66 protein-coding genes, 1 pseudogene and 1 riboswitch (1 of these 68 only partly in view) are annotated in these 56,690 nt (G+C 39.1%); of the genes and pseudogenes, 14 read left to right on the plus strand and 53 right to left on the minus strand.

Going from position 1 to position 56,690, the window contains the following annotated elements; genetic code table 11:
* Positions 1-27: the beginning of an Nramp family divalent metal transporter gene (locus tag ACYP5M_RS12370; protein WP_452444433.1), read on the minus strand. It extends 1,287 nt beyond the left edge of the window; only the first 27 of its 1,314 coding nucleotides appear in the window; its start codon is at positions 25-27; the stop codon falls past the left edge of the window.
* Between the two features lie 430 nt (positions 28-457).
* On the opposite strand from ACYP5M_RS12370, the gene ACYP5M_RS12375 reads away from it, so the two are divergent.
* A complete protein-coding gene (locus ACYP5M_RS12375; protein WP_434167773.1) occupies positions 458-769 on the plus strand; it encodes a hypothetical protein in 312 nt (103 codons plus the stop codon).
* A gap of 208 nt (positions 770-977) precedes the next feature.
* Here ACYP5M_RS12375 and ACYP5M_RS12380 read toward each other — a convergent pair whose 3' ends face one another.
* The 4 genes from ACYP5M_RS12380 to ACYP5M_RS12395 form a co-directional block, all read right to left on the minus strand.
* Complete coding sequence (locus tag ACYP5M_RS12380; protein WP_101223275.1) at positions 978-1,247, minus strand: excalibur calcium-binding domain-containing protein; 270 nt, start codon at positions 1,245-1,247, stop codon at positions 978-980.
* A 168-nt stretch (positions 1,248-1,415) separates the two neighbouring features.
* A complete protein-coding gene (locus ACYP5M_RS12385) occupies positions 1,416-1,970 on the minus strand; it encodes a competence protein ComK (RefSeq protein WP_101223276.1) in 555 nt (184 codons plus the stop codon).
* A gap of 471 nt (positions 1,971-2,441) precedes the next feature.
* Complete coding sequence (locus ACYP5M_RS12390) at positions 2,442-2,759, minus strand: protealysin inhibitor emfourin (RefSeq protein WP_452444432.1); 318 nt, start codon at positions 2,757-2,759, stop codon at positions 2,442-2,444.
* Between the two features lie 32 nt (positions 2,760-2,791).
* On the minus strand, positions 2,792-3,853 hold the full coding sequence (locus ACYP5M_RS12395) for a M4 family metallopeptidase (RefSeq protein ID WP_452444431.1): 1,062 nt from the start codon (positions 3,851-3,853) through the stop codon (positions 2,792-2,794).
* Between the two features lie 378 nt (positions 3,854-4,231).
* On the opposite strand from ACYP5M_RS12395, the gene ACYP5M_RS12400 reads away from it, so the two are divergent.
* From ACYP5M_RS12400 to ACYP5M_RS12410, 3 genes are all read left to right on the plus strand, one after another.
* The gene (locus ACYP5M_RS12400; RefSeq protein ID WP_452444430.1) at positions 4,232-4,699 is read left to right on the plus strand and encodes a hypothetical protein; all 468 of its coding nucleotides are present in this window, start codon (positions 4,232-4,234) and stop codon (positions 4,697-4,699) included.
* Between the two features lie 400 nt (positions 4,700-5,099).
* Positions 5,100-5,261, plus strand: coding sequence for a hypothetical protein (locus ACYP5M_RS12405; protein WP_452444429.1), 162 nt, complete (start codon positions 5,100-5,102; stop codon positions 5,259-5,261).
* Complete coding sequence (locus ACYP5M_RS12410) at positions 5,258-5,425, plus strand: hypothetical protein (protein ID WP_170971670.1); 168 nt, start codon at positions 5,258-5,260, stop codon at positions 5,423-5,425. The genes ACYP5M_RS12405 and ACYP5M_RS12410 overlap by 4 nt, the downstream gene beginning before the upstream one ends.
* A gap of 92 nt (positions 5,426-5,517) precedes the next feature.
* On the opposite strand, the gene ACYP5M_RS12415 is transcribed toward ACYP5M_RS12410, so the two are convergent.
* From ACYP5M_RS12415 to ACYP5M_RS12460, 10 genes are all read right to left on the minus strand, one after another.
* Positions 5,518-6,717 (minus strand): phosphoglycerate dehydrogenase, encoded by a 1,200-nt coding sequence (locus tag ACYP5M_RS12415; RefSeq protein ID WP_452444428.1) that lies wholly within the window; start codon positions 6,715-6,717, stop codon positions 5,518-5,520.
* 106 nt (positions 6,718-6,823) lie between these two features.
* A riboswitch (ZMP/ZTP riboswitch) is annotated at positions 6,824-6,902 on the minus strand.
* A 109-nt stretch (positions 6,903-7,011) separates the two neighbouring features.
* Positions 7,012-8,352 (minus strand): sugar porter family MFS transporter, encoded by a 1,341-nt coding sequence (locus ACYP5M_RS12420; RefSeq protein WP_452444427.1) that lies wholly within the window; start codon positions 8,350-8,352, stop codon positions 7,012-7,014.
* Positions 8,353-8,374: 22 nt separating this feature from the next.
* Positions 8,375-8,800, minus strand: coding sequence for an RbsD/FucU family protein (locus ACYP5M_RS12425; RefSeq protein WP_427571437.1), 426 nt, complete (start codon positions 8,798-8,800; stop codon positions 8,375-8,377).
* The gene (locus ACYP5M_RS12430; protein ID WP_452444426.1) at positions 8,793-9,707 is read right to left on the minus strand and encodes a fumarylacetoacetate hydrolase family protein; all 915 of its coding nucleotides are present in this window, start codon (positions 9,705-9,707) and stop codon (positions 8,793-8,795) included. Before ACYP5M_RS12430 ends, ACYP5M_RS12425 begins: the two co-directional genes overlap by 8 nt.
* 15 nt (positions 9,708-9,722) lie before the next feature.
* Entirely contained in the window at positions 9,723-10,496 is a 774-nt protein-coding gene (locus ACYP5M_RS12435) for an SDR family NAD(P)-dependent oxidoreductase (RefSeq protein ID WP_260358570.1), read from the minus strand.
* Positions 10,493-11,308, minus strand: coding sequence for an SDR family NAD(P)-dependent oxidoreductase (locus ACYP5M_RS12440; protein WP_452444425.1), 816 nt, complete (start codon positions 11,306-11,308; stop codon positions 10,493-10,495). The genes ACYP5M_RS12435 and ACYP5M_RS12440 overlap by 4 nt, the downstream gene beginning before the upstream one ends.
* Positions 11,309-11,338: 30 nt before the next feature.
* A complete protein-coding gene (locus ACYP5M_RS12445) occupies positions 11,339-12,502 on the minus strand; it encodes a UxaA family hydrolase (RefSeq protein ID WP_260358572.1) in 1,164 nt (387 codons plus the stop codon).
* A complete protein-coding gene (locus ACYP5M_RS12450; RefSeq protein WP_434167781.1) occupies positions 12,499-12,828 on the minus strand; it encodes a UxaA family hydrolase in 330 nt (109 codons plus the stop codon). The genes ACYP5M_RS12445 and ACYP5M_RS12450 overlap by 4 nt, the downstream gene beginning before the upstream one ends.
* The gene (locus ACYP5M_RS12455) at positions 12,809-13,672 is read right to left on the minus strand and encodes an amidohydrolase family protein (protein ID WP_452444424.1); all 864 of its coding nucleotides are present in this window, start codon (positions 13,670-13,672) and stop codon (positions 12,809-12,811) included. The genes ACYP5M_RS12450 and ACYP5M_RS12455 overlap by 20 nt, the downstream gene beginning before the upstream one ends.
* Before the next feature lie 175 nt (positions 13,673-13,847).
* Positions 13,848-14,291, minus strand: coding sequence for an ATP-dependent metallopeptidase FtsH/Yme1/Tma family protein (locus ACYP5M_RS12460; protein ID WP_452444423.1), 444 nt, complete (start codon positions 14,289-14,291; stop codon positions 13,848-13,850).
* 171 nt (positions 14,292-14,462) lie between these two features.
* On the opposite strand from ACYP5M_RS12460, the gene ACYP5M_RS12465 reads away from it, so the two are divergent.
* Positions 14,463-14,978, plus strand: a complete 516-nt coding sequence (locus ACYP5M_RS12465; RefSeq protein WP_434167784.1) for a GNAT family N-acetyltransferase — start codon at positions 14,463-14,465, stop codon at positions 14,976-14,978.
* A gap of 53 nt (positions 14,979-15,031) precedes the next feature.
* Here the strand turns inward: ACYP5M_RS12465 and ACYP5M_RS12470 are convergent, their stop codons facing one another.
* Complete coding sequence (locus tag ACYP5M_RS12470; protein WP_260358577.1) at positions 15,032-16,048, minus strand: LacI family DNA-binding transcriptional regulator; 1,017 nt, start codon at positions 16,046-16,048, stop codon at positions 15,032-15,034.
* A 156-nt stretch (positions 16,049-16,204) separates the two neighbouring features.
* Positions 16,205-16,621, minus strand: coding sequence for a VOC family protein (locus ACYP5M_RS12475; RefSeq protein ID WP_452444422.1), 417 nt, complete (start codon positions 16,619-16,621; stop codon positions 16,205-16,207).
* Between the two features lie 577 nt (positions 16,622-17,198).
* Here ACYP5M_RS12475 and ACYP5M_RS12480 point away from each other — a divergent pair.
* Positions 17,199-17,777: a hypothetical protein gene (locus tag ACYP5M_RS12480; protein ID WP_452444421.1), complete on the plus strand. Its 579-nt coding sequence runs from the start codon at positions 17,199-17,201 to the stop codon at positions 17,775-17,777.
* A gap of 112 nt (positions 17,778-17,889) precedes the next feature.
* Here the strand turns inward: ACYP5M_RS12480 and ACYP5M_RS12485 are convergent, their stop codons facing one another.
* From ACYP5M_RS12485 to ACYP5M_RS12495, 3 genes are all read right to left on the minus strand, one after another.
* Complete coding sequence (locus tag ACYP5M_RS12485) at positions 17,890-18,381, minus strand: PTS sugar transporter subunit IIA (protein ID WP_101223285.1); 492 nt, start codon at positions 18,379-18,381, stop codon at positions 17,890-17,892.
* 80 nt (positions 18,382-18,461) lie between these two features.
* Positions 18,462-18,848: an iron chaperone gene (locus ACYP5M_RS12490; protein ID WP_452444420.1), complete on the minus strand. Its 387-nt coding sequence runs from the start codon at positions 18,846-18,848 to the stop codon at positions 18,462-18,464.
* Between the two features lie 94 nt (positions 18,849-18,942).
* Positions 18,943-19,587, minus strand: a complete 645-nt coding sequence (locus tag ACYP5M_RS12495; protein ID WP_452444419.1) for an alpha/beta hydrolase — start codon at positions 19,585-19,587, stop codon at positions 18,943-18,945.
* 199 nt (positions 19,588-19,786) lie between these two features.
* Here ACYP5M_RS12495 and blaOXA point away from each other — a divergent pair, with 199 nt between their 5' ends.
* Together blaOXA and ACYP5M_RS12505 are read left to right on the plus strand one after the other, a co-directional pair.
* Positions 19,787-20,578, plus strand: a complete 792-nt coding sequence (gene blaOXA, locus ACYP5M_RS12500; protein ID WP_452444418.1) for a class D beta-lactamase — start codon at positions 19,787-19,789, stop codon at positions 20,576-20,578.
* A 190-nt stretch (positions 20,579-20,768) separates the two neighbouring features.
* A complete protein-coding gene (locus ACYP5M_RS12505) occupies positions 20,769-21,428 on the plus strand; it encodes a DUF1796 family putative cysteine peptidase (protein WP_452444417.1) in 660 nt (219 codons plus the stop codon).
* Positions 21,429-21,664: 236 nt separating this feature from the next.
* Here the strand turns inward: ACYP5M_RS12505 and ACYP5M_RS12510 are convergent, their stop codons facing one another.
* The 13 genes from ACYP5M_RS12510 to ACYP5M_RS12570 form a co-directional block, all read right to left on the minus strand.
* Positions 21,665-23,422: a SulP family inorganic anion transporter gene (locus ACYP5M_RS12510; RefSeq protein WP_260358583.1), complete on the minus strand. Its 1,758-nt coding sequence runs from the start codon at positions 23,420-23,422 to the stop codon at positions 21,665-21,667.
* A 16-nt stretch (positions 23,423-23,438) separates the two neighbouring features.
* On the minus strand, positions 23,439-24,020 hold the full coding sequence (locus tag ACYP5M_RS12515) for a beta-class carbonic anhydrase (protein ID WP_452444416.1): 582 nt from the start codon (positions 24,018-24,020) through the stop codon (positions 23,439-23,441).
* 272 nt (positions 24,021-24,292) lie between these two features.
* Positions 24,293-25,030, minus strand: a complete 738-nt coding sequence (locus tag ACYP5M_RS12520; RefSeq protein WP_452444415.1) for a PepSY domain-containing protein — start codon at positions 25,028-25,030, stop codon at positions 24,293-24,295.
* Positions 25,031-25,055: 25 nt separating this feature from the next.
* Entirely contained in the window at positions 25,056-26,399 is a 1,344-nt protein-coding gene (locus ACYP5M_RS12525; RefSeq protein WP_260358585.1) for a sensor histidine kinase, read from the minus strand.
* Positions 26,396-27,097 (minus strand): response regulator transcription factor, encoded by a 702-nt coding sequence (locus ACYP5M_RS12530; protein ID WP_452444414.1) that lies wholly within the window; start codon positions 27,095-27,097, stop codon positions 26,396-26,398. The genes ACYP5M_RS12525 and ACYP5M_RS12530 overlap by 4 nt, the downstream gene beginning before the upstream one ends.
* A 483-nt stretch (positions 27,098-27,580) precedes the next feature.
* On the minus strand, positions 27,581-29,560 hold the full coding sequence (gene fhuB / locus ACYP5M_RS12535; protein ID WP_452444413.1) for a Fe(3+)-hydroxamate ABC transporter permease FhuB: 1,980 nt from the start codon (positions 29,558-29,560) through the stop codon (positions 27,581-27,583).
* Position 29,561: 1 nt separating this feature from the next.
* A complete protein-coding gene (locus ACYP5M_RS12540) occupies positions 29,562-30,551 on the minus strand; it encodes an ABC transporter substrate-binding protein (RefSeq protein WP_434167791.1) in 990 nt (329 codons plus the stop codon).
* Positions 30,552-30,606: 55 nt separating this feature from the next.
* Positions 30,607-31,410, minus strand: a complete 804-nt coding sequence (locus tag ACYP5M_RS12545) for an ABC transporter ATP-binding protein (RefSeq protein ID WP_459735115.1) — start codon at positions 31,408-31,410, stop codon at positions 30,607-30,609.
* A 462-nt stretch (positions 31,411-31,872) separates the two neighbouring features.
* Positions 31,873-33,144, minus strand: a complete 1,272-nt coding sequence (locus ACYP5M_RS12550; protein ID WP_101223299.1) for an MFS transporter — start codon at positions 33,142-33,144, stop codon at positions 31,873-31,875.
* 252 nt (positions 33,145-33,396) lie between these two features.
* Positions 33,397-34,212: an STAS domain-containing protein gene (locus tag ACYP5M_RS12555; protein ID WP_452444412.1), complete on the minus strand. Its 816-nt coding sequence runs from the start codon at positions 34,210-34,212 to the stop codon at positions 33,397-33,399.
* Positions 34,213-34,373: 161 nt separating this feature from the next.
* Positions 34,374-35,048, minus strand: coding sequence for an alanyl-tRNA editing protein (locus ACYP5M_RS12560; protein ID WP_434167794.1), 675 nt, complete (start codon positions 35,046-35,048; stop codon positions 34,374-34,376).
* Between the two features lie 12 nt (positions 35,049-35,060).
* On the minus strand, positions 35,061-36,137 hold the full coding sequence (locus ACYP5M_RS12565) for a threonine aldolase family protein (RefSeq protein ID WP_452444410.1): 1,077 nt from the start codon (positions 36,135-36,137) through the stop codon (positions 35,061-35,063).
* Position 36,138: 1 nt separating this feature from the next.
* On the minus strand, positions 36,139-36,582 hold the full coding sequence (locus tag ACYP5M_RS12570; protein WP_459735116.1) for a MarR family winged helix-turn-helix transcriptional regulator: 444 nt from the start codon (positions 36,580-36,582) through the stop codon (positions 36,139-36,141).
* A gap of 372 nt (positions 36,583-36,954) precedes the next feature.
* Here ACYP5M_RS12570 and ACYP5M_RS12575 point away from each other — a divergent pair, with 372 nt between their 5' ends.
* Entirely contained in the window at positions 36,955-37,170 is a 216-nt protein-coding gene (locus tag ACYP5M_RS12575; RefSeq protein ID WP_137020796.1) for a hypothetical protein, read from the plus strand.
* A 279-nt stretch (positions 37,171-37,449) separates the two neighbouring features.
* Here the strand turns inward: ACYP5M_RS12575 and ACYP5M_RS12580 are convergent, their stop codons facing one another.
* The 6 genes from ACYP5M_RS12580 to ACYP5M_RS12605 form a co-directional block, all read right to left on the minus strand.
* Complete coding sequence (locus ACYP5M_RS12580) at positions 37,450-38,274, minus strand: SAM-dependent methyltransferase (RefSeq protein WP_459735117.1); 825 nt, start codon at positions 38,272-38,274, stop codon at positions 37,450-37,452.
* Between the two features lie 106 nt (positions 38,275-38,380).
* Positions 38,381-39,088, minus strand: coding sequence for a DNA alkylation repair protein (locus ACYP5M_RS12585; protein ID WP_459735118.1), 708 nt, complete (start codon positions 39,086-39,088; stop codon positions 38,381-38,383).
* A 272-nt stretch (positions 39,089-39,360) separates the two neighbouring features.
* Positions 39,361-39,774, minus strand: coding sequence for a YbaN family protein (locus tag ACYP5M_RS12590; protein WP_459735119.1), 414 nt, complete (start codon positions 39,772-39,774; stop codon positions 39,361-39,363).
* Between the two features lie 347 nt (positions 39,775-40,121).
* Entirely contained in the window at positions 40,122-40,505 is a 384-nt protein-coding gene (locus ACYP5M_RS12595; protein ID WP_434167798.1) for a hypothetical protein, read from the minus strand.
* 188 nt (positions 40,506-40,693) lie between these two features.
* Positions 40,694-41,545, minus strand: a complete 852-nt coding sequence (locus tag ACYP5M_RS12600) for an aldo/keto reductase (RefSeq protein WP_101223308.1) — start codon at positions 41,543-41,545, stop codon at positions 40,694-40,696.
* Positions 41,546-41,568: 23 nt separating this feature from the next.
* Positions 41,569-42,552, minus strand: a complete 984-nt coding sequence (locus ACYP5M_RS12605; protein WP_459735120.1) for an aldo/keto reductase — start codon at positions 42,550-42,552, stop codon at positions 41,569-41,571.
* Between the two features lie 313 nt (positions 42,553-42,865).
* On the opposite strand from ACYP5M_RS12605, the gene ACYP5M_RS12610 reads away from it, so the two are divergent.
* The gene (locus tag ACYP5M_RS12610) at positions 42,866-43,768 is read left to right on the plus strand and encodes an AraC family transcriptional regulator (RefSeq protein WP_260358591.1); all 903 of its coding nucleotides are present in this window, start codon (positions 42,866-42,868) and stop codon (positions 43,766-43,768) included.
* A 24-nt stretch (positions 43,769-43,792) separates the two neighbouring features.
* Here the strand turns inward: ACYP5M_RS12610 and ACYP5M_RS12615 are convergent, their stop codons facing one another.
* The 6 genes from ACYP5M_RS12615 to azlC all read right to left on the minus strand — a co-directional run bounded on the left by ACYP5M_RS12615 (position 43,793) and on the right by azlC (position 47,300).
* Complete coding sequence (locus ACYP5M_RS12615; RefSeq protein WP_434167801.1) at positions 43,793-44,488, minus strand: DUF4405 domain-containing protein; 696 nt, start codon at positions 44,486-44,488, stop codon at positions 43,793-43,795.
* Positions 44,489-44,547: 59 nt separating this feature from the next.
* Positions 44,548-45,249, minus strand: a complete 702-nt coding sequence (locus tag ACYP5M_RS12620; protein WP_459735121.1) for a cytochrome P460 family protein — start codon at positions 45,247-45,249, stop codon at positions 44,548-44,550.
* A gap of 435 nt (positions 45,250-45,684) precedes the next feature.
* Positions 45,685-45,987, minus strand: coding sequence for a hotdog domain-containing protein (locus ACYP5M_RS12625; RefSeq protein WP_459735122.1), 303 nt, complete (start codon positions 45,985-45,987; stop codon positions 45,685-45,687).
* A 14-nt stretch (positions 45,988-46,001) separates the two neighbouring features.
* Positions 46,002-46,145, minus strand: coding sequence for a hypothetical protein (locus tag ACYP5M_RS12630; protein ID WP_459735123.1), 144 nt, complete (start codon positions 46,143-46,145; stop codon positions 46,002-46,004).
* Between the two features lie 70 nt (positions 46,146-46,215).
* Positions 46,216-46,548, minus strand: a complete 333-nt coding sequence (locus ACYP5M_RS12635; protein WP_137020649.1) for a branched-chain amino acid transporter permease — start codon at positions 46,546-46,548, stop codon at positions 46,216-46,218.
* Positions 46,545-47,300, minus strand: a complete 756-nt coding sequence (azlC, locus tag ACYP5M_RS12640; protein WP_230178092.1) for an azaleucine resistance protein AzlC — start codon at positions 47,298-47,300, stop codon at positions 46,545-46,547. The genes ACYP5M_RS12635 and azlC overlap by 4 nt, the downstream gene beginning before the upstream one ends.
* A 184-nt stretch (positions 47,301-47,484) precedes the next feature.
* Here azlC and ACYP5M_RS12645 point away from each other — a divergent pair, with 184 nt between their 5' ends.
* A complete protein-coding gene (locus ACYP5M_RS12645; RefSeq protein WP_402939730.1) occupies positions 47,485-48,873 on the plus strand; it encodes an aminotransferase-like domain-containing protein in 1,389 nt (462 codons plus the stop codon).
* A 100-nt stretch (positions 48,874-48,973) separates the two neighbouring features.
* Here ACYP5M_RS12645 and ACYP5M_RS12650 read toward each other — a convergent pair.
* Positions 48,974-49,081: pseudogene (locus ACYP5M_RS12650) on the minus strand (YjcZ family sporulation protein); the annotation flags it as partial.
* Positions 49,082-49,422: 341 nt separating this feature from the next.
* Between ACYP5M_RS12650 and ACYP5M_RS12655 the strand changes: the two are divergent.
* Positions 49,423-49,893 (plus strand): hypothetical protein, encoded by a 471-nt coding sequence (locus ACYP5M_RS12655; RefSeq protein WP_260358597.1) that lies wholly within the window; start codon positions 49,423-49,425, stop codon positions 49,891-49,893.
* A gap of 316 nt (positions 49,894-50,209) precedes the next feature.
* Here ACYP5M_RS12655 and ACYP5M_RS12660 read toward each other — a convergent pair whose 3' ends face one another.
* The 3 genes from ACYP5M_RS12660 to ACYP5M_RS12670 form a co-directional block, all read right to left on the minus strand.
* Positions 50,210-50,896, minus strand: coding sequence for an MBL fold metallo-hydrolase (locus ACYP5M_RS12660; protein WP_434167805.1), 687 nt, complete (start codon positions 50,894-50,896; stop codon positions 50,210-50,212).
* A 60-nt stretch (positions 50,897-50,956) separates the two neighbouring features.
* Positions 50,957-51,187 carry a DUF3953 domain-containing protein gene (locus ACYP5M_RS12665; protein WP_101223318.1) on the minus strand — a complete coding sequence of 77 codons (231 nt, stop codon included), beginning with the start codon at positions 51,185-51,187 and terminating at the stop codon, positions 50,957-50,959.
* A 171-nt stretch (positions 51,188-51,358) separates the two neighbouring features.
* Positions 51,359-51,856 (minus strand): hypothetical protein, encoded by a 498-nt coding sequence (locus tag ACYP5M_RS12670; RefSeq protein WP_434167806.1) that lies wholly within the window; start codon positions 51,854-51,856, stop codon positions 51,359-51,361.
* Positions 51,857-52,247: 391 nt separating this feature from the next.
* Between ACYP5M_RS12670 and ACYP5M_RS12675 the strand changes: the two genes are divergently transcribed.
* Positions 52,248-53,651, plus strand: a complete 1,404-nt coding sequence (locus tag ACYP5M_RS12675) for an NCS1 family transporter (protein WP_459735124.1) — start codon at positions 52,248-52,250, stop codon at positions 53,649-53,651.
* 57 nt (positions 53,652-53,708) lie between these two features.
* Here the strand turns inward: ACYP5M_RS12675 and ACYP5M_RS12680 are convergent, their stop codons facing one another.
* A complete protein-coding gene (locus tag ACYP5M_RS12680) occupies positions 53,709-54,158 on the minus strand; it encodes an NUDIX hydrolase (protein WP_101223321.1) in 450 nt (149 codons plus the stop codon).
* A gap of 188 nt (positions 54,159-54,346) precedes the next feature.
* On the opposite strand from ACYP5M_RS12680, the gene ACYP5M_RS12685 reads away from it, so the two are divergent.
* Positions 54,347-54,928, plus strand: a complete 582-nt coding sequence (locus ACYP5M_RS12685) for an LOG family protein (RefSeq protein ID WP_452444408.1) — start codon at positions 54,347-54,349, stop codon at positions 54,926-54,928.
* A 61-nt stretch (positions 54,929-54,989) separates the two neighbouring features.
* Here ACYP5M_RS12685 and ACYP5M_RS12690 read toward each other — a convergent pair whose 3' ends face one another.
* The 3 genes from ACYP5M_RS12690 to ACYP5M_RS12700 form a co-directional block, all read right to left on the minus strand.
* Positions 54,990-55,403 carry an NUDIX hydrolase gene (locus ACYP5M_RS12690; protein WP_459735125.1) on the minus strand — a complete coding sequence of 138 codons (414 nt, stop codon included), beginning with the start codon at positions 55,401-55,403 and terminating at the stop codon, positions 54,990-54,992.
* 8 nt (positions 55,404-55,411) lie between these two features.
* The gene (gene fabZ, locus ACYP5M_RS12695) at positions 55,412-55,837 is read right to left on the minus strand and encodes a 3-hydroxyacyl-ACP dehydratase FabZ (RefSeq protein ID WP_063575217.1); all 426 of its coding nucleotides are present in this window, start codon (positions 55,835-55,837) and stop codon (positions 55,412-55,414) included.
* A 112-nt stretch (positions 55,838-55,949) separates the two neighbouring features.
* Entirely contained in the window at positions 55,950-56,564 is a 615-nt protein-coding gene (locus tag ACYP5M_RS12700; protein WP_434167809.1) for an undecaprenyl-diphosphatase, read from the minus strand.
* Positions 56,565-56,690 lie beyond the last annotated feature (126 nt).

Genomic DNA, 56,690 nt, shown 5'->3' on the forward strand with positions numbered 1-56,690 from the left:
TTCAGCAAGATTTGATTGATTTTTCATGTTATTCACTCCATCCCAAAGAGTATGTATTCGCTTTCATTTTTCTAAAGCATTAATACTTTGATAACTCTGGACAAACAGTTATTGAAATTATGACAGAGCTTTATGTCATTTCTGAAACTGACATAAAGTTTACAATGCTGTTTATGTTGTCATGCTTCATGTTGAAGTGAATCAAAAATGTTAAAAAAGCTCCCCTTCCATTTAATTGAATGTTTTGACTATTTACATTGAAATTGTAAGACAAATTAAAATGTAAGTCAATCATAATATTTAGATTTTTTTTTTGACACTTCGTACTTGTTGACACATTCAAGTTGTTGCTGATTAGAAAATACAGGATTGTTGTTACTATATAAAAAAGGATAAGTACAGCGTGCGAATAGATTAATGCTATCAGCGGATAATATATAGTGAAGGAGTGAAATATATGCCACAAGATACTAACAATGATCCATTCAATAATGCCGGGAACCTTGATAGAGACCCAACTAATAATCCCACTACTAATAATGATGACAACGATACAATTGACAGACCCGTAATGATTAATGATAGTTTGAACCCCGGATTTCAAAGAGAAGAACGTCCTATGACTAATGGTAATATCCCAACAATAGAGGGAGTTGCAAACATTAAAGAACGTTTTCCTTCGGACCATGAAAGACTTATGAGCAGAATTAATCTTGGGGATGCACTTATAAATCGGGAAAATACACATTTTGGACGGTTTGAAAGATAACCCACGAGAAAAAAGCTAAAGACCTGTATAGGCTTTAGCTTCCGTTTTTTTAGTTTTGTACAAAAATGAACCTTCCTCTCCAGGCACTCGCTTTCCGAAGGAGTCTCTCACCTTCCGTTCCAATCAACTTTGTTTAATAATTCAGATGGAACACCTTTTATCTACAAATTAAAGAGACCTTCCTATAAAAGGTCTCTCAGAATAATTCTTATTTTTCACAAGCGATCAAATCTTTGTCACGATCGCTTTTTTTATTGGCATCATATAGCGCCTTTGAAACGTGAGGCTTGTATTTCGTTTTTCCTCCTTTATTTTTAACGGAAGATGTACGAGCTACGCCTCCTTTGTAGTCTTTATTCAATGCTGTACAGTTTTTATACGTCTTCACCTTTGTTTTGGCACTGGCAACATCATTCGCGCCAAACGAGAGACCCAATACTAGACCAAAAGATAGTAAAATAGCAAATAATCTTTTCAAAATATGTACTCCCCTTCCTAAATATTAACTATTTACTAATCATAATGTATCATTTCTTTTTTTACAATAACTATATTTCTATAGTTAGAGTTTACTTGAATAAAACCCGCTCTCACTTTATCTAATCCTAAAAAAGACCGCCAATGCGGCGGTTTTCATCTCATCTTATTATTCCTTCCCTTTCACCTTGTAATGGGCCTCCCCGGGTTCTTTGCAAAAGGTGATTCCGCTTCCCGGTTCGTAATAAAAGGTCTTTTTTCCCAATGAACGTTCATGGAAGGTCGTATGCAGATAGGATGCTTGGTCCCTTTTGAAGGCGAGCTGATTTTTGCTTAATGATACAGGAAGGCAATGTCCATAGCTTGTGTGGACCAGCGTTTCTTTTTCGTTCATTTCCTCTAAGTCACGAATGTGGATGTAGGAAAACCAGATTCCTCCTCTTTTCCGGAATGAGCGGGAGGAGAACCAGACCATTCCCTGCTGGGCGTTTATGCAGACTGGCAGCCTATATTTTCCGCCAAGCACTGATTTGGCTGCTGCAAGTCCGCCATCCAGATTCAACCCAAAGTAGTTTAACGTGTTATTCAGGATTTCCTGGCGCGATTGGGCAACATGGAATGTGTTCTCTCCCTCCACTACCGTGGACATCTCCACACCATTGGAATCGTAACGTTCCATCAATCCCACCGTTTCCTTATTCAATAAATAGTTTTTTCGTATCATCCTTCCATTCACTCCCCATTTCCCTATTCATATTTTTTGGAGTATACTGGATATAGAGGCAGGTATACTCCTGCTCGCAAGCCCTTAGGTGATGTCTTCCAGGACGTACTCACCTAGGGGTTTTTGGATTTCCGTCTATCGTCACTTTCATTTCTTGATATGTCATTCACCTCCATGCGACTATTATCCTATTTTATGATTTTTTTGTAAAATCCAGCTAATTTCACCTTGATTTCCTTTTGTGACTGCATCGCCTGTTTGATTGGCTGACTCTTTACAAAATCCCATTAAAGGTCTATACTTTCGAATTTCCTTTTAAAATCTGCTGTTCTAAATTGCTATTATCTTGTTATATGTGTCCATTTAGCGAACAAACAGCCAAAATTCATATAAAAGTGAAATAAAATGACATTTTTGTGAAATTTTAAGACCACAAAAAAAGTCTATCGTGATGATAGACTTTTTTCTTGGTTATTCTGCCATCTTTATTTCAATTGCTAAATTCCGTAGATAATCCAATAAGGGTCTTACTTCCTCTGGAGCTGTTATGTCATTGAATGAGTAAGACTGCTTCTTCTTTTCATCGGCTATATCCAGCTGGTATGAAAATGCGTCGAACCCTTGCGCTTTAGCTCCTGCCATTATACTTTGGCTAGCATTAGGTAAGTCAGCTGTCTTCATTAAGTTCTGCAATTCCTCATTTTTCTCTTTCGGCAATTTCTCTGTATCGATCTGAAAATTCAAGTCGAGGTTGGCAAATCCCCCTATGCAGCTAAATTTGATATGCATGGTAGATGGAGCCTCCTATTCATGGAATATGACTACTCAGGCAGTCCAACCGCTTTAAAAGCATTTTCAATTGTCTTGATGGCTGTTTTCGTAACTTCTCCGCTATCAACAAGTTTTTGCGCTGCCTTGATGACAATTTGCACGAATTGATTGAAATTCGACGTCGCAAATAAATTCTGCATCGCATTGAACCAGATCAATGCCGCTTTGTCTGTTCCGATTTCCATCGATACTAGATAAAAGGCCTTGTTTGGTATGCCGCTATTGATATGGACACCATGATTATCGCGTTCTCCTTTATAGAAGTTCTTCATATGATCAGGCTGAATATCTTTACCCATTAACTTATTGTCAAATGCCGTACCTGGCGCTTTCATCGAACGGAGGGCCTGCCCTTTGAGTGTTGGTCCCATTATATCAGCTCCGATTAGCCAATCGGCATCACCTGCTGTTTGCTTTAAATGAAATTGTTTTATGGCAACTCCAAACACATCTGAAAGATGTTCGTTCAATGCCCCGGACTGGCCTTCATACTCCAATCCACTTGTGAACTGCGTAACCCCATGTGTCAGTTCATGGCCAATTACATCGAGTGAATTGGCAAAATTGCTAAAAATGACCCCATCGCCATCACCAAATACCATTTCATCTCCGTCCCAATAGGCATTCGTGAATTTATTTCCATAATGAACGTTCAGAATGAGATCAAGGCCTTGGTTATCAATTGAATTACGGTGTAAGACATCCTTGAAATAATCACGCACAACTCCGCTATAATCATATGCAGCGTTAACAACAGGATCTGCACTTGATCGATCTCCTTCTTTTCTTGCCTCATTCTCCCGGAGTTTCGTTCCCCCCCTGCAATCATAAACATGGCGGGCAGATTCACCTTGACGACCAGATCCTGCATCCGTTAAAGCGACAACACCGTCAATATCGTATTCTTTCATAATTCTGCGCCTGCGCACTTGACGGCTTTTCGCTAAACTGATCCGTGCTTCTTCCACTTCATTTTGTGCCAGATTCTCAAGAATATAGTTTGGTACGATGAAACAATGACACTTCAATTTGGAACAATCTCTTTTGTGCATATCCGTCACTCCTTCATGTTTTTTACGATCTATTACGATTTCTTTTTTCAAGAGTGCTGCTTTCTTAATGCTTTTGGCTTCAACAACGGTTCATTAGCAGTTTAAATCCGTTTACATGGTTACCTGATGCTCTTCCTATTTTCAACACATTTCTATAGATTACTTTCGCCGTAAATACCTCATTTCCCTCCATTCCTTCCTCTGACCCGTTCATTCCTTTTTTCCAGCAGTACTGTTAACTCATCAGGAATGCAACTTCAGGCAGGGGATGCATTACTTCACCTTTGTTTATTAAATTATTCTGCTCGTGCTGCATATACTGCTTTAAACAAGGAATCTTCCTCAGAACATACACAACCTTTAAGGGGGGGCATAGCATTGGTAACTTCACAGGGAACTGCTTCAATTAGCTTTCCATTCCCATCTGTTTGGGGTATCCACTCTTCAATAGCTGGCAGGACGATTATTTGGGGCACACTCATCATTGACTCTATTACAAATAATAGGGTGGTTGGTACGGTTAATTTTCGTGGCAGACCCATTCCGATTAATGGATTATGGAATGAAAGCACCAAACAAATCGCATTTGATTCACCCTTTGCCACATTCTCTGGCAACTTAACCATAATGGATGATTTCCAGATTAGGATTCGACATTTCATTCTTCAAGGACGTTTTCTTATGAAGCCTCCCTCTCTGCAAGCAGGTGAGTCTGGATCATGGATTGCCACTACTGATATAGCTCTGAATGAATATCCTGTTAGCGGTAATGCCTATTCCGGGCAATTACCTCCTGTTGGAGCTTTTTTAACATCGAATATCCTTCATCAGCATCAGAATTTTTGAGGAAGAACAGTATAGGGTAATCCATTCTGTGTAGAAATGGTGTTTCACATAAGGAATCGTCTCTGCATTCCATAGGGACGATTCTTTTACTTAGAGGAAATTAACAAAAGTCATATTGAACTGAAGGGTTGGATGAGAATTTAAGGTTACATTGATTTAGGTTCGCAACAAGTTGCTCCCTGGCGTTCAGCTGATCGCAATGCTTCCCCTATTGGGTACCGTTTTGCCTGTCTCACTAAGTAGATATTTATAAGAGATAGTTATTTTGGTAGATAAATTATGAATCCATTAACTTAAAATGAGTACAGATGGAATATAGATTGACAGCATTTTCTCAGTACTTCATACTATTGTATTAATAGAAGTGACAGAATATTTGGTTAATTAGGAGGATGAATCAATGAAACCAGCAATAATGACAATGGATTTACAATTATTAGCAGATGTTCTCAGGGAAAATAATTGTACAAGTTTTATAAACGCAACAGCAGAAAAGGATTTTCAAGTGGCTCAAATGCTTGATGTATTAATATTTGAGGGTAAAGGGGAGGGTGGCATATGACTAAGCTCAGAATCCTTTTAACCATTCCTATATTGCTATATGGAATCTACGTATTTGTTGCCATTCAAAACGATAAGGATATTCCGCTTTATTTGCATCTTCTATTCGCACTCTACTTAATGTTGTTTGTACATTATGAGGAAAAAACGGAGGTGAAACCCTGACAGATTTTCAGTTTAATACACAAAGCCTAAAAAGCCTCAACTCCTTAAAGGAATTGAGGCTTCACTATTAATCATCTTTCTTCCGTTTCCAATTAGATAATACGAGTTGTAACGATGCCTTCGATTTGTTTGATTTTTTCTTCCAAGCCAGGAATGATATCGCCATTTACTTCACCGTCAATGTCGATGATCGTATATGCATATCCCCCACGGCTTCTGTTAACCATGTCAGCGATGTTCAGATTAAAGCCAGATACAGCCAGCGTGATTTGCCCAACCATGTTCGGAACGTTTTCGTGGAAAGTTGCCACACGACGGTTACCTGTATAAGGAAGGGAAGTGTTCGGGAAATTCACAGAGTTCTTGATGTTCCCTGTTTCTAAAAAGCTCTTCAACTGACGAGCTGCCATGATGGCACAGTTTTCCTCTGACTCTAGCGTAGAGGCACCAAGATGCGGAATTGGAACGACATTTTTCATTTTCAACACGTTTTCATTCGGGAAGTCTGTAATGAACTTGCCTACTTTTCCGCTTTCAAGTGCAGCTTGCATATCATCTTCATTCACTAGCTCGCCGCGTGAGAAATTCAAGATATGTACGCCCGGCTTCATGATGCTGAATGTTTCTTGGTTGAACATTCCTCTTGTGTCGTCAGTTAATGGAACGTGTACTGTAATATAATCAGATTCTGCAAACAATTCTTCAATCGTCATGGCGCGCTGTACATTGCGTGACAAGTTCCAAGCTGTATCAACAGAGATGAACGGGTCAAAGCCAATGACATCCATGTCCAAATCAAGCGCATCATTCGCTACAAGTGCACCGATCGCTCCTAAACCGATTACGCCAAGTGTTTTTCCCTTGATTTCTTTACCAACGAATTGTTTCTTTCCTGCTTCAACAAGCTTCGGAATTTGTTCTCCTTCGCCTTCAAGCGTCTTTGTCCAAGCCACACCGGCAAAAAGGTTACGAGATGAAGCCATTAATGTCGTCAGCACCATTTCTTTTACAGCGTTTGCGTTAGCCCCAGGTGTATTGAAAACGACAATTCCCTGCTCGGTGCATTTGTCGACCGGAATATTATTGACTCCAGCCCCTGCCCTTGCGATTGCCTTTAACTGATCGCCGAATTCCATAGTATGCATGTTAAAGCTGCGAAGAACGATTGCATCAGGGTTTTCACTGTCATTATCAACCGTAAATTCCCCTTTGTTGAATACATTCAGTCCGCTTTCGGCAATATTATTTAACGCCTTGATCGTTTTCACTTTTTCTAAAAGAATTGTGCTCATTTTGTTTGCTCCTCTTTTGAATATGATAGTTTCGAAATTTCAAAATACTGACTTTAAACCTTCACTATCTGTTAATATACAGAAAGAGGCAAGGGATAAACTCCCTTACCTCTGCCCAGGCGAACGGCTACGACACTATGTGTTCCCTCACGGTTATCCGTGTTTCGCCAGTTGCACATAGTCTTTTTCATTTATTTCATTCTATCAAACTATTCTGCAATCTTCAATATCAAATTATATATTTATCCCTTTTTTTGCAGAATCCACAACTCACCACGACTGCGAATGCCGGACTCAAGCAGGTTTAATCGCTTTTGCCAAATCTTGTTCACGCCAGTATTCTTCAATTTCCTCCAATGATTTCCCTTTTGTTTCAGGAGTTTTATAGTGTATGAATACGCAAGCTACCACTGATAAGAACGCATAGATGAGAAAGACGTTATTGCCAATGACACTTAACAGTGGCGGGAACGTGTATGAAAAAAGGAAGTTCAATGTGTATTGTAAAAAGGTGATGACTCCCATTCCGATCGCTCTTGCCTGCAATGGCAGCACTTCCGGTATGAATAGCCAGAAGACAGGGCCAAGGCCGATTCCGAATGCGAAGACATATAAGAACACACAAACCATGCTGAAGATCGTATAATCCGAAAATAATGCCAATCCGATCAGTGGCAGGACCTGACCGCCAATACTGTAGATTAGCAGCGTTTTTCTGCCTAGTTTATCAATGATGAATAACGAGATGGCAGTGGAAACGACCAAGGCCGTCCCGATTCCGAAGTTTGCTATATTGGAACCGCTCCATCCGTTGATTTCAACCCCTTCGAAAATGATCGGGGCAAAGTATACAACGGCATTGATTCCCGTGAAGACTTGGAAGAATGTTAAGATGAAATTCATATTCAATATTTTTTTATATTGGTGTACTAAATGTTTGAATCCTACGCTTTGCTGTTTAAGGGAATGATTGATGTCACTTATTTCATCTTCCACTTCTTGCTTCGTTCCCCTTAGTTTCATCAAAACCTTCCTTGCACGGTCTTCCTTTCCTGCAGCCATGAGCCACCGTGGGCTTTCCGGTGAGATAAGCATTCCAAATGTGAAGATTGCTGCTGGAATGATCCCGATTCCGAGCATGATTCTCCAAGATCCGCTAGCGGAGAAGGAAGCACCCACTATGTAAGCACTCAATATCCCGACGTTTACACTTAGTTGATATAAAGCGCCGATCAATCCCCTGATTTTAGGAGGAGCCAATTCCACCAAATAAATAAGTGAACACATATTGGCTATTCCGCAGCCGATTCCCAGGATGAACCGCGATGCAATTAAAACGCTTACATTTGTAGCGAAGGCACAACCAATCGACCCGACGATGAATGTGATGCCCGCTCCAATCAGGAGTGATTTCCTTCCAAGCACCTTAGATAGTGAAGTGGAAAGGACGATAGCAGGCAATGCCCCTAATAACAGGAAACTTACTATCAATCCTTGACCCGACGGGCTTAGTCCAAACTCTTCGGTGATGAATGGAATCGCTGGAGAAATGGCACCGGAATCGAAACCATATAATAGTCCGGCCAACCCGCCAAAAATCGCATAAACATACATAATATTCGGAATCTTTTGCAAAGCAATCACTCCTTTTAGTAAATTAAAGTACACCTTTTTTCAATATGAGATTTGCATACTGTGCTCGTTCACTAGTTGCGATAATGGCATAGGCCGCTTTACTTCGTTCGTAAAAGTCCATTCGTTCCAGTTTTCCGATTTTGATAGGAATATCGTTCGTTTTTTTCATTATATCTTCATAACTCTTCCAGATTGCAGGGCTTTTTTCATCGCCTTCCACAGGATTCATCAATATGACGGGATGTTTCACATACGTATCGAGTGGAAAGAATGCCAATATCGCTTGCAGGAAGTCGGCCACGCCATGTCCATGGCCGTTGATGATCCGGCTTGAATGACTTGCAGCCGGATAATTCCCGTCTGCAAGTACGATTTCATCACCGTGCCCCATCTCCATCATGATCTTCATCAATTCAGGAGAAAGTATTGGCGGAATTCCTTTAAGCATTCGTCAAAGCCTCTTCGCTTTCAGCGACAAATGTGTTCGTGAGTGATCCCAGTTTTTCGATTTCAACGGTGACCACATCCCCTGGCTGAATATAAACACGCTGTTCGGCCGGTAAACCCAATACGACTCCTTCAGGTGTACCTGTCAATATAAAATCGCCCGGTTCCAATGTCATATGCTTGGAAATATAACTGATGATTTCCGCACATGAAAAGATCATATCTGATGTATTGGAATTCTGTCTTAGTTCTTCATTAACATACGTTTTCAATTGCAGGTCGTTTGGATTCCCCACTTCGTCCGCTGTTACCAGGTAAGGGCCAACAGGACTGAAATCATCACAGGTTTTCCCAAGCAGCCATTGCGGCGTCCTCATTTGCAGATCTCTTGCCGACAAATCGTTGACCGTACAATACCCGAACACATGGGAGAGTGCTGCTTCTTCGGAAACGTTTTTTGTCTTTTTGCCGATCACGATTCCGAGTTCCACTTCATAGTCCAGTTCATTCGTTACGATTGGTATGGCAATCTCACATCCGTGACCCGTTAATGTATTATCAAACTTGTTAAATAAGATTGGCACTTCAGGATACGGTGCATTGGTTTCATCTGCATGTCTTTTGTAATTCAACCCAACACAAATGATTTTATGCGGCTTTGTTATACTGGGACCGAATGTGAGCCCTTTCTCTTCAATTACTTCAGCCATTCCTTCTTTGACAGCTTCATGGACCTTATTTTCAAATTCGTCCCGTTCGGATTGGCTGAAGTTTATCACTTGCATCACATCCGACACGATTTGGTTCCATTCATTCCTCTTCGCCGTTTCTTCGATATCTATTAAATGATTCTCAACTTGAACGGCCAGTTTTTGCTGTTCGTCTTTAATAAAAGTAGCCAATTTCATCGTTTCTTCCCCCTTTTATGCATTTTTCCCAAAAACAACCCCACCATCGATATATAAAGGCGATCCCATCATGAACGCAGACTCATCCGAAGCTAGGAACAGTGCCGCTTTTGCTACATCACTAGGTCTGCCCAAATCGCCGCTCAATTGTCTTTTCTTGATCGTGCCGATGGCAACCTCAGGATCGTCATATGAAGTTTTCAAGTAATTTTCGACGAACGGTGTCAAGATCGTACCCGGCAATAAAGCGTTCACCCGAATATTATAAGGTGCATAATCCACTTGCATCGCTTTCGTTAAAGCCAGTACGGCTCCTTTCGTTGCAGAGTATGCGGCACGTTTCACGAGACCCATTTCCGCTGCACATGATGACATATTGATAACGACCCCGCTTTTTTGTTCCATCATATAAGGAATCGTGTATTTAGAAGGCAGATAAACCCCCTTCACATTCACGCTCATGATGCGGTCCCACACATCCGGTTCCACTTCGTCCACCCTGCCTACGTTTGAGATTCCGGCATTGTTGAATAATATGTCTATTTTCTTATAGGTTTCGATTATCTGGGAGATTGCGGATTGAACCGCTTCCGGATCCGTTACATCCACCTCATAAAATGCCGCTTTCCCGCCAGCCTCCTCTATTTCAGAAACGGTGCCCTGCCCGTTTTCAGCATGAATATCGGTAATGATGACAAATGCGCCTTCACTAGCAAATAAACGGGCTGATTCCTTCCCGATCCCGCTTCCACCGCCAGTGATGACAGCGATTTTATTTTGCAGTCTCATGACGTTACCTCCTGCTCATGATTCATATGATCTTCAGGCTGCGCCGCTTTCACCGTTAAACCGCCATCCACCATTAACAGATGCCCGTTGATTTGCATGGCTTCATCGGAAGCCAAAAATACGACGGAGTCGCCAATTTGTTTTTCGGTCCCAAGTCTCTTCATCGGATTGGCTTCAATCTCTTTTGCGAGAATTTGCGGATCCTCCAAATATTCCTCACACATATCCGTCGCAACGGTGCTTGGGCCGACAGCATTCACATTGATATTGTATTTGCCTAGCTCAATCGCCAATGCCTTCGTTAAATGCGAGGCGGCTGCTTTCGATGAAATATAGTGGGGAATGACCGGACTCGTGACAAGGACGCTAGCCGTTGATGTAATATTGATGATCTTGCCATATTTATTTTCAATCATTCGCTTCGCCACTCTTTGTGTCGTCAAAAAGATTGATTTCACATTTGTTCGGTACGTATCATCCCATGTCTCTTCCGAAAGGCTCAAAAAAGGCTCAAACGGTGCAATACCAGCATTATTCACTAGAATATCCACCGTTCCCAACTCTTTTTCCACTTCATTGATCATGGCATCGACATCTTCCTTCATCCCAACGTTCGCTTTCACGACGATCGCTTTGATATGAAACTCGGATTCTACTTTTTCTTTTAACGCATTCGCTTTTTCAAATGACCTCGGCGATGTATAGTTGATCGCCACATTGGCACCCTCTTCAGCCAATCTCATGACAATCGCTGCACCGATTCCCCGGCTGCCTCCTGTGACAAGCGCTGTTCGATTATTCAATTTACCCATATGAATTCTCCTCCCTTTTCCTATCTGTTTCTAAAGGCTGATGCTGATCCGGCTGATGCTAAATTCCTGATGTCCAAGAATTTCCGCCTTTGTCAGTTCACCTTGGGCTGTTTTAGCAATCGTTTCAAAAATGCGATTTCCTGCATCCTCCGTCGTTTCTTTCCCTTTCATGACTGGGCTTGTATCAATATCGATGTTATCGATCATCTTGATTGCCGTATGTTCATTTCCCGTTATTTTGATGACCGGGATAATCGGGTTTCCTGTCGGTGTCCCTCTTCCTGTCGTAAAGCAGACCATATGTACACCGGCGGCCGCCATGCCTGAAACACACTCGATATCATTCCCCGGGGAATCCATGAAGTAATAGCCATTACCCGGGATCTCTTCCGCAAATGATAAGACATCGTTCAAGGGGGCCGTACCTGCTTTACTAATGCAGCCAAGCGATTTTTCCTCGATGGTCGAGAGCCCTCCCTCAATATTGCCCGGGCTCGGGTTCCCGCCACGCATATCTGCCCCGATGCGTTCCACTTCTTTTTCGAATCTATCAACATATGCATATAGTTTATTGGCCACTTCTTCGCTCACTGCTTTTTGGGCAACAATATGTTCAGCTCCGATGATTTCCGTGGTTTCACCCATTACGATCGTACCGCCCTGTTTCAAGAGCTGATCAGCGGTTTTCCCTAAAGCGGGATTGCTGCACAGACCGGATGTAGCATCGGAACCGCCGCATTTCACACCAACTATCAATTCTGAAATGGGGGCATCCACTTGCGGCACTTTTTCGAGTTCCAGAAATAAACCCTTCGCCACTTCAGTCCCCTTCTTAATCGCGTTTATCGTCCCGCCTGCATCTTGGATATCAAGCCACTCCACAGGTTTTCCCGTTTCTTCTTCGATTTCCCGTTTCAATACTTTGGCATCAATCACCTCACAGCCCAAGCTGATCAACAGAACCGCACCAACGTTCGGGTTTTTCCCCATTCCGCCAAGAAGTTTATGTGTACGTTCTTTGTCATCACCAATCTGGCTGCACCCATGCTGATGCGGAATGGCCACTGATTCCGGTACAGCTTGCTGGATTCTGTTGGCCACATGATTGGCGCAAATGACGGTAGGGATGATCAATAGATGATTACGGATTCCAAATTTGCCATTTGAACGGCGATACCCTTTTATCCTGCTCATTGTGTTTGCTCCCCTTCCGCCTTATCTCCTCTTCCTCTGATTCCCTCAATATTATGTATGTGGACATGTTCACCAGGCTCGATATCCATCGTGGCTGCACCGATTACTTCTCCATATTTGATGACCGTCGCCGATCGCTGAATCGGTTTGATTGCGATTTTATGCCCAAAAGGAATCGAATGCTTTGCTTTTACTTCCATTTTTTTACCATTTATGACAAAGAGTAATGTTTCCCCTTCTTTTACATCTTTCAATGAAGTCGCTACATTATCCTGATCAGACATGACGATGCTTGTAACGTCCTGTTCATAAGCTAACTGGCCCATTTCGCTCTCCCCTTTCTTTTAGTTTGTAAAAGGCTTCAGCATTTCCAGAAAATATCCCATCCACTTCAGCTTGTGTTAAAGTTTCCGGTAAATTCCCTTTAATGACCCTCACTGCGTCTTCATAGCCTCCAGCTGATAAACATACAGGCCAATCGCTGCCGAAAAGTAAACGGTCCGGCCCGAATGCCCGAACAATATGTTGTATGTATGGCTTAAAGTCTTCCGCCTTCCACATTGCAGGATCTGCTTGGGTCAATAAACCCGACAGTTTGCACCAAATGTTCGGAAACTGTGACAAAGTATTCATTTCTTCTTGCCATTTGTTTAATTCCCCTGCTGATATATTCGGTTTAGCCATATGATCGATGATGGCCTTTAGGTTAGGAAGCGTTTTCATCAATGTTAAAATAGATGAAATATGTTTATGATTAATCAACAAATCCACCGGAAGATCATATCGAATAAGCTGTTTCAAATTTTCCACAACTTGTTCCTGTAAAATCCAAGCACTGTCTTCCAGATCCTGCAACATGGGACGTAAACCAACAATTCCCGGTCTTGTCATTAAAGAATCCAATTGCTCCGGGAATGATGGAGCAGATAAGTCAAGCCAGCCCACCACACCATATATCCAGTCATGGCGGTCATACAAGGATAATAGAAATAAAGTCTCTTCATAGGTTGGAGCCGCTTGTACAAGGACGGTCCCCGAAATATCATTCTTATGTATTAAGGGCGATAAATCGTCGGGAAGATAATCCCGATAAAGGACTCCCATATCATTTTTAAGCCAAGAGTAATCACCTCGGTCAATTCTCCAAAAATGCTGATGTGCATCAATCATCAGGCTGACCTCCTCTTGTTATCTTTATGTTACCGGTAACATTAAAATAACAGCAATATTTTAAATTGTCAATAAATTAAACGAAATCTTTTAAACTATCTAAAACGGAATTACCATTTTCAACTCTTGTTAATAAGAAAACTCGCCATTCCCAATTGGAACGGCGAGTTTTTAATCATTTAGAATGTTTCATTCTTTTCATGACAATTAGAAATAGAAAACTAACAAAAATCAGGATGAAAATGATCATGAACGGAATGGTCGTTGTTAAAAGGGTGACCCATCCGCTTGTCTCTGTGTCTGGGATAAACTCAATTTTTCCTATATCAAGTTCCCTTATGGCGTTATTCATTCTGTCTAGCGATATTTCACTATTTGGTACAGACGCGATAAAGTATTGATCCTTTTCATACCCTACCAGCCGACCTCTAATTTCATAAACACTATTTTGTGACTCCACCTTTAAAAATGTCACTTTCCCATCCTCTAAAGTTGTAAAAAATTCATCCTCAGTTAATTTCTCAGTCGGTTCTTCGTCATTATAAAAAACTAGCACAACCCCCAAGGTAACCAAGAAGATTAATAAATAAAATACTTTACTAGGGAAATTCCGCATCATCTCATACCTTCTTCCACATTAAACAAACTATAGGAAATAGTAACATACAAAGTTAAATATTAGAAATCAAACTGTGGATACTCTTGGAATATATCAGGCCGATTAGTTGCAAAATGGATAATATTAGTAAAATATAGGGGATATAGCAAACTTAAAAAAGGAGGAACTAATATGCTAATAAGACATGCATCGGTTGCAGATGCGGAAGGTATAGCAATAGTCCATGTGGATTGCTGGCGAACTACTTATAAAGAAATAATGCCGAGTGATTTTTTAGATAATCTGTCTTATGAGAAAAGGAAAGAAATATGGATAAAGAATATTAATAGAGATGGTAATTATGTTTATGTCGCAGAAAATAACGAAGGAAAAATAGTTGGATTTATAGATGGCGGGAAAAGGGATACGAATCAAGTTGAGAATTCCGGTGATTTAACTGCTATATATATCCTCGAAAATTTTCAAAGAATGGGGATAGGTAAGAAACTCATCAAAGAGTTATTTTTAAAATTCGAGGCACTGGGATTTAAGACAATATTCGTTGAGGTGCTTGAAGACAATAAATCTCGATTCTTCTATGAGGCATTTGGTGCTGAATTGCTTAAAACCGAAAAAATCAAAATGGCTGGTGCTGAATTGAATCTATTGGTTTATGTGTGGAAGGATATTAGCCAAGTATTGTTATGAGCGACATGCCACTGAAGAGGCCACTTATTCTTTGGCCAAAAAAAAAACTCCTATTATTTTATAGGAGCTCCAGATGATTTCCTGATTACCAATTCCGGCTTTAAATTGATCGTCCGATAGTCGGCAGGACCGACTTCATCCACTCGCTCGATCACTAATTGTGTTCCTAAATATCCGAAGTCGTAAGCGGGCTGTGAAGATACGGTTAAAAAGGGATCGAAATCCGAGAATAATTCTAAGTCGTCAAAGCAAACGACAGAAATGTCTTCAGGTACTTTAATCTGTTTTTCTCGTAAACTTTTTATAATTTTGATGGCAATGAAATTATTGGCGGCAAAAATTGCTGTTGGACGCTCAGAGGGCGGAACATTCATCAATCCGTCAATACCGTTCCATTGCTTTTCCTGTTTGTAATGAGTCTCTATTACGAAAGACTGATCGATGTTCAAATCATTTATTTTCAGCGTTTCAATATACGCCTGATAACGCTCTTTCGAAGTGGAAATCGTTAGCGGACCATGAACCATCGCGATTCGTTCGTGTCCAAAATCGATGAGATGCTGAAGAAGCTTTTTCGTTCCTTCATAGTTATCACCAAGCACCCTATCACATGAAACATCTTGAATTTGCCTATCTATCAATGTAAATGGAATCCTGTTTTTAATTAATTTCTTCAAATTTTTTGTCGATTGATCGCCTGTTGGTGCAATAATGACGCCATCCACCCGTTTTGAAATCAATGCATCGATATATTCACTCTCTTTTTCGTAATCCTCATCGGTATTGCATAAAATGAGCTGATATCCCATTTGATTGGCCTTATCTGCGGCCCCTCTCGCTACTTGGGTGAAAAAAGGGTTGGTGATATCGGTTATGATTAATGAAAGCAGCTTCGTTCTTTTAATATTCAAACTTTGGGCTGCGGAATTCGGTATATAGTTCAACTCTTTAATGACCGCTTCAACTTTTTCCCTTGTCTTTTCACTGATATTTCCTTTATTATTAATAACTCTCGATACAGTCATCGTTGATACATTCGCTTTTTTCGCAATATCGTAAATTGTCGTCACTTTTTGTACCCGCCTTTACATTATCCCTTATATTGTATCATAAGTATAAATGGTTATTTTATACTTTAGCACTTGGAAGATCATGTTGACCCGGATACGGCACTGAACTTCAAAAAAGGCACAGTCCTTCGTGAAGGATTGTGCCTTGCTTTTGGTTTAATTTTGGTTAAATCCGCTTTCGTCCATGTAAAATACTTCCCAAGAATGTCCGTCGATATCCAGAAAACTCCAACCATACATGAAACCATGATCAATGGCTTCGTTAAAAGGCTTTCCGCCAACATCCAGTGCCCTATTCACGATCTCATCGACTTCTGCCTTACTTTTAACGGAAAGGGCGACGATGGCTTCGGTACTCGCTGCAGAATCCGGGATCTCCTTCTTGGTAAACGTTTTAAAGTAGTCTTCCACCAATAACATGACATATATGGACTCGCTGATAACCATGCATGTCGCATTTTCATTGGTCATTTGCTCGTTAAACTCAAAGCCGACCTTTGTGAAAAATTCTACTGAGGCATCCAAATCTTTAACAGGCAAGTTTACAAAGATCTTTTCTGCTTGAACTCCCATCCAATCACCCTCACTTGATTTATTTGTTCACTCACCTACTATTCGCTGCATTTTTCGATTATCCTGCTTGCAGCAGTGATTGCATTCACATTGAACGGATACAACCTTAGTCACGGGGAACATTCTAAATCACCTACTTAAAGTATTTCAAATATTAAACAGGCTGATTCAATTTTAAAACAACCTGGGAGTTTACCTTAAGAAACTTTCAAGAAGTATATCCCTCTCCCCTTGCTACTTCAACATTGGATCGTGCATAAAAATTGAAATTCGTATACCGGATGGTTTCATAACTAAAACACTTCTTCTCTTTTTTGAAATAAAAATTATATAATTCCATGCTTTACTAAAATTAATTACTTTTAAGGAGGCATGCATATGAAAATTAGTATTAAAACATGAAGTATCCGGAAAACTTTCTGATTTCAGTTGTTTTACCAGGATTGATCCCAATCATTTCGTCCTCCAATAGCCATGCCCTATTATGCAAGTAGCGCAATCCTCGTTTTGCAAATGCAACACAAGTTCAAAAAATAGATGGGAAACAACATTACCCTATGGGATAGGTGGTTCATAAATGGTTACCATTCAAACATATATATCAAAAAATAGTTATGATGCCATTGTTAATAAACATTTATTTGCTAACGAAGATTTTATCCCAATCCATCACTCAAGCGCTAACCAACTGGGAAATCAACAGTTATTTACTTCAAAAGGAACTTCCTTATACGGCACAGTCATTATATCTTATCAAAATCAATTTCTCTCGAGCTTTTATGATTGGGATGAGGTTGATGGTATTTGGTTTTCAATTTTACAGGCAATGTATGATTGTTTAAATACCGATATTGGCAACTACGGCTTTTCTGAACGCTCTATGGGTTGGCAAATGCACAGGCTAAAAGAAAAGAATCCTGCTATATTATTCACATGGTACCATGGTTTAGCTAACAAAGAATGGAATGATATTCCTAAGAAATCCACACTAAGATTCCCTGAAAATGTGCTATTGAATAATTTAATAGAAAAGGGAACCAAGTACTTAAGATTTAGAAATGCTCTATATGATAGCGGTCCAAGCCAAAATATTAACCAGTTAATTAACGATCTTAAATCATTTAATAGTGATTTAGGACATGTGCAATTGGATTAGTACACTGTGCTGAAGTCTTGCAGCTATATTAAAACAGTCCTTGCCGGCACTCGCCAGCAAGGACTGCTTTTCATGTACTAGAAGGCACCTGAAGTCTAATGGCCTTTTCTTGTTATTTCAAATAAACACTCATAATCTGTGTTTCTTTAATTTTTGCCTGGGTACTATTTGTTTTTTCCAGTTTTTCAACTAGCTCGCCATTCGTGATAACGATCGGAGTTACGATGCTTGGAGCTTTTGATTTTAGAAAATCGATATCAAATGTAACTAGCTTGTCTCCTGCTTTTACATTTTGCCCTTCTGCAACGTGGACTTCAAATCCCTCACCATTAAGGTTAACTGTTTCCAATCCAATATGAATCAACAATTCTATGCCATGCTTTGTGCGTAGGCCTAGCGCATGTTTAGTATGAAAAACCTGGATTACTTCTGCATCGATTGGAGATACGACCAACCCCTCCTCAGGAAGAATTGCTATTCCGTCCCCCATCATTTTACCGGAAAACACCGGATCTGGAACATCCTCAATATTTATTACTTGTCCATTAATAGGAGCAAGCAGTTGTTCCACACTCTCTTTTTTACCGAATAATTTTTTGAACATAATATTTCCACCTTTCTCTTTCGGTCTTGAATCTCACAATCAATAGTTAAATATTTGGTGAATTCCGATAATAGTTTTTGTTATTTTTTCTTTTTCAATTTCCCTTCTGCTTTCTTTTTATTCTGTTCCACTCTAAATTTAACCATCTCGGTTATTAATTCATAAGGAATTGGCTTGTTTAGCGGAAACTGAACGGCCCCTTTTGAACATTTATATTCAGATAAAGCAGATTCAAAAGCAGAGATCGCGCTTGGAGTTGGATAGAATCCTATATGTTTTTTATAGGCAGCGAAATGCACCAGATTTCCATATAAAACAAAGGTAGGCATTTGATAGCTTATCTTTTCTTCTGCATCCGGTGCTGCATCCTTCATGACTTTTCTTAACGTTTTTAATATTTCCTGAACTTCTTCGGGAAATTGTATAATGTATTCATCAATTGAATGAAATGTATTGGTACCCTCCATCTTTTCTCCCTTCTTAAATCCAAACTACAATACTCTTATTATAACATTTTCCCCCACCAATCCATGGATTGAGTCCCTTTTGCATTTCGCTAACCTATATTTTTAAAAACTCTTCCATTCTATTCATTACACCTTCTAGCATGATAATCGTCCTTGAGGTATCGAAAGGTTCAATATCCAATAAATGATTTGCATGTGGGATTTTATCCATGCTTATATTCGTTTTATTTTCAATCGCTTGAATTTTAGCTGGAATATAATGATGATCTTTTTCTCCTATAACTATATGTGCTGAATGATTACTGCTCAATAATCCTTCAAAAACCGAAACGAACTTCAATAGCGGCGTGAGCAATATCACTTTGGCATTCATAAACCGCTCACTTTTCATGATTCCATTGATGATGGGTATGGTGCCAAGTGATTTGCCTAGAAATACTGTTCCTTTATATTCATGATTTTGAAGTACCTCCGTAATGACGGGATTGATATCATTAACGATCACTTTTGTGATATCTACCAATGGATGCTTGAAAATATCCTGGTCGTAAGCGTAATGAATATGTACGACATCATACTGATTTTGAAGCATGATCATCGTCGAATAATAGAATAACGGCTTCTCATACGTGTACCCCGCACCTGAAAACATAAAACAAACTGCTGGATTTCCGTTTTCAATATGTGTGTATGTAATTTCTTTTTCAATACTATTTATTTTTCTTTGGTTAACCTCCATGATAGATTCCTCCCATTCTATCGTTTGCTTTTTATATTCATTAGCTACCTGCTGAATTCCTCCTTGATCGATACTATCTAGCTAGATTCCAAGAATTAGGTTTCGTTTTTTATCAGGAATAGGTATACTTTAGATATCAACCTATTTTTTGGAAATTACTTTGATGATCGATCAATCCAGCCTTGAAGGAGAGTGTGTAATGAAAATCAAAGCGTTATGTTTCATTCTTGTCCTGCTAGTCACTGGTTCCATGAGTACGATTCATGCAAGTGCAAACGATCAAAAGGTGAAAAAACTGGATATCGGGGAGTCTTTCGATGGTGCGGAAGGTACAATGGTTCTCCAAAACTTAAAAAATGATAAAGTGTTCATCTATGATAAACAGAGAAGTAAGGTACGCTACACTCCAGAATCGACATTTAAAGTGGCGAATGCATTAATCGGCTTACAGACAAAGGCGGTAAGCGATGAATATGAAGTGAAGCGGTGGGATGGTGTAATCAGGGAATTTGAGGATTGGAACAGAGATCATACGCTGGCTTCAGCCATGAGGCATTCAGTGATCTGGTATTATCAAGCAATGGCCCGCGATATCGGGGCGGAAGATATGCAGCAATATGTGAACCTGATAGATTATGGCAATCATGATATCTCCGGGGGGATCGACCAGTTTTGGCTCGACAGCAGCATTAGGATTTCTGCTCGGGAACAAGTCCAATTCATCGAAAACCTTGTAGAAGAAAAACTGCCTATCGATAAGCAGCATATGAGAACCGTTAAGAGAATCATGATCAATGAAGAAGCAGACTCATATGTCCTCCATGGAAAAACCGGGACACGCCTTTCAGATATGGGATTGGGCTGGTATGTGGGTTACATCGAAACGGACAAAGGAAAATGGGCCTTCGCAACGAACATCGACGGCAGCGGCAGCAAGGCCAAAACGATTACGCTGGATGCCCTGAAAGAGTTGGATATCATAGAAGATTAAAAGTTCACGCATGCTCTCAATTCTTGGGCATGCGTTTTGCTTTGTCTAAAAAGATATTTAAAACCATTTTAATACCTACAAATAATCAAGTTGGATTGAATGCTCTGAAGCCTTTTTTTGGTTTGTCCAATCAAAAAAAAGAAAATTTTCATCTAATATAGTATTGATAATATAGAAAGGGGGATTAATAGTGAAATTAACCGAAATCAAGAAATCTTATGATGTAATCATTCCTTGTGGCAGTGCTTGCACTCCCACTTTGAACCTAAGAAGACTTGGTTTAAGAAGATTCTCTTTGCCTCTTGACTGGGTCTATACTGAGTCATTTGCAGAAGTGGCCAGGCTATATAAAAATCAGTTCAAGGAATATATGGAATTGAGGAATTTGACTTTAGTAGATGGTTCCGGTACTTATTTTGATGATGACGTGGATATAAATGCTGTAAATACCTATTTGGTCAGAGATAACCATTATAAAGTTACTTCAGTTCACGATTTCCCCATCCTGCCTGATAAAGAATGGTTTGAAACATATCCTTATTTCAAAGAAAATTTAGATAAAAGAATTGCAAGATTCAATGACACGATTAACAATAGTGATTCAATCCTATTTGTAAGATGGTCAACAAAATATGACCAAGCCTATTTGTTTCACCAAGAAATGCAGGACATGTTAAAAGAAAAAGAATTTAATGTATTAATATTAGTCCCCTCGGATGATGCTACAAGTATTTCTGAATTAGAATGGAACCTGGAAAATGTTTGTGTTTTAGAAGTTCCTAACCAAATTTGGGATGAGGCCATTTGGGATCATGTTTATAGTGGCATACAATTGAATAGTCTGGATTAACCACTGAGCTAATAACGCTAATGTGTTAACTATTTCAAATTGGACGATTTTAGTTATTGTCTTAAGTTTTTCATCGGGTCATCAACGCCTTTTCGCATCCTTATTTAGTTTTTTAAAGCAAATATCGTTTAGGCAATCATAAATCACATTAATCGCCCTTGGTGATGGTGAATTAATTAAAAAGGTTTAAGAGAAAGGCATCTGCCAAAAGCGGATGCCTTTCTCTTCTTTAGGAGTCAAGTTAATCCTATCTCCCGTTTTCTTTTCTGTTTTAATAACGCTGGCTTTTGAACTTGCTGTGAGAGTGCGGTACATTCAGCAAATGAAAACTGTTTACACCCTTTACAACGATTCTCATCCAGTTTGGATAAAGCCATATTAATGGCATCACCCGTACTGGAAAAGAACTGCTCTTCACCAACCAGTTTAGTAAAACCGGTTTTTTCGAGCATTTCTTTAGGTTCCTGTTGAATACCGGAAATCAACACTTGTAGTTTGTGGGACTTGAATCGCTTCACAATGTCTGTGAGAAGTGCTTCTCCCGAAGTATCAATGAATGACACATTGCTCATTCTTAATAGAAGGACTTTTGGTTTAGAACGCATCATATCTTCGATTTCTTCTTGCAGCCTTTCGATTGAACCAAAGAATAAAGGTCCTTCTATCGTATAAATGTTAATCTGCGGGCAGCTTGAACCTTGTTGTACCATTTCTGGTTTAACTAATTTATCAGCTGGATCTGGTAATACCTTTGATAATTTCAATGTACCGCTCATCAGTTTAACGAACGACAGGATGGCTAATAGTAATCCGATCCCTACACCTGTTGTCAGGTCAATCAATACGGTTAACACGAAGGTAACGATCAATACGACCGAGTCCATGGTTTTTGCTTTTAAGATATGCGAAAATTCTTTGCGTTCGCTCATGTTCCAGGCGACAAACATAAGAATGGGGGCCATGCTGGCCAAAGGAATGGCCGAAGCATAAGGAGCCAAACTGACTAACACGAGCAATACCACCAGCCCATGAATCACGCCTGATATGGGGGAGACAGCACCGTTTTTAATATTCGTTGCGGTACGGGCGATGGCACCTGTAGCCGGAATGCCTCCAAATAAAGGCGTAATCATATTGGTCAATCCTTGTCCCATCAGCTCTTTATTGCTGTTATGTTTACTGTTGGTCATGCCGTCTGCAACCACAGCGGATAATAGTGATTCAATTCCTCCTAGCATGGCAATGACCAAAGCAGCCGGAAGGAGTTCAATCACCAAACCGCCAGTGATCTGGGGAAACTGAAACTGGGGCAATGCATTAGGAATGGCGCCATAGGCCGATCCAATTGTCGCTACCTGACCTGGAAAGAATAAGCTGGCGACTAGAGTTGATACAATCAATCCCAGCAATGCTCCAGGGATTTTCGGTAAATATTTGGGAGTTAATATGACGAGAGTTAAACTTATGATAGCTACCAGTACACTATAGATATTCACTGTATTGAAGTTCAATAAGATTTCCTTCATATTTAAAAGAAAGGCTTCTTCTTTTTTTAAGTTACTGAGTCCAAAGAAATTGGCAATCTGGCCAGAGAAGATAATCACAGCAATTCCAGCAGTAAAGCCGATCGTAACTGGACGGGGAATAAACTTGATGAATCTTCCCAGTTTGAGGACACCCATAAGAAATATCATGATACCTGCCAGGAAGCCGGCGATTAACAGTTTTTCATATCCGTACTGCATGACCACACCTAACAAGACCGGGACAAAGGCCCCAGTCGGGCCTGCAATTTGATATTTCGATCCACCAAAAAGGGAGACCATGATTCCTGCAATAATTGATGTGTACAGTCCATATTCCGGTCTTACTCCGGAAGCAATGGCAAAAGCCATCGCTAAAGGAATTGCTACTATCCCAACTACGACCCCTGCAACCAGATCTTTCTGAAAATGGCCTAAGTTATACCCTTCAAGCCTGCTAGAACTCATCATTTTATCGCTCCTTCTTTTATTGAATTTGTATTTCGTCCTTGCTATATCCATCTATGATTCGATCCAATTTACCCGTTTCGGGATGGATGACCATACCGTGAACGGCGATGGAATCCGGTAATAATGGATGATTTTTGATCAAACGGACACTATTCGTTACACTCTCCTCAACGCATTGAAAACCTGTCAGCCACTTTGATAAATCAATACCAGAGTTTGTTAGGATATCAATTTGCTCCTGAGTGACTTTCTTCTCCTTTGCAGCATCAAGAAGTGAAGTGGATTGAAGCCCCACCATACCGCATCCGCGATGTCCGATCACACACACTTCCTCCACTTTTAGCTCATAAACAGCGACAAGGATACTGCGCATAATGCTGCCAAAGGGATGAGAAACAATAGCTCCAGCGTTTTTAATGATTTTCGCATCTCCATTTCTTAACCCCATCGCCTTTGGAAGCAATTCCAACAGACGGGTGTCCATGCATGTTATGATGACGATCTTTTTATCTGGATACTTTGTCGTTTGAAACTCTTTATATTTGTTTTGTTCGACAAACGTCTTGTTGTAATCCAGAATGCTAGAAATGACTGACATTATTTATTCTCCTTTCTCGTGTTGAAATATGATGGATATGTTCTATGTACAATAATCCAGATGCCTTTCATAAACGGTCTTATTTGGCTCTGTTTTATCATTTGGTGCTTTATTCCATGTTAGAGATATTAAATTAGAGTTAAATGATAGAAGGATTAGAAAATGGTGAGAATTATTACAGTTCCTTCTCTTTTTTTTTGCATTTTTCTTACTAAAAAAAGGGTGATGCATAGTTAACTATGCATCACCCTTTTTTATGTTTTATACAATTATTATTCGTGGCCATCTCTATCATCCACTTCATCATCTTCCCATGTGATTGTTTTTACTTCTTTTGTGTAGCCGTCCACTTGGACGACTGCGTCTCGATCGTCCTCTAATTCAACTTCGACCAAATAATAAGGTGTCTGATCTGATGGTTGATAAAATTCTGTATCGTCACCTGTTCCTTTTACATGTTTTTCGGCAATTGCGATTGCTTCGTTTTCTGTAATGATACTATCTGCTACCATTGTCGAGTCAATTATAGCTCCTGTATATGGGTCGAGAATTAATGTGATTTTTTCATTGTTCTTATTTACCACTGCTTTATAATGGGAGTTGTCTGTCTCCTGCACAAAATCAATTTGTTCCAGATCGCCTTGTGAGGAAATACGCGCCTTTATTTCATTTTGGGTTAGTTGCTTTTGGGGTGTTTTTTCTGCCGTTTCTTCTGCTGCATGACCTATGGTTTCTTTTTTTATAGAACGAACTTCACCGCTTTTCGCATCCATACTAATAAGATATACCCCGGTTTCAAGCTGCATTTCAATCTGATATTCTTCACTTTCAGTTTTCGTTGTCTTTATAATGGTTCCAGGATATTTATCCTTTGCTGTCTGGTTCACTTCTTCTTCCGTCAAGCTTTCCGCGGATAACGATGGAGCCCACCATTGAAATCCGAAGAATAATAGCAGACCAAAAACGAGAGTTGATCCAGCTGTTATCAGCACTTTTCCATTCTTCATCATATCACCCATCCAACGTCATTCTGGCTTAATTAAATAAAAGAGTAACGTTCGTTCCCCTGCCTTCAAGACTATCCATTTCAATCCGTACATCAATTGCATCAGCAATTTCCTTTGCCACGGAAAGCCCTAAACCTGATCCGCCTTGCTTTCGGCTTCTTGCTTCATCTACACGATAAAAGCGATCGAACACTTTTGGCAATTCAGCCTGGGGAATTCCATCCCCTCTGTCTTCGATGCGGATATATGCTTCTCTACTAGTTTGTCCTATATAGACTGAGATTTGCTCGTCACTATACTTTCTTGCATTGTCTAAAAAAATAAACAATAGCTGTTTTAACTTTTGCACGTCCGTAAGTGCTTCAATTGCATCGCCACTATAAATCTCCACTGTTCGATTGTACGCATTTTTATATACTTTCGCTAAGTCTGCCATGATATCGGTCAGATTGACGTTTTCCTTCTCTATATTCCATTTTTCCTGATGCTTTGCTAGCAGGAGCATTTGCTCTGTCATCTCTCTCATTCTAATGGCTTCAGAATGAATGGCCTCTATTGATTCATCAAACAACTCAGGGCGCTCCAAGCCTTTTCTTTTCAAAAGGCTTGCATAGCTTTCAATGACAGTTAGCGGTGTTTTTAATTCATGTGAGGCATTTGATACGAATTGCTCCTGTTTTTCGAAGTTAGCTTGCAGCAAATCAATCATGTGATTAAAGGTTTTCCCCATTTCCACAAGTTCATCTTTTGCCTTTTCTTCCAGGCTAAGTCGCTTAAATTGGCCGCTTGTTTGAATCTCCTTCATCGTATCAATCATCGATCGAATCGGACGGGCGATGAAGTTACTAAGAATAGTGCTTGATATCAGAACAGGTATCATGGCAATGATGGTTACAGCGATTAATACGATGCGCAGAACAGCGAGCATTTCCTCGGTTGCTGAAATGCTTTTGGTGATTTGAAGATTAACTACACTTCCATCCCCCCAAATGATCGGGTTTGAAACGAATACATACTTGTTCTGATGATAAGTGATGATCGCACTCTTCTCACCGGGATAAAAGCTGCTATTGCGATTGCTTAATTGTTTTTCAGAATTGGATGTAACAGCTGTGCCTTTTCGTTGACCCTCTTTTACAATACCAATCATGCCATCTATAGGCAGATAGGATCGAAGTAAATCACTTGGAGATATATTATTGACATTTTCACTAACATCAAAGGCAATTTTCTCTGTCTCCGCTTTCGCACGATTAAGTTCGTTCACCATCATCAGATTACTGAAAACAAAATAAATGGAAACATTCATCAATAGGAGCAGGAAAATGAATAGCACCGCTGTATATAAATTTATTTTTTTGCGAAGTCTCATTTTGCATCCTTCAGGACGTAGCCAACGCCTCTTACAGTATGGATAAGCGGCGTATCAAAGCCATATTCGAGCTTTTTGCGAACATATCGGATATACACATCCACCACGTTTGTTTCTCCATAGAAATCATACCCCCAAACCGCTCCGAGAATTTGATCCCGGTTTAGCACTTGACGCTTATTCTTCAGTAAATAAAGAAGTAAATCATACTCCTTTGGCGTTAGGTCAATTTCGCTTTCACCTCTAATGACTTCACGTGTTTTGACATTCACCTTTAAATCAGCAGTATTCAGCCATCCATCGTATTCATCTTCCATTGAAGATGCAGCAGTCCGCATTCTTAAAACCGCACGAATTCGGGCAAGCAATTCCTCAATTTGGAAAGGTTTAGTGATGTAGTCATTCGCACCGCGATCAAGACCGGAAACTTTATCTTCAACCGAGCCCTTTGCAGTTAACAGGATGACAGGGGTGAAATTGTTTTTCGTACGAATTTTCCGAAGCAGCTCAATCCCGCTTATGCCTGGAAGCATCACATCCAATAAGATCAAATCCCACTTTCGTGATCGATACGCTTCAAGGGCTTCCTTTCCGTCCATTGCCTTTCCGACTTGGTAGCCTTCGATTTCAAGCTCCAATTCAAGCAATCTTAAGATTTTTTCTTCGTCCTCTACGATTAGTATTGATTCTTTACTCATTTGGAAGACCTCCTTTTGGGTGGGACTGTCCCCATTTTGTATCATTCATTTTCAAATTAAATGGATTGGATTATCGGTAAGTATACCTGTTCGTTCAATAAGAAAAAGGCTGCCTCAGCAACCTTCTTTAAGGAAACTTTCATCAGGTGTATATATCCGAACAACATAGCCGCCATCATTTTTTGAATCAGACAAGATAAAGGCGTTTCGGAAAAATAATCTCTTTGGCTATTAAACTTCCCCTCGTGTACTTTTTTGTTATTTTTACGAATGTACAAATTATTGCATGTAAAATTCCAAAAATAAAGACGCTATTGACCCAGTTTTCTCCATAAAAAAAAGAGCTGCCAGAGCAACTCTCATGTTAAAAGCCCTATTTACTTTAAGTATTTTCCACCCCTTAATTTACACGTCTTCACCTAAATTTATATAAGGTATACCGAAGTTATTAAAGAAAAATTCAAGAGAAAAAGGAGGCGTATTCTATATTTTTCTCAGTAAATATAAGAGATATGGAGTGCCTATTAGTGCAACGACAAGTCCAGAAGGAATTTCTTTAGGGGCTAAAACAATTCTTCCTATAAGATCAGCCGAAGTTAAAAGGATTCCTCCAAGAAAAAGACTGACTGGAATAGCCTTTCCATGTTCAAATCCAACCATTCTCCTAGCTGCATGAGGTGCTAGTAAACCTATAAACCCGACTGTTCCTACAATAGATACACTGACTGCCCCCATACAAACTCCTAACATAATAGCTAAAAGCCTCGTCATAATAATATTTACTCCCAGTCCCTCAGCAACTTCATCTCCAAAGGAAATCACATCAAATTTTTTAATGAATAAAATGCTCAAAGGAATCGTAATGAGAGCGACAATGCCAGCAAGTTTCAATTCTTCCCAGCCCTTGGCATAGGTGCTTCCCGCTAGCCATGCTAGGGCAGGGGCTACGCCAATATTCGCTTTAACAATTAATATTTGTATAATGGCTGAACCAAATGCAGAAACCGCTACCCCCATTAACGCAAGTAGGATCGGCTGCCATTGAGTTTTCCATGACAGAATTAAAATGATAGTGATTGAAATACTTGAACCAATCATAGCCGCAATAGGAAGAAATTGTATAGAAACAGCAGGAAATAACACTAGGAAAATTAATGCCCCAGCTCCACCACCAGAAGTGATCCCTAAAACTGAAGGATCAGCTAGAGGATTTCTTAATACAGCTTGTATGAATAATCCACTTGTCGCTAATAGCATCCCAACTAGAAAAGCAGTCAATATCCGCGGAATACGGAATTGCATAACAAACGGTGAGTTAAATGACTTATCAAGCCAGTCTTGAAATGTAAAAAAACTTCCTGCTCCATATGAAACTGAAACTAATATAATCATAATGGTCAATCCAAATAATCCAAACAAGATCCAGCGATATGATATCGGGAGAAGTGAACTGCCGAGACGGCTTTCTCCCCTTGTTTGTCTTTTTCCAGTTTTATAGGCTAAATACATTAACCAAGGGGCACCAATTAAAGCCGTCATGGCCCCAACCGGAATTTCTTGTCCGGGTTGAATCCACATTGCTAATACATCTGCAGCTACAAGAAGGTTGGCTCCCCATAAGAAAGAATGAAGTATTAACAACTTGTGCCCTTGTATCCCCATTAACCGAACTAAATGTGGTGCCATTAAACCGATAAAGCCGATGGGACCGACAACACTAACGGTCACAGCAGAAAGTAAAATAGCCGTGAACCAGGCAAATGCCTTTACACGGTTTACCGATTGTCCTAACGAGGTGGCCAAGTCATCCCCAAGGGATAGGAGATCAAGTGACTTTCCTAGAACTAAAGCTATAATAAAGCCAATCAAAATGAAAAATATTGAAAATTTCACACCAGACCAATCTAGTTGTATAAGAGTTCCAGATCCCCATAAAAACAATCCATTTGTTTCATTTTCAAAAAGGAGCTGTACAGCTCCTGTAATAGAAGAAAAAAGTAAGGCAACAATCATTCCTGTAAGAGCGACACGAACTGGCTCCATAACTCTTCCTAATAAAGCTATCAACAGAACAGCAGATAACCCTGCACCGAGAAAGGAAATTACAAAGGGATAATCCCCTATATATTGTGGAAAAAAGACCATAGCGATAACAGTGAGCAAGTAGGCTCCCGAATTAATTCCTAAAGTGCTGGGGGAAGCAAGAGGGTTCTTCGTTAATGTTTGTAAAAGTACACCAGCAACTGCTAATGCTCCCCCGGAAAGTATACCGATAATGACCCTGGGAAGCCTTAGCCCTAGTACTATATTCTGAACGTTTCCTTCATACCAAACCTCTGTCATCAATGTTCGTATCGTATAATCTGCTTGGCCTTGATATAAATGTAAGATACTAAGAACAAACAATAGAAGGAGGCCCCCAATGAAAAGCCAAGGGGAACTCTTTTTTATTGAACTTGCCATTTTATTCTTCCACCAATGCGTTTTCAATTTGATCTACGAGTACTTTTGCAGATAGCGGGCCCCCGAATAACCAAGTATCTTCCCCTAATGAATAAGTACGATCTTCTTTAACGAACGCTATGTTTTTCCAAACGTCATTATCCTTTAATTGGTTTTCAAATATATTATCATTATCTTGAACGACATAAATGAAGTTGGCTTCTTCTAAGGCAGGAAGTGCCTCCACATTGACTGTAGAGAAACCATATACTTCAAAGTTTTCATTTTGATAAGCGTTTTGTAACCCTACCTTCTCCAAAATAACTGATGCCATTGAGTTTGGTGTAAATACCCGAAGAACAGGTACTTGATTCGAGCTATAAGCCTGAGTTAACACAAATTGATTTGTTTTTAATTTTTCTGCTTGGATTTTCTCTTTTGTTTCTTTATATTTTTCATTTAATTCATTTAAAATGGCATCAGCTTGATCTTCCTTTTGAACTGCTTTTGCAATTGTTTTGAAGGTTGTTACCATTTCATCGTATTGGCTAATGGATTCATCTTGTGGATAAGGTTCAAAGAATATAGTAGGGGCAATTGATTCCAACTCTTTTTTAATTCCCTCATGACGAAACTTTGTTGTAATAATTAGATCCGGTTCCAACTGAGCGATAGCCTCAAGATTCGGTTCTTGTCTGGTGCCCACATCTGTTACATCAGTTGATAGCTCTTCATCGATTTGTACCCATTTGTTATACCCTTCTATATCTGTAACACCAACAGGCTGTATATCAAGAGCTAACAAGTCTTCTACGTATGTCCATTCTAAAACAACAATTTTTTTCGGTTTTGCGTGTAGTTCCGTGTTTCCTAATACATGCTTAATCGTTACTGGTTCATTTTCATTGGATGTTTGCCCATCAGGAGTTGTCCCATCCATTTGTGATTGGTTACAAGCTGCCAAGATAGTTGCAAATGTTACTAACAACAGCACCCTGAATAATTTCTTCATAATTCATTCCCCCGATTTTTTCAAGAATAGTAGATACCCAATAATGAATAGCATATTACTTCCCATCACTTACTTTTCTCCCTTTGCCATATGGAATGCATAAAGGGGTCCCAAACAATGGATCGACAGTAATCTCACATTCTATTTGAAAAACCGAACGAACCATATCGGCATTTACAATATCTTCTGGTTTTCCTTGAGCAAAAACGTTTCGGTTATGAATCGCTACAATATGTTGAGCATATCGACAAGCTAGATTTATATCATGAAGAACCATCACGATAGTACGCTGTTCTTTCTCGTTTAATTCAAACAGCAAATCAAGTATTTCGATTTGATGGGTCATGTCTAAATACGTGGTTGGCTCGTCTAAAAGAATGATGTCTGTTTCTTGCGCAAGTGTCATGGCAATCCAGGCTCTTTGTCGTTGTCCCCCGGATAGGGAGTCAACCGAACGATCTGCTAAAGATTTCATTCCTGTAGCTTCCAATGCTTTATTCACTATAACTTCATCTTCTTCCGACCATTGCTTCAGCCAATTATGATAAGGGTATCTCCCTTGCTTTACCAATTGAGTGACAGAAAGTCCTTCCGGAGCAATTGATCCCTGTGGAAGAATAGCCAAATGTTTGGCAATTTCTTTTGTCGGCCATTTTTCAATATCTTTCCCATCGAGAATAACAGAACCTTCCTTAGGGCGTAATAGACGTGCTAAAGAACGAAGCAAGGTTGATTTACCACAACCATTACTACCTATAAAAACCGTGATTTCCCCATTTGGAATTTGTAAATTTAGTTGGTCAATAATTATTGTTTCTCCATAGGCTAACGTTAATGATCTTGCTTCCAATGGATGCATGTTATCACTCCTAGTATGGCTTCCGAACTTAATATAATAAATAAAAAAGGAACTCGAATGGTCCTTTTAACAACCTGTCATTACCCATTTTTTCAAGATGTTATATGTTATGAAGGAGAGTCCTTCATTGCATGGTGACTTGTCCTAATATATGAAAATAAGCACGGCAGCATAGCAACTAGAATCGCTTTCAAGCCTTTTATATGAATTGAAAAACGGGTTTATATGCAATACGGATATACAGTGAAGGTGAATTCCAAAATTGAACGATTGAAGTCGATACTGAAGAAAATAAGGGGGCAAGTATTACGCGGTGGTTGAGGTACCACAAATGTTGCTATATGAGGGGGCATTATGCCACGTTTGTTGCATAAGAAAAGGAGCTGCAGATCAGCTCCTGGCAATGAAGTATAGCACTTGTTAGATCAACAAAAAAACAGATTTCGTAGAGAAATCAGTTTTTTATTTTTTACTTCCCCGAGACCAGATTACCACTGGAATCAATAATAAAGATAATGAACCTCCAATAAATGATAATGTTGTATAACTTGAACCGGCCACAATCATTCCTGATAAGGCACCGCCAGAAGCTCCTGATAAGGCTATTAAAACATCCACTGTACCTTGAGTTTTAGCCCGGTTTGAAGTGTCAGTTGAATCAACAATAAGAGCAGTCCCGCTTATTAAACCAAAATTCCATCCTAATCCAAGTAAACAAAGGGCAATAACTAGGAGAATCATAGAATCGCCTGGTGCAATCGCTGATATTAAACCTGCCAGAAGCAGCGTAGCTCCAGAGGCAATAGCCATGGCAGTACGGCCAAACTTATCAACAAGGACACCTGTAACCAGTGAAGGAAGATACATTGCAGCTACATGAAAACCAATAACGAGACCTATTTCACCCAAGTTATGTCCATGATGTCTCATATGAACTGGTGTCATTGTCATAATAGCCACCATTACAATTTGAGTAAGAACCATAATTGTCGCACCAACCATAATACCTCTTTTGTTTTCTATTCGTTCAGTATCAATCGAATACTCAATTCGATTACTTTCCTGGTTGGACGCTTCCATTGTTCTTGCTACAACTAATGGGTCTGGGCGAAGCATAATGAAAAGTACAAGACCTGCTAAGATAAATGCTGCTGCTGATAAAATGAAAGGACCAGCTAGTGATGGAACGCCAATGGAAAGAGCAAAATCCCCCATTACATTCACTAAATTCGGACCTGCAACTGCACCAAATGTTGTAAACACCATAGTAATACTAATAGCAGTAGCGCGTTGTTTATTGTTTGCCAAGTCCGTACCAGCGTAACGAGCTTGTAAATTTGTCGCTGTTCCTGCACCATAAATAAGAAGGGAAGCAAATAAAAGGAAAACGCTATTTATTATAGCTGCGATTATGACCCCTAGCGCTCCAAGTCCCCCTATCATGAAACCAGCTGTTAGACCTGTACGACGACCGTAACGTTGAGAAAGTCTACCTACGATTAAAGCAGCCCCTGCAGACCCTAAAGTAAATAAACCAGAAGGAAGTCCAGCAAATGCATCTGTGCCAAGCATTTGTTGTGCAAGAAGTGCCCCCACCGTAATTCCAGCCGCTAACCCAGCACCGCCAAAAATTTGTGAAATACTTACAATAATTAATGTACGTTTGTATAACATCTTTTGTTTTTCTTGAGAATCTACATAACTCTGGTTCTTTTGAAAAGTTTTACTGGACATTTGTTAAGACCTCATTTATAATTCTGTAATTTCTTCCAATCATGTACACCTTCCTCTAAACGAAATGCATTAACACCTTTGGATCTTAGAAGTTCAACAGCCTCCACTGACATTAAACAGTAACAACACGACAATAAGAAATCGCTTGTTGAACTGACCTGCCCCGTTAGACTAAGAAGAAACTCAACATAATTGTTTTAACCGATCCATTGTATAAAAAAATCCAGCAGATATATTGCTGGTATAATAGTTTTATTTAATGCTTTCTAATGCTTGCTTAACGTTTGCGAAAGAAGTAATTTCCGACATATTAATTCCGCTTTTTACAACGGTTTTGGCTAATTCAGGGCGTAGCCCTGTTGTAAGGGTTTGTATTCCTAGCAAATCAAGCATTCGTCCTATTTGATGAAGATGACGTGCAATATCTGTATCTATTTTCAATATGCCTGAGAAGTCAACAATCACATAGTTTAACCGTAGTTCAGAAATTTTTGGTACGACTTTTTCCATAATGTAATTCGCCCTATATGAATCTATAATACCAATCAATGGGAGTACCGCAATACCATCTTTAATCATTACAATGGGTGCTGAAAGCTCATCCAGTTCTCTTTGCGTTTTCTCCTTATATTCGTCGGAAAGGCGTTCGAAAGCAAAAATGGTTTCATTAAGGCTTATGTCCAACATATTGTTTATCCTCTTAATAATGAAGGAATGATCTTTTAATGAAAGCTGAAACTCTAAGCTGATTTTCGTAATAATGTCGGTAAAAATGTCCCTCGTTGGCGGATAACGAACAATTATCTCTGAAATCGCCCCTTCGGGAGATACCTGTCCAGCTGCGTTCTTATTACTCCATTCAATGAGTGTCTGTGGCACTCCCTCATCCATGACCAAAAGTGATTCACCTAAAAAATTTATAAATTCCATATACATTTTTATTGCTTGCTCTTTTTCCCACAGTGGAATATCTAATTCCATACTATGCAGAACACCTTCAACAATTTCTTCAGCTAGAGATTCTGCATTATCGGTTAGGTGGTTTGAAACATTCAAAACCCAGGTCATATTAGTCCAACACCTTCTTTAAGCGAATAAACTCTTGTAGTAATAATAATCATTTACATCATTGATAGTCAATTGAATTAAAAAACACGGACGATGTTTCCGACTTAGCTTAATACCAAATTACAAGGACGTATCTCTGCCATTTATATTCCTCATTAAATTTAATCCAATAGTTGAATTTTGATCCTTTTTTTCGTCGGACCTTTTTGTTGAATTTTCATTATGGAAAAGTCTTTAATTTCATTAGTGTTGTTGACGTGGGTTCCGCCACATGCTTGCTCATCAATATCATTTATTTGAACGATTCGAATTTCGTTAATAGAAGCTGGAAGTAAATTAATGACCGTTTTAATAACCCCTTCTTTTTGCTCTGCTTCAGCTCTGCTAATTGTATTCGTGTCAACATTATGGGGTTGGGCCAGTACCTTCTTTATCGTTTGTTCTAATTGATCGAATGGTATTTCTTGTATTATTTCAAGAGAAAAAGACAGCTCTAATCTCGCATGTTCTTTTTCAATTTGACTGCTTGTAGCTAAAGCATTGTAATATTCATATAAATAACCTGAAATGACATGCAATAATGTGTGATACTGCATATTCTGATACCGCCAAGACCAGTCAATCTGCATTTCTACTGTTTGATCAATGTCCTGTAATGGACGTTCTAGTTCATGAATAATTTCACCATCTACTTTTTTTACTGCTAATACATTATAGCTTTCATCACCTTGTTTAATGATCCCCCGGTCACAAGGCTGCCCACCGCCGCCAGGATAAAAATGGTTTGATTGAACACAACAAATCGGTCTTGTATGGAAACAATATTTGCCGAACATTCTTTTAGATAACTATTCTCTACATATAACTCTATCGTGGCCATTTTTTTCTCCTTTAATTGCGTTAATATCCTCTACGAGCATATCAACATGTTCTTTTTTCGTAGCCCAACTGGTACAAAATCTCACAGCACTGTGTGTAGCATCGACTTTTTCCCAGAAGGAGAATGAATACTTTTTGCCTAATTCCAAAATTACATCTTCGGGCAAGATGGGAAACTGCTGATTTGATGTGGAGTCATATCGTAATGAAAATCCATTTTTAACAAATGCTTCTCGAATCATCATTGACATTTCCACGGCATGATTAGAAACTTCATAATATAAGCCATCTTCAAATAGGGTTTCAAACTGGATCCCCAAAAGTCTCCCTTTAGCCAGCATCCCTCCCTTTTGCTTGATGAAATAGCGGAAATCCTTTTTCAGGGCATCATTCATGATGACTGCCGCTTCACCAAACATTGCACCAACTTTCGTTCCCCCTATATAGAACACATCACATAGCCTGGCAACATCCGCCAAGGTTAAATCGCTGTCTTTCGAAGCCAAGCCATACCCTAATCTAGCTCCATCCAATACCAATGGCAAACCACATTCCCGGCAAACTTCACTCAATGCTTCCAATTCGGCTTTACTATAAGTCGTTCCATTTTCTGTAGGGTTAGAAATGTAAACCAAGCCTGGCTGTACCATATGCTCATGAGTAACATCATTCCAGTGAGCATCATATAATTCTTTCACCTGTCCAGCTTGAATTTTTCCATCATCACTCGGCAAAGTAAGCACTTTATGACCAGTGGCTTCAATCGCCCCTGTTTCATGTACCGCGATATGACCGGTAATTGCAGAAACGGCACCTTGATGCGGCCGCAAAATTGAAGCGATAATAGTTGTATTCGTTTGTGTTCCTCCTACTAAAAAGTGTATATCTGCATTTGCAGCATCACACTCTTTTCGAATGTAGGCTCTCGCTTTTTCACAGTGTTCATCCACTCCATATCCGGGTGTTTGTTCTTCATTGGTTTCTATTAACCGTTTCAGAATTCGCTTATGAGCACCTTCTGTATAATCATTTTCAAAACGTATCATCCTATAATCTCCCCAAACTATCCAATTTCTTCTGAATGAACATCATAGAAGCGTGGATTTCTTTTATTTCGTTTTCTGATAATCCTTGGAATAACCTCACTAATTGTTCATCAGATCTTTCATTAAGCTGGTCAAAAAGAGTCAACCCTTCAGGAGTCAACCGAATTAGACTAGTTCTGTTGTCCAAGGCCGAGTTTTCCTTCATAACCAGTCCATCTTTGCTTAACTTATTAATTATTCTGCTCATATAGCTGCGATCAATTTCCAGTTTATCAACTAAATTGTTCGCTATACACTGCTCCATCAAACCGATTTCTAAAATTACCCGTGCCTCAGTAAAAGAATATCCGGTATCCAAAATATGCTTATCCAACACACCAAGTAGATTCGTATAAAATCTATTGAATTGACGAATATCTGCAATGGTATTTTTATTTATATTCATTTTAGACTTCCTTTTTAGTGGACTTTATCCACTAATACTTTATTGTGATTAGTGGACTTTGTCAACATTTTTTATAAATCTTTGAAGGATTAATAGATACCCCTAGTTTAACCAATTTCAAAAAATTCACTTTTCCTGATTTAGTTTATATTCTTTAGGCTGATTGTTTCTTCTCGAGGAAGTTACAATACTTTAATTAGAAACACTTGTGCAATTTCCAACTTAAACTCCCCACCCTCCATTGTTGAAGAAGGACATCCTTTGACCCATAACTTTTATCTATAAAATTAGAGATTATCGAACACGGGATGAGTTAAGGTGCATAAAATAGAATTGTGATATTTAACTATATTTTTGAAAGGATGTAATATTGTGTATCCTCCTTACACTAACCCACACCAACTTAAACAAGAGACATTGTCACAGGTCGGCCCTTGGGTACAGTATGGTTTAAACGAAGCTCAAAAAACATCTGTCCCTCATGCAATGATGGAAATTGCAGCTATTGCCTATCTGATGGGTAAAGGATATGATCCAAGGTTGGCGCATCAAATAGTCGAATCATGGGAAGTTAATGAAATGTTTTAACTGCTGTAGCTTTGAAATAAATCTAAATGTCCTCTTTAACGAGCGTAAATAAAAAAATCCATTTTGAGAAAGATGATCAAAATGGATTTTCTTGTGATTCAGTATTCAGTTTGATTATTTGAAGATATGCTTTTTGGTACTTTAACAAACGAGGTCAAAATCCAGAGCTGCCGAATTGTTTTCTTTTTTGCTTAAGGAGAAAAAACATCAAATTTGATTAATTCAACTAAAAGGTACTATAGCTTTAATGAGCTGTGACGGTCGCAAATGAGGAACTCATTACTTTGCACAAACAATGAAACCATTTAATGAATTCTCCTTTTCATTCGAATTGTTCATCAGTTCATAATAACCAGTTATCAACGTTTGCATCATGTAAGGAACTTTAATAAATTCTGCACGGATACTATTTGCATAACTTTTTTCCCATTGACCGTCTTGTAAAAATGTTGCATCTACGGTAAGTTGTTTTATCACTTCAAAATTTGCCTGCTGGAGTAGCTGGTGAATTTGAGTTTTATGAAACAAGTTTTGGATATTTCCTTCATTCTTTACGAAGTTTGAGTACAATGCCAAAATGGAAACTGCACAAAAATGGGGACGTTGAGAAATGCAGGTAAAATCGAGGTCCCATTCTGCAAAACATATATGTTCTGCCGATTTACGAATTTTTTTAAAGTATTTCAATAAATCTTCGGGTTGCTTGAAATACCATGAACAATGGGATAATACCGCCACATCAAATGGTATAGGTGATTCAAAAAAATTAAAATCCATTTCAAAATGGAAGTCAATACGCTCTCCTAATGAAGATTCCTTAATACGTTCTGCTGCTTGACCTAATGTTAACGGTGCTCCGTAATCGGGACTAGCAATATCTATTGCGACAACAGATCCGCTTTCCCCTACTGCGTCTGCTATAGCAACGGTTGTATCCCCTTGACCACAACCTATTTCTAATACACGCATTCCTTTTTGAATCCCAAATGCCGATACTAATTCCAAACGGTGCTGCAACTGAACTTGTTGTATCAAATCATCTTCAAATAATTGATATTCCGATAAAAAAGATCTTGTTTTTTCGTTCAGTTGAAATGACTTCAAGTATAATTCACCCCACATTTATTGTGTATTGGTTCTTCAACAAAGAAAAAGGCTGCCTAAGCAACCTCCTTTATTGAAATTACACTTCAATTTTGCAAAACCAATTTTAACATCTTACATGCTTGCGCTTAAAACCAAGCTTTCCTTTACCGACTTCCTTTTGAATACTTTCGTAAGCATTTAGAAAGCTGCTTTTTTTCTTGTGCCGTTTGACTTCTACGATTCCTATTGCCTTTGCGGTCTCGACTGCCTTTTCATGGAGCGGCAAATATGAAATCCCCACGGTGTATAGAAAATTATTCATAGCGGATTTCGTTCGTTCTGGCGAATCGTGAATCGTATTTTTCACAAGGTCAAGCATATCGGAAATTTTGCTTTCTGAAAATTCAACGTCTTTTCGATTTCCTAAAAGCCAACAATAGCAACTCCAGCCCGCTGACATTCTCAGCTCTTCACCGCTTGCAATCCATTTATCGGAAACTTCTTGTGCAATATCTGACTCTGATAAAGTTACAGCCACTACATAATCGGACAGCATATAAAAATACGCAGCATCCATCCAGCGATCATAATCAGACTCAGTCATGGCTTTTGGGTCTGCAATTATGCCTGCAAAGTACATTGCATCATAGTTACCTGTCGAATAAAGCTCTTCAGCTAAACGCTGATTTATTTTTATTTTCATTACAATTGGTTTCATGGCGCCTGTAGCCACGCCAAAAAGCGGCTCATGCGCACCATTGGATATGTACATTTTTTTAGTTCGTTCCTTGCCAAGGGCTTCAAGCTCCTGCATGACCATTTCTAAATTCATCGTTTAGCACTTCCTTTTTTATGGAGTCTCCCCCTAATTTTTTGCCCATCAATATATATCACCATTATCCTATAACAGACTGCCATTTGTCAGCACCGTCTAAGCACATGAGTGTTACGCAGGAATGCATGTTGGCACTTTGTTAACTTATGGCAAGAAACAATGCCTTCTGTTAGATTTGCTTGGGATCAGGGGATTTCCCCTTTGTTTTTATTTAGCTATACTGCCCCTTTAGCTCCATAAAAAAAGAGCTGCCGAAGCAACTCCGTTAATTAAGGTTCAAAAGCTTTTTTTTCCGTACTTTTTCGGTCAATTGTCTTAATTTTTTTAATGAAATAATAATGTTTGTAGAGGGCTAGCACGACCAATAAGATTTTCACTAATAGGATGTCCACATAAAATACAGAAATTACGATGAAGAAATCGGCAATTATATTGATTCTGATTTTCTCTCTTCGAGTCATACCTTTTTTTTGCAGGAATGCTTCAACGTATTTTTCATATAATGAGGTGCTCTTGAACCAGTTTTCAATCGACTTGGAACTTTTAGCAAAGCAAAAAGCAGCAAATAAGTAAAATGGACCGCCCGGCAGAACTGGTAACACAGTCCCTGCAATACCAATCAAAAGAGATATGGATCCAAGAAGAAAAAATAGGATACTTTTTACTTTTTTAATTGTAATCACCTTTTTATTTATATTCTATTCCGTTATTACATAAAGAGGAAGTCTAATTGATTAGTATCTTCCCTTTACCTTCTTGAACTAACCTGACCCCGTTAGTTTCATATGAAACAGGATGCCGCAGCAACCTTTCTTAGTGAAGTGAAGCACCTGTTAGTTGAACAATTACCATCCTATTTTTTACCATAATTCTATCGAACTGCGATACAATAACTTTTTCTTTATTATTTTTTAGATGGAGTATCATTTTCACATAACTAAACCTATATAGATGACAGATCTGATTTACTGCTCTTGCATCTATTACTTCTATATAACGTTTGATGGAGTGTCAAAAAATCCCCTGCCAATCACATAGGAATGTACCCTTTTGTTAGATATACAAATATCATAACAGGAATAAAACTAAAGACCATAAATAAATTGCTAAAGGCTATTAATCTATTGTTTGAAAATGAACCTAATATTACTCCAATTGGGTTAAGAACAAATGTTAGCATCCCGTAAGATACTTCAATTTTAAAGACCAAATAAGGAATCCAAGAAACAATTCCACAGAGTAAAAGCGTAACAGATAGCCAAAGATATATCTTTGTTTTTGGATTGTCTTGACTCATATTCCAACGCCTTTCAAAAATCAATACCCCAATCTTAACATAGTTTCCAAATAAAGTTACCGGATTTCCCTGCCCCTTTACCTCAATTAGAAAAAGCTGTCTTAAAGACAGCTCCAACCTTCAGCTAACGCACCCGATAGATCAACAACAATTACTCATTTCTTTGGTAAACTTCATCAGTAATCCTTTTTGTGCATAAATCCTTTTCCGCTTTTTAAAATCCCTATCAAATGTTTATAACGAAGAAATGCCGAAATTCCTAAAAGGAAATCGACTATTTCTTCGCTTCATTTTGGAAGAGAGCGTTAAATATCAAGTTTACGGGTACTGATCCATTTCACAATTTCAGGATCACTATGAGAAAAGAACAAGCTCTCTTTCGTATCTAACGCAGCAATCTTCTCCATATCTTCTTGGTCCAATTCGAAGTCAAAGATTTTGAAGTTTTCGATGATTCTTTCCTTACGAACAGACTTTGGAATCGCAACGACTCCTCTTTGTGTCAACCATCGTAAAATCACCTGTGCCACAGATTTATTATACTTTTCGGCGATGGACACTAATATTTCGTTCTGGAACATATCATTTTTTCCTTCAGCAAATGGACCCCACGACTCTATTTGAACATTGTTCTCTTTCATAAGTTTCGCACTTTCTATTTGTTGATTAAAAACATGAGTTTCAACCTGGTTTACTGCAGGAATTACGTCATTGTGGATAATCAAATCCACTAGACGGTCCATCTGAAAGTTACTAACCCCAATTGCCCTAATTTTTCCCTCACGGTTCAATTCCTCCATTGCACGCCAAGAACCAAATACGTCCCCAAATGGCTGATGGATCAGATACAAATCCAAATAATCCAATTGTAGTCTTTTCAGCGATTTTGTGAATGCGTTCTTTGTGCTCTCATAACCAGCATCCTGAACCCAGAGTTTTGTAGTAATAAACAATTCCTCTCGTGGCACACCACTCCGCTTGATTGCTCTGCCTACTGCTTCTTCATTTAGATAAGAGGCAGCGGTATCGATAAGACGATAGCCTGCCATAATAGCGTCATAAACGCTTTGTTCGCATTCATTTTCATCTTGAATTTGAAAAACCCCAAAACCTAGTATCGGCATTTCAACACCATTGTTCAAGATTACTTTTTGCATATGAAATCCTCCTATTTTATCTGTTATTTACCTACTCTATTTGCGTATTCTGCCGGATAGCGATCTCCTGAAATCTCGATTTTCGAGAGCGCATTGTTCAAATCTTTTAATTCCTCATGGGTCAGTTCAATATCTGCTGCACCAAGATTTTCTTCGAGGCGCTCCAATTTCCGTGTACCGGGAATCGGAACAATCCATTGCTTCTGAGCAAGTACCCATGATAGAGCGATTTGAGCAGGCGTTGCATCTTTTCCTGCAGCAATCTTCTTTATCAGTTCGACCAATACCTGATTTGCTTCGATATTCTCAGGTTTGAAGCGAGGAACAATACTGCGGAAATCGGAACTGCCGAACGTTGCGTCCTTATTAATTTTCCCAGTAAGGAATCCCTTACCCAACGGACTGAAAGGAACAAATCCAATTCCAAGCTCTTCAAGGGCAGGCAGCAGTTCTTCTTCAGGACTTCTCCACATCATTGAGTATTCACTTTGAATGGCAGTGAGTGGATAAACCGAGTGTGCACGACGAATCGTTTCCACCCCTGCTTCAGAAAGTCCCCAATGCTTAATCTTGCCTTCCTTGATCAGGTCTTGTATTACTCCGGCAACCTCCTCAATAGGAACACTTGGGTCCACCCGATGCTGATAGTACAGATCAATGGTGTCAACCTTAAGCCGTTTAAGCGAGCCTTCGATTGATTGCCTAATACGCTCCGGCTTACTGTCAAGCACCTGCTTGCCATTTACCATTTGGATACCAAATTTAGTCGCAATAACCGCTTTTCCCTTGAAAGGAGCAAGCGCTTCTCCTAACAACTCCTCATTTACAAATGGACCATATACTTCGGCAGTATCGAAAAAAGTAACACCTCGGTCAATTGCCTCATGAATCAGCGAAATCATCAACTTCTTGTCCGAAGCAGGACCGTAACCATGGCTCATGCCCATGCATCCAAGTCCGATAGAAGAAACTTCTAAGTCACTTTTTCCTAATTTGCGTTTTTGCATAACTTATATTCCCTCCTCTTTTTTGATTGTCACTTTGCTGTTATATTTTATCCGCAACCGATGTGGTGTTAAGCACATTGGCGGCAGTAAGAAAATCTGATTGTATAATTGAGATGTTCGAACTAAAAAATGATAAGAGTTAGCCATGGTGCGTTTCAACACATTCAATTACTCCCTTATTATGCAATATATAAATAAGAAACCCTTATACCATTCCTGCCAAATCATTGCCTAATCCTCTCACACCACTTAAATTCCAGAGCGATATGTATTAGAATGGAACTAGAAAGAATAAGGAATCAAGGAGGTTTTTATGTCTGAACAAATCTATAAACAGCGGGCAGAGCTCACCCAACTCATTGAGAGTCACACAGGCGAGGACGGGTCTCATCCGACTGCTATTCCTTCTTTATTTTACTCTCGATTCTCTACAGTTACCGGTCCGAATTACGGAGTTTCCAAGCCTTCCTTATGTATAATCGTTCAAGGTATGAAGGAGGTACTGCTTGCACAGGATCGCTATGTATACGGTCCAGCCGATTACCTTATTGCCTCTGTTAACTTGCCAATTACCGGAATAGTCACAGAAGCCTCTTCCGAAAATCCATATTTGGCACTCAAACTCGAATTTACACCAAGCCAGATCTTAGAGGTATTACAGGATTCTCAACTTGCTGTTAACCAGAAAGAACATGCTAAAAGAGGCATGTATGTATGCCAAATAGAGATATCTCTGTTGGACGCGGTAACCAGATTAGCTCGTTTGCTGGACAATCCTAATGATATACCGGTACTCGCACCTCTTATCACGAAGGAAATCATCTATAGGGTTTTACAAGGGCAGCATGGAGTTACTCTTGGCCAAATTGCGATAGAAGGAAGTTCCACCTATCAAATCGGCGACGTTGTCGACCATATAATGAATAATTATGACCAGTCTTTTCGGATTGAAGACCTTGCGGAAATTGCAAATATGAGCGTTTCATCGCTTCATAGGCACTTTAAAGAGGTAACAGCAATGAGTCCCATTCAGTTCCAAAAACAACTGAGGCTACAGGAAGCCCGGCGCCTATTATTATCCGAGTCAACAGATGCCACTGAAGCAGCATTCCGCGTAGGCTACGAGAGCCCATCCCAATTCAGCCGTGAATATTCCCGCTTGTTTGGTTTACCCCCAAAAGAAGATATTAACCGCCTGAAGGCAACATATGAATAAAAAAGTGCATTAATCTATTATGGATTAATGCACTTTTTTATTCTGGAAATTTGTTTTATCCTGCTTCTGAACAAATTTCAGAACATAATGAGTCCCACTGATATATATTCCCATGATAGCTAGATGATCTAGTAAAAACCCCATGGAGGAATCATTAAATTTCCAACCAAACGGATTATATATGGTTAATTTGTAAATCATCTCCCTCTCGAAAGAAGCCTGAACCCCGTAAACAACAATCAACACCGCTATGACACGAAATGCTATGGTGCGGATACGGCTGGTGCCAGTAATGCCCGTCATCTTTCGAACTGAATTGATAATGGTTGCCCAGGACATTCCTATATGCACAGCCATGAAGATAAATCCCCAATATGAAGTCATAACATGTATCTGCAATGGAACCGTGTCATTGTTAATCGGAATAAAAGGTATTATGTCACGAGATATGGGCACAGAACTTATCATCACTGCAGCCATGGATACAAGAAAAAGCAGATTGACCGCTATACTCAGAATACGTCGTACATTGTGTTTTCCCTTAAAGATCGTCTTATACCATCGTCGATTTAAAATATTGTGGGTAATAAACAATAAACACAATAATACTCCTGCCAGTTCATGCATTGCATTTCCTGTAATCTGGTAAGCCATTGCAACTAACATCAGAACTGTCATAGAAAGGTCAATGACCAGCCTGATTAACATATTTCGATTCAAGAAGTTCTCCTCTTTCTAATTTTATTTATCCCTAGGTCGGTTTTCCGTAAGCTAACTCCCTATGTCTCTTTATTATAATGAACCATCAAAAGAACCTTCTGGATAATTCCGGATTTTTCTTCCTCCATTAATCTGCTTTCATGCAATATATCCTGAGAGCCCTCCAGATCATCTGCCGCTTTCACCTCCCAGTGTTCGGTGGGGATACCTGCGATTTGGGATCCCGTATTGCCATCCTTTGATCCTGTAAACTCTCCAAGGTCAAAACTTTTCATTTCATCCATCGTGTTCACGAAGTCATCCCGTTCCTGGTTCGCATGACAAGTAAAGCATCTGCCGATTTCTTCCTTGTAATCCACCGACTTGTCTCCATTGAATTCCTGGTATAGCCAATCTCCATTACGCATCTCAGCTGGATTCCCATCAGCCCAGCCAGCACGCTTTTCCATTACGAAGATTTCATCAAGATCTTCATCCCGATAGATTTCGAGTGTGATTATTGTGCCGTCAGGGATTGACTGACCGTTCTGCACCGCTTCGATCGCTTCCCTGCTCGTGTATAGTTCCTCCCTGACATTTCCACGATTGACAGTGGTATAGTTTACACCTTTATCGTAGTTCTCAGGGAATTCAACCAATTCACGATTGGATTCTAATTGTTGTTCCTGTTGGGAAATCCCATTACTGTCATTATTGCTGTTACATGCAGAAAGAGTGTTGGACATGACCAAAGCCAGGGACATAAATATTAGTTTTTTCATCTGTTTTCCTCCAAGTTTATTTCCAAATTATCACTATACAAAACTAGCAATCGTTCCCATATATACAGTGAATTTGTAATTTGAGGCATTAGCACATAAACACTATAAAAGAGTAGTGTATTAATGTAGAGGTATCCTCATTATCCTACAGATTAAAAAGCGGCCGCTGTCCTATTTCTCTTAAATCAATGCCTAATCCTCTTACGTTTCTATCTAAATCGGAATCGACTTTATATCAGTGCTGGAAAGCGGATTGATTAATATTTCCTTTAAATAACCAAAATGAGGGAACAAGAGGTTATCAACATTTGTATTTTACTAAGAGGTATTCATTTAAAGTTGAGTTTACGGAGATATGGATTAAAATCCTGCCCTATATTGCCATAAGAAAAAAGCTGTCTTAAAGACAGCTCTGCTCGTAAACTATTAAACTGATTAATCTTGTTCATCATCAAGTTCAATAAAATAATGGTCCTTACGGTATGACACTGCCTCCATGGTCGCGATCAGGTTTTGCTCATGCAAGACGTCTATTCGATAAAATCCTGTCCGATAGTTTCTTTTGACTTCAGTTGCACGGGCTACTATCTTGTCTCCGGGTTTAGCTGATTCAATAAACTGGATGGTTGTCGAAAGTCCTAATGATGTTTTTCCATAGGCATTACAGGCTGCGGAAAAAGCATGATCTGCTACAGCATAAATAACTGCCCCGTGAACAGTTCCATATGCATTTACCATAGTGCTTTGCACTTCTAATGTTGCTTCTGCAAAACCAGCCTCGAATTTTTTAACTGAATGCCTAACGACTGAGCATACGGATCGTTTTTCACTTGCTCATGAATTTGTTCATAGTGTTTTTCATAAATTTGATATTCATCAATTTGCTTCTTCACCATTACCTGCCCCTTCCAATACCATTGATATCAGTAATTGTGACGTGAATTGGAGGTGCTGATTATTATCAATTTAAAAAACCAATTGAACCAGCATCATGTAGACAATCGTTCCCCCCGCTATGGAGAGGAGCATCATTTTCTTCCAAAGGTGAAGCAGGGCAACTACAGCCACCCCAATGAATTCAGGGATGCCATGACTTCCGGATTGTAAGCTCACGTCCTTTAAACAATAAATGACCAAAAGCCCAATTACCGCGGATGGCAGCATTTTACCGAGATACTGTACATACTTCGGTGTGGGCTTACCTGATGGGAAAACGATGAACGGAAGAAATCTTGTAAGCATTGTGCCTAAAACAACCATCGCAATTGTAATGATTTGCTGCGTTAAAGTCATTGTCATATGGTTCTCACCTCAACTTTCTCTAACGGCTTTCTAAGTAAGGTGAGTACCCCCAAAATGGCAAACATGGCAGGGATGATGAAATTGCTTCCGCCAAAAATAATAAGGCAGACAGCTGACAGCCCAAGCCCAGCGAGAGCACTATGATGTTTTTTCTCTTTCATCCATTGTTCAATGAAAATCACTACAAAGAGAGCCGTCATAACAAAATCGAGTCCTTCTGTGTTGAACTTGACAAAAGAGCCAAAAATACCGCCAATCGTTGATCCTATCACCCAATAGCAATGATTGAGCATTGTCACGAAAAACATAAACCAGCCCTTGTCTACATTCTTCGGAACATCAACGGTACAATTGATGGAAAAAGACTCATCGCAAAGCCCAAAAATCAGATACAGCTTTTTCTTACCAGTCCCCCTATACTTATCCAGCATTGATATGCCATAAAACAAATGCCGTGCATTCACCATTAATGTTAGAAAAAGGGCGTTAATCGGATTGAACGCGACAAGCAATAAATTGGCTGCAATAAACTCCATCGATCCTGCAAATATCGTTAGACTCATCAATATCGGGTAAATCGCACTGAACCCTAATGAATTCATAAAGATTCCATAAGCGATGCCTAAAAATAAAAATCCTGCCAAAATGGGTACTGTGTACGGAAAAGCCGCACGAAATGCAGTTAGCATTTGAGTTCTTTTTTTCATATAATTCACATCCTGATGACTAAATTTATTTAAACTTAACATACACAATCCGTACAAAAAACAAGTTAATTGTATGGATTACAATTAAAATAAAATTCGCACATTTCATAAAACGGGCGGACTGATAGGCTTATCACCTTATATTCGTTTAAAGCCAGCTCAAATCCATTAGAGTTCCATACAAAAAATGTTATGATTGTATGGAATATGATAGTAGAGGTGAACTATGCCCGTAAATTCATTTGACAATTATCCAATGTCTTGGAAACCTGATAAGAAAGCATTAAAGCGTCCTTTTTATAAATCTCTTGCTTCATTACTTGAACAAGATATAACAAATGGTTTTATAGCACCTGGAACCAAGTTGCCCCCGCAACGAGAATTGGCGGATTTTCTAGACTTAAACTTCACCACGATTACCCGTTCCTACAAAATATGTGAAGTAAAGGGATTGATATATGCTGTTACGGGAAGCGGAACCTTTGTGGCTCCTAATGCCACTCGTTCCATAACCATTTCCGCAGATAAAGCGGCAAACAGCATTGATCTTGGTTTTGTGGCATCTTTTGAGCAAACCAATGATATTGTTTCAGAAACTTTACAAAAAACTGTGAACAAAAGTTATTTGGAGCATCTGCTGAATTACAACGACCCGACTGGTATTCCACATCAAAAAACAGCAGCTCTAAACTGGATGGAATCTTTCGGCATTCACGCGGATCAAGAGCATATTGCAATCGTTTCCGGTGCCCAAAATGCATTGGCCATAGCCTTGGCAGCTTTGTTTGAGCCTGGTAATAGAATTGCAACCGACTTATACACATATTCAAACTTTATCGAGCTGGCAAAGATGTTTCATATTAAGTTAGTGCCCATTCCCGGAGACCATTATGGAATGCTGCCAGATGAACTTGAAAAGCAGTGTTCTCAAACAAATATTGACGGCATTTTCCTGATGCCCTCTTGCAACAATCCAACTACAGTCATGATGTCAGATTTTCGAAAGCAGGAATTAGCTGCGATCATCCGTAAGCATCGTTTAATTTTGATTGAGGATGATATTCATGCATTTCTGACTGCAGGCATTATCTCCGACTACCGGCAGCCGATGTTCCATTTGCTTCCGGAACAGAGCGTTTATATTTGCGGCACCTCTAAGTCAATATGTTCTGGATTAAGAGTTGCCTATATGGTTTATGGGGAGGCCTTTCGCGAGAAAATTGCCCAAGCGATTTTCAACATTAATGTAAAGACCTCTTCTTTTGATGCAGAGGTTATCACAGAGTTAATCCTATCAGGAAAGGCTCATGAAATTGTTTCTCAAAAGAAACAGCTTGCACAAACTGCAAATGATATTTATTCGGAATATTTTCCTTTAAGAATGGATGTTGGACATCCTCTCAGTCTTTATCGTTGGCTTCCAATTAAAGGACATAACGATGCGTTACAGCTGGAAACGGATTTGAAAAGGCGCGGTATTCGGGTATTTCATTCCAATCGTTTTCAAAGCGGGCAGACCACCCCTGATATGTATTTGCGTATTGCACTTTCTTCCACAAACTCATTCGATGAGTTAAAAATCGGATTAGAAATATTAAAGCAGTATCTAGGCTGATTCAAAAATTGATGATACTTAGATTAAATATAAAAAGCCTGACCAAATACGGTCAGGCTTTTTTATACTTTTTTAGCAGAAGCCGCCCTTTCCCGCCTTAAAAACAACTACACCCAACAATGATTAAGAGTATAAACAAAACGACTATAAAGGCGAAACCTCCACCAAATCCAAAACCGCGGTCAAAATCATGTTCACAACCTGACATATAGAAACATCTCCTTTTTTTTAAGGAGGAATAAATGGGTAATATCATCTTATGCTCTAATCAGGAAGATGACACCAATAGTCTCCATCTCTGTTCAGAGGATAAAATGTTGGATTTATATGTATTTTCTCATAAATAATCTACTGAGTTACTGGGACATCTTGACTAGAGGCGGTAAAGGTACATATTAAGTTGTCATTTAGGAATAAGGTATCCATGTTTAACCTTTGCAATATTATTTGAACTGGACAACATTAATAAACATATGATGGAAAACACAATTTCATTAATTTCGATCCTAAATTATAACGATAAAATGTACTGAAAGAGGAGATGTTTTTTTGTATCCGAATGATTATTATTATCGAGTAAACAACTGGGAACCTATTTTATATATGTTACATCAAAGTTTATATGCTGAAGAAATGGTATGTGCCATGAGCAGTGAGCTTTTCCATATACCCGAAACCAAAGATTTAAAAGGAAGTCGCGAGATGCATAACCATCTAATCCCTGCTTCATATCACCGTGTAACCGCAGTGGGGTCAGCCCAAAGACTAAAAAATGGCGAGCAACAGCAAACCATTGTAGAAACAATGACAGCTTGTATAATAAACGCTGAAACCCAAGATAAAAAAGTACATGAAGGATTAAAAGTAATGGAGGAAAATGCAAGACCTGAATATATAGCCTTTATTAAAGTGATTATCAAATGGCAAGAACAAGCAGAATCCTATTTAAATCAAGCAAAAGAAGCTTTACGAACTATGGGGGTTTCATTTCCTGTTGGAAGTGAACAGCAGAATTATTAATATATTATGATTCTACAAAAATCTTCAAACTAGCAAACAATATAGATTCCAAAGGATATATTCCCCCACCTTTGCTTGACCGAACTGTAAAAAGTTCGGTTTTTTCTGTATAAATGGGTAGTACCAGCGAAGCTGTCACCGCCCGCAATAAAGAAATGCCAAGATTACAATAAGTTATTTAATTTTAAAACCTCAAACACATATACCCCCTTCCTGGTTTAGATGGGGGTTTCATTTCTAGCCCTTAACTATCCTGCCCCTTTAGCTCATAAGAAAAGGCTGCCTAAAGACAGCCCCAATCTTAAGCAAAACCCAATTATAAAGTGAATGTCCCACCATGATAACAATAGTAATTTACAGCTCTAAGATCTTTAATCTTTCTTAAGGACTGTTCTGCTTCCTCGACATTTAAACAAAAGTGTGGATTAGCAATGACCAATTCATGATTCTCTTTAACAGCTGCGTCACCTGTTATTACACTTTTTAAATTTGGAAAATATAATGAAATATGCCCTGAAGTATGCCCTGGTGTTGCTACTACCCTGCATTCGTTATCTAAAATCAAATCACCATCATGTACCTTTTCATCAATTGAAACATACTTCAAATTCTTTAATTGTTGTATAAACCATTTACCGAATTCGATTTCTTGATTTGGCATATTTCCCAGCATTTTTTCGGCTTGAACCAATCTCTCTGACTTCATTTCACCACTAATAAATTTTGATTCAATTTCACTTGCTATAATGTTAATCAAAGGATACTTTTCCTTGAAATCATATAAGGAGCCTATATGATCAATATCATAATGAGTAATGATTATATTCTTTAAATTCTTCATTTCATAACCATTTTTTATAATTTCATTTTCAATTAAAGGTAAAAAATTTGGATACCCTGCATCGACCAAGGTTAGTTCGTTCTTCAAAATAATCAAGCTAGGATTTATGTGATTTTTTTGTCCATTAAATTCAAATTCAATCGGCAGTTCTATTATCTTCATTTTTCCTCCTCACCTACTAAAGAGGTAATCGTAGCTCTCGTTTTTAAACAAAAACACAAATTAGTCCATTAAGAAACCCAGCATGGATACAAAAAAAAGAAATAATGAGACAACAACGTACCTCAAAGATCCTCCTTTTCTATCTTTTTGAGGCTCCTCTAATCCTGTAATTAACATTATTACCGCCAGAAACAACATAGAATATGGCATCAACTCAACACTTCCAGTAATTAGCTGATATGCATATAAAGCAACTACAATTATTGCTAAGATGATTTTAACTATTTTCAAGAAATTATTTCCCCTTAAGTACAATTTTTTATTTAATCATATCATTTGACAGCTTTTCATTGTGTGAAAAATGGAAATTTCTTCATTAATTACCCCGCTTTTCTGCACGAAAAAGCCGACTGGTTTTTAATAAAACCAATCGGCTATATGGGCTTTTAATTTATTTGAATGTTACGCATTTACTGCTTTACGGGCCTGACTTGCATGTAATTTTTTCATTGCAAACCTCGCTATCGGCTGTGCGATCAGTACTTCAACCCAAAATGCGATGAAAAAGTTACGTGGCCACTCATAAAAGAACGTCTGAATCGGCTCCATACTAATTTCTCTCATGCCAATCCAAGATCCGATAACCGTCAGTAAAATGGACAAGATGGTTACGCTGAATAATATTGTGAATAACACTCTTGCATTAAAACCGTCCGTAGGTTCAATAAACTTTTGTACGAGTTTATTAACCAGAGGATTTACAACAAGTGTTACTAATAAAATGACACAAATCCATACAAATGGAATTACTCGTAAGGTTTCAAAATACACTTCTTTACTGAATCCAAATTTAAATCCCATAATAAGTGGTGCAATAATGTTGACTGAAAGTATTGATATAATCGCTAAAAATAATACAAAGTCTTTTCCATTTCGCGGTAATCTTGTTTCATCGTGCATATGATCATCCCCATTAAAAATATTTCAGATGGCAGACGTATCGTGAGACATATATTTTTGGTCAATAAAAAAGACCAATATCTCTACACACTGATATAACAATTTTATCACTTCTATTCAATGAATTTCAAGGCTTAATCTTACCTATGCTGCGTCGTTTTTCCCGAAAAGGGCTGCCGCAGCAACCTTACTGATTGCAAACAAATCACGATACAGCAGGACAAGAGTTCATTTGATCTTCATTTAGTTAAAAAGCACAAAATAATATCTGAAATTTCACACTTCTTCTAATGATTCCTGAATACGAAACCTGTATACTTTTCTCATGTTAGTTTTCATCACATCAATAGTCATATCATATAACACACTATGAATAGGAGTTGAGTGTAAATTGTCTACATATCTAGAAAGCCATGCTTTAGAAGAGGCGGAGTTCCACCATGCTGCGGATTTGGATGAATCTCTGAAGCCGAGATCAAAAGAAGATAGGACGGTTGGCCCGATATCCTATACGTTCATGTGGATTGGGGACGGCGTCAATTTAGGGAATATGACACTTGGGGCAAGCTTGGTCGTAGCGGGAACCGCTACGTTGAATATTCTTCAGACATTTACCGCAGCTGCCATTGCCATCGCTATCATTTCCGTGATTTTCGCTTTAAATGATAGGATTGGATACAGGACCGGTATTCCCTATGTTGTTCAGCTCAGAATGTCCTTCGGGATGAAAGGCTCCATCATATCATCACTTTTGCGTGGTATTCCGGCCATAATCTGGTACGGTTTTCAAAGTTGGATCGGCGGTACTGCCTTAAACGAAATCGTAAAGATCATTACGGGTGGTGCTTTTGATAGTACGGTCATTTGCTTTGTCGCGATTCAATTGGTGCAAATTGTGCTTTCGCTATATGGCTTCCATGCCATCAAATGGGTGGAAATGCTTGCATCCATTGTTATCATGCTGGCGCTTGTCTATGTATTTGGTATTCTTCTTACATCACATAGCGAGGTCATCGCGGAAAAATGGGTACACGCTGAAGGCTCTTGGGGCTTGCCGTTCTTTGCTTTCATCATGATGTTTTTAGGAAACTATGCGGCTATCTTTTTAAGCGCAGGGGACTATTCAAGAGAGCTTAAGTCTGGCATCAGTGATGCAAAACGAGGATTTTTGTATTTTTCGCCCATTTTACTAGCATACGGCTTCGTACTGACAATCGGTGTAATGCTTGCTTCCGCTACCGGCATTTCCAATCCAGTTAAGGCGTTTGCAATTGTGGTGGATAATCCTTATATCACAGTAGGCGTTTCGGCATTTATCGTTATAGGTGCAATTGCGGTAAATATGGTTGCCAATATTATTCCACCAACATATGTGATTACTTTGCTTACAAAGTTGAAATATAAGGTTGCCGTTATCATAACCGGAGTTCTTGCCTTTTGCTCATTCCCTTGGGTGCTTGTACAGGATTCTTCGGCAAAGGGCCTTGGTTTATTCATTCTGATTTATTCCGCTTTTTTAGGTCCAATCGTTTCGATTTTATTAGTCGAATACTATATATTAAGAAAGCAAAAAATGAATGTTGCCGATTTGTACAGAGAAGACGGGCCATTTGCAGGGTATAATCCATGCGCACTGCTCGCCATGCTTATCGGTGCCGGCGCTGCCTTTATAAAAGTCGAGCTTGCCTGGATCATCGGCGTTATTGTGGCAGGCATCGCCTATATTATTCTGATGAAGTTCGCCTTTAAGGATTCAAGATTCAAAAAGGGGACGATATTCGAGAATGAGTTTTAACTTATTGAAGGGGATACTGCTCAAAATGGCAGTATCCCTTTTTAAGTAATGTTGATTTCAGGAATTATATATTTGACCATTTTTGTAAGTGAATGTATAGTCTCCTTCTTTTTTCATTAATACCGGCAAGTACTGTGCGACCATCTCAGCAATTCCGAGATTAAGTGGATGAAGTATCCAATCAATGGATTTCCAATCAAGAATGCCTTCCCGCGTTTTTTTCGGTGTTTCATATATTAAATCCTCATCCGCCATATACAAATATACATATATTCCATCCACTTCACCTTCTGGAGTCTCCCAGGTTACCGTTCCTTTAGAAAAAAAAGGCTCCACCTCTATCCCAGTTTCCTCAAATACCTCACGCTGTGCACCTATATCAGGCGTTTCACCTTTCTCGATTTTGCCTCCCACCCCGTTCCAAACACCCATAATTGGAGCTTTCTCCCGGTTAAGCATGAGAAGTTCATTATTCTTCTTTACAAAACAGACTGTATACTTAAACATTTATTAAGAACCCCTTTATCGTTAGTTCGTGCTGTTTACATGTGAGTTTGAGCATATACACGTGAGTTTGCGCTGTTTAATCATGAGTTTCACTGTTTTACTCGTGAGTTAGATAATTCAAGTTTAACAAATCCCCTTGAATTTTGTATGATAAGAAAGGAAGATTACTAAATGGGAGATGTGATATTTTGAAAAGTCTAGCTGTATTTTGTGGATCGAGCAAAGGTGCATCTGCTATCTATGTAGAAGAGGCTAAAAAACTGGGTGCGGAACTGGCAAAACGTAAGATTACCCTTGTCTATGGGGGCTCAAGTGTAGGGATCATGGGTGCAGTTGCAGATTCCGTTTTGGAAGCAGGCGGAAATGTAATTGGCGTAATGCCAGATTTTCTAGAAAAAAAGGAAATAGCACATAAGAATTTAACCGAACTGATCGTCGTGGAATCCATGCATGAAAGAAAAGCAAAAATGGCTGAGCTTGCAGATGGGTTCATGGCCTTGCCAGGCGGGCCAGGAACATTGGAAGAATTCTTTGAGATTTTCACTTGGGCTCAGCTTGGTCTTCATCAAAAACCTTGCGGACTCTTAAATATCAATCACTATTATGATCCTTTGGTCGCTTTATTCAACCATATGGCCGACGAACAGTTCCTGCATGAAAAGTTCCGTTCCATGGCGCTGGTGGATGTTGAACCAAATGGACTTCTTGATCAATTCAATACATATGAACCGCCAACCGTAAAAACTTTCATTACCGAAAAACAAACCTGATCATTAAAAAACAGCTGACCAAGATCAATAATGATCTTGGCCGGCTGTGATAAACTGCAGGTTAAGTAAATATCCGGTTTAAATAATCTCCATGCCCTTTGATAAGTTGCACTTCATGTTCGGATGAAATCCAGAAGAAATGAAATGTCAGCCCCGCTTCATCTCCTCCACCCGTCGGCTGATGGTCCCATTCATCAGGAACATTCGATACACTTATTTGATAAAAATATCTATTATGTATGGCACCATCGACGTTCTCCCAAAAATCTTCTGTTATTAATTTCTCCACATGAAAATTTTCCAGACCTGTTTCTTCTTTCATTTCCCTAATCACTGCTTGGTAAGCATCTTCTTTAGGCTTCACCGTTCCCTTGGGTATCTGTATACCGGCTTCCTTAATGGGATGTTGAAAAACCAATACCTGTGTTTCTCCATTATTGATTCTTGTCACATACCCGTAAGCTTTTTTTATCATTATCACCATCAATCACCAAAAGCAAAAATGAGCTCTGTCTCGCATACAGTTTCCCCCTCGACAGTAGCCCTGCCTGTTCCTTTACCGATAGGACCTTTCAAGCGAGTAATCTCCACTTCTAAACGTAATTGGTCCCCTGGTTTTACTTGCCTTTTAAAACGGCATCCATCGATCCCGGCCAAAAGCCCGATCCGTCCTTTATTTTCTTCTTTTGTAAGCATGACAACAGCACTTACCTGTGCTAATGCCTCCACGATCAACACACCTGGCATCACTGGGTAATCGGGAAAGTGACCAGAAAAAAACTCTTCATTTGCCGTAACGTTTTTAATGGCCACCGCCCTCTTTCCTTCTTCCAGTTCCAAAACTCTATCAACTAAAAGAAATGGATAGCGATGCCTGATAATGTCTTTGATTTCTTGGATATCGATCAATATTAATCCCCCCATTACGATGGATTGCTTTCACTTAATTTTACCATCAGAATCACCATATGGATATTTTTGTATTATAAAAAAAAGGCTGCCTGAGCAACCCTGTTTTCGCTTACAAATCCTTTGACTTTTTTTCCTTCGATTTAGTTAACGGGGATAGAACCATTTGTTCATACCTCTCATATCCCCCTAATAGTTTATGAATCACGCTTATTTTAGGAACAACAAGGTAAACCGCCAATCCTGAAATGGTGCTCAGTATTGCTCCTGCCAGCACATCCGCCGGAAAGTGGACACCTACCCAAATACGGGAAATGCCAACAAGGAAAGCCAGCATGATCCATAACAACCACCATCCTCTTTTGAAAAGCCAAAAAGATACACAAAACGAGAAAAACAAGATGGTATGGTCGCTTGGAAATGAATTATCCACTGCTTTTTCAATTAACTGATTAACATTGGCCAATTCGGCAAATGGCTGATTATTATAATGTAATCTCCCTGCTATTTTCCCCATCACTTCAGCTATTACAAACGTAATCATCCCACAAACAACCATCATCCTACTCTGTTCATTTCGAGTGAACCATATTACGATGACTGCCAAAGCTAATAAAAATACCATGTACTCGGCAATGAAAATGGCAGAAGGGTTTAAATAATCGTACTGTTTCCCTAAGTCATTGATCATTCTGAATACATTGGTATTCAACTCAAAAAAGTCCATTTCATACCCAACCTTCCTCTTTTTCTTACATATTAAAGAGAAAGGAAATATATCGCCATCGTTCTTCCTAACAGTTTAAGCTGCCGTCTTACAATATTGTCACCCGGTTAAAGAAGCTTGGTGGGG

The sequence above is a fragment of the Peribacillus sp. N1 genome (assembly GCF_054600815.1).

Excerpts from the sequence above, each read along its gene's own strand:
- ACYP5M_RS12670 (WP_434167806.1), bottom strand. The coding sequence starts at position 51,856 with ATGCACGATGAAACAAGATTACCGCGAAATGGAAAAGACTTTGTATTA.
- ACYP5M_RS12680 (WP_101223321.1), bottom strand. The coding sequence starts at position 54,158 with ATGTTTAAGTATACAGTCTGTTTTGTAAAGAAGAATAATGAACTTCTC.
- ACYP5M_RS12605 (WP_459735120.1), bottom strand. The coding sequence starts at position 42,552 with ATGCAAAAACGCAAATTAGGAAAAAGTGACTTAGAAGTTTCTTCTATC.
- ACYP5M_RS12645 (WP_402939730.1), top strand. The coding sequence starts at position 47,485 with ATGCCCGTAAATTCATTTGACAATTATCCAATGTCTTGGAAACCTGAT.
- ACYP5M_RS12510 (WP_260358583.1), bottom strand. The coding sequence starts at position 23,422 with ATGATGAGTTCTAGCAGGCTTGAAGGGTATAACTTAGGCCATTTTCAG.
- ACYP5M_RS12620 (WP_459735121.1), bottom strand. The coding sequence starts at position 45,249 with ATGAAAAAACTAATATTTATGTCCCTGGCTTTGGTCATGTCCAACACT.
- ACYP5M_RS12390 (WP_452444432.1), bottom strand. The coding sequence starts at position 2,759 with ATGCATATCAAATTTAGCTGCATAGGGGGATTTGCCAACCTCGACTTG.
- ACYP5M_RS12565 (WP_452444410.1), bottom strand. The coding sequence starts at position 36,137 with ATGATACGTTTTGAAAATGATTATACAGAAGGTGCTCATAAGCGAATT.
- ACYP5M_RS12690 (WP_459735125.1), bottom strand. The coding sequence starts at position 55,403 with ATGATAAAAAAAGCTTACGGGTATGTGACAAGAATCAATAATGGAGAA.
- ACYP5M_RS12700 (WP_434167809.1), bottom strand. The coding sequence starts at position 56,564 with ATGGACTTTTTTGAGTTGAATACCAATGTATTCAGAATGATCAATGAC.
- ACYP5M_RS12525 (WP_260358585.1), bottom strand. The coding sequence starts at position 26,399 with ATGAGACTTCGCAAAAAAATAAATTTATATACAGCGGTGCTATTCATT.
- ACYP5M_RS12660 (WP_434167805.1), bottom strand. The coding sequence starts at position 50,896 with ATGAAGATAATAGAACTGCCGATTGAATTTGAATTTAATGGACAAAAA.
- ACYP5M_RS12555 (WP_452444412.1), bottom strand. The coding sequence starts at position 34,212 with ATGACCTGGGTTTTGAATGTTTCAAACCACCTAACCGATAATGCAGAA.
- fhuB (WP_452444413.1), bottom strand. The coding sequence starts at position 29,560 with ATGGCAAGTTCAATAAAAAAGAGTTCCCCTTGGCTTTTCATTGGGGGC.
- ACYP5M_RS12385 (WP_101223276.1), bottom strand. The coding sequence starts at position 1,970 with ATGATACGAAAAAACTATTTATTGAATAAGGAAACGGTGGGATTGATG.
- ACYP5M_RS12495 (WP_452444419.1), bottom strand. The coding sequence starts at position 19,587 with ATGGAGGTTAACCAAAGAAAAATAAATAGTATTGAAAAAGAAATTACA.
- ACYP5M_RS12480 (WP_452444421.1), top strand. The coding sequence starts at position 17,199 with ATGGTTACCATTCAAACATATATATCAAAAAATAGTTATGATGCCATT.
- ACYP5M_RS12545 (WP_459735115.1), bottom strand. The coding sequence starts at position 31,410 with ATGCATCCATTGGAAGCAAGATCATTAACGTTAGCCTATGGAGAAACA.
- ACYP5M_RS12455 (WP_452444424.1), bottom strand. The coding sequence starts at position 13,672 with ATGATTGATGCACATCAGCATTTTTGGAGAATTGACCGAGGTGATTAC.
- ACYP5M_RS12395 (WP_452444431.1), bottom strand. The coding sequence starts at position 3,853 with ATGCACAAAAGAGATTGTTCCAAATTGAAGTGTCATTGTTTCATCGTA.
- ACYP5M_RS12570 (WP_459735116.1), bottom strand. The coding sequence starts at position 36,582 with ATGAATATAAATAAAAATACCATTGCAGATATTCGTCAATTCAATAGA.
- ACYP5M_RS12485 (WP_101223285.1), bottom strand. The coding sequence starts at position 18,381 with ATGTTCAAAAAATTATTCGGTAAAAAAGAGAGTGTGGAACAACTGCTT.
- ACYP5M_RS12635 (WP_137020649.1), bottom strand. The coding sequence starts at position 46,548 with ATGACAATGACTTTAACGCAGCAAATCATTACAATTGCGATGGTTGTT.
- ACYP5M_RS12430 (WP_452444426.1), bottom strand. The coding sequence starts at position 9,707 with ATGAAATTGGCTACTTTTATTAAAGACGAACAGCAAAAACTGGCCGTT.
- azlC (WP_230178092.1), bottom strand. The coding sequence starts at position 47,300 with ATGTTAAGTTTAAATAAATTTAGTCATCAGGATGTGAATTATATGAAA.
- ACYP5M_RS12515 (WP_452444416.1), bottom strand. The coding sequence starts at position 24,020 with ATGTCAGTCATTTCTAGCATTCTGGATTACAACAAGACGTTTGTCGAA.
- ACYP5M_RS12600 (WP_101223308.1), bottom strand. The coding sequence starts at position 41,545 with ATGCAAAAAGTAATCTTGAACAATGGTGTTGAAATGCCGATACTAGGT.
- ACYP5M_RS12410 (WP_170971670.1), top strand. The coding sequence starts at position 5,258 with ATGACTAAGCTCAGAATCCTTTTAACCATTCCTATATTGCTATATGGA.
- ACYP5M_RS12440 (WP_452444425.1), bottom strand. The coding sequence starts at position 11,308 with ATGGGTAAATTGAATAATCGAACAGCGCTTGTCACAGGAGGCAGCCGG.
- ACYP5M_RS12490 (WP_452444420.1), bottom strand. The coding sequence starts at position 18,848 with ATGGAGGGTACCAATACATTTCATTCAATTGATGAATACATTATACAA.
- ACYP5M_RS12450 (WP_434167781.1), bottom strand. The coding sequence starts at position 12,828 with ATGGGCCAGTTAGCTTATGAACAGGACGTTACAAGCATCGTCATGTCT.
- ACYP5M_RS12415 (WP_452444428.1), bottom strand. The coding sequence starts at position 6,717 with ATGAGCACAATTCTTTTAGAAAAAGTGAAAACGATCAAGGCGTTAAAT.
- ACYP5M_RS12625 (WP_459735122.1), bottom strand. The coding sequence starts at position 45,987 with ATGGTAAATGCATATGGAACTGTTCACGGGGCAGTTATTTATGCTGTA.
- ACYP5M_RS12560 (WP_434167794.1), bottom strand. The coding sequence starts at position 35,048 with ATGTTCGGCAAATATTGTTTCCATACAAGACCGATTTGTTGTGTTCAA.
- ACYP5M_RS12630 (WP_459735123.1), bottom strand. The coding sequence starts at position 46,145 with ATGGTGAAGAAGCAAATTGATGAATATCAAATTTATGAAAAACACTAT.
- ACYP5M_RS12425 (WP_427571437.1), bottom strand. The coding sequence starts at position 8,800 with ATGCTTAAAGGAATTCCGCCAATACTTTCTCCTGAATTGATGAAGATC.
- ACYP5M_RS12550 (WP_101223299.1), bottom strand. The coding sequence starts at position 33,144 with ATGTCCAGTAAAACTTTTCAAAAGAACCAGAGTTATGTAGATTCTCAA.
- ACYP5M_RS12585 (WP_459735118.1), bottom strand. The coding sequence starts at position 39,088 with ATGAATTTAGAAATGGTCATGCAGGAGCTTGAAGCCCTTGGCAAGGAA.
- ACYP5M_RS12435 (WP_260358570.1), bottom strand. The coding sequence starts at position 10,496 with ATGAGACTGCAAAATAAAATCGCTGTCATCACTGGCGGTGGAAGCGGG.
- ACYP5M_RS12445 (WP_260358572.1), bottom strand. The coding sequence starts at position 12,502 with ATGAGCAGGATAAAAGGGTATCGCCGTTCAAATGGCAAATTTGGAATC.
- ACYP5M_RS12520 (WP_452444415.1), bottom strand. The coding sequence starts at position 25,030 with ATGATGAAGAATGGAAAAGTGCTGATAACAGCTGGATCAACTCTCGTT.
- blaOXA (WP_452444418.1), top strand. The coding sequence starts at position 19,787 with ATGAAAATCAAAGCGTTATGTTTCATTCTTGTCCTGCTAGTCACTGGT.
- ACYP5M_RS12405 (WP_452444429.1), top strand. The coding sequence starts at position 5,100 with ATGAAACCAGCAATAATGACAATGGATTTACAATTATTAGCAGATGTT.
- ACYP5M_RS12465 (WP_434167784.1), top strand. The coding sequence starts at position 14,463 with ATGCTAATAAGACATGCATCGGTTGCAGATGCGGAAGGTATAGCAATA.
- ACYP5M_RS12375 (WP_434167773.1), top strand. The coding sequence starts at position 458 with ATGCCACAAGATACTAACAATGATCCATTCAATAATGCCGGGAACCTT.
- ACYP5M_RS12610 (WP_260358591.1), top strand. The coding sequence starts at position 42,866 with ATGTCTGAACAAATCTATAAACAGCGGGCAGAGCTCACCCAACTCATT.
- ACYP5M_RS12530 (WP_452444414.1), bottom strand. The coding sequence starts at position 27,097 with ATGAGTAAAGAATCAATACTAATCGTAGAGGACGAAGAAAAAATCTTA.
- ACYP5M_RS12540 (WP_434167791.1), bottom strand. The coding sequence starts at position 30,551 with ATGAAGAAATTATTCAGGGTGCTGTTGTTAGTAACATTTGCAACTATC.
- ACYP5M_RS12460 (WP_452444423.1), bottom strand. The coding sequence starts at position 14,291 with ATGATGCGGAATTTCCCTAGTAAAGTATTTTATTTATTAATCTTCTTG.
- ACYP5M_RS12475 (WP_452444422.1), bottom strand. The coding sequence starts at position 16,621 with ATGGGAGTTCAAGCAGAAAAGATCTTTGTAAACTTGCCTGTTAAAGAT.